The sequence below is a fragment of the Nocardia sp. NPDC050793 genome, assembly GCF_040654065.1.
Taxonomy (GTDB): domain Bacteria; phylum Actinomycetota; class Actinomycetes; order Mycobacteriales; family Mycobacteriaceae; genus Nocardia.
Map to the genome: position 1 here is coordinate 1 of NZ_JBFAHG010000019.1, position 55,978 is coordinate 55,978.

A 55,978-nucleotide genomic window follows, 5' to 3' on the forward strand; every position below is an offset into this window, starting at 1 on the left:
GACTCGCGCCTGCGGCGCATGCGCTTCGACCGCTCGGAAGCGAGACGGCCGCGAACGGGCTCGTCTGGCTCGCCCTCGGGGTGGCTGGGAGCGTGGGGATGGAGCGTTCGGTCCCGGGTTTTGGCGGCCCGCGCTGGGTGTGTGCGCCCGCCCGTCGCCCGCGCGGTGTGCCCGCCGCGAATCGGGACGAACGCTAACGGGATTGCCCTCGGGGTGGCTGGGAGCGTGGGGATGGAGCGTTCGGTCCCGGGTTTTGGCGGCCGCGCCGGGTGTGCGCGCTCGCCCGTCACCCGCGCGGTGTCCCGCCGTCAATCGGGACGAACGCTAACGGGATCGGCCACGGGTGGCTGGGAGCGTGGGGATCGGCGGAGCGTCAGCGCAGGATCTTGCGGCCGATCGCGTACTTGTGAACTTCGGTGGGTCCGTCGTAGAGGCGGAAGGCGCGCATGTCGCGGAAGATCATTTCGACCACCGTCTCGTCGCTGATGCCGATGCCGCCGAGCACCTGCACGCAGCGGTCGGCGACCTTGAACAGCTCCTCCGAGACGTACGACTTCGCGATCGAGCTCTCGTGCCGTGCCTTCTCGCCCTGGTCCATCAGCCAGCAGGCGTGCCAGATGGTCAGGCGGCACTGGTGCAGCGCGATCTCGTTGTCCGCCAACATGAACGACACGCCCTCGTGTTCGCCGATCGGCTTGCCGAACGCGGTGCGGGTCTTGGCGTGCTGGATCGCGATGCTCTGCGCCCGTTCGGCCGCGCCGAGCCAGCGCATGCAGTGCGTGAGCCGGGCCGGAGCCAGCCGCAGCTGGGCGTAGCGCAGCGCCTGCCCGGCCTCCCCGAGCAGCGCCGACTTGGGTAGCACCAGATTGTCGAACCGCACGACGCCGTGCCCGGCGACATAGTTGCGGTCCATCGTGTTCATGGTGCGCTCGATGACGATGCCCGGCTGGTCGCCGTCGGTGAGGAACAGCGTGGGCCCCTCGGGCAGGTGCGGGTTGGCGGCAAGGCGGGCCATGATGATCCAGGTCTTGGCGCCGTTGGCACCGGTGATCAGCCATTTGCGGCCGTTGACGGTGAAGTTCTCGCCGTCGAAGACGGCCTCGGTGGCCAGCTGCGCCGGGTCGGAGCCTGCGCCGTCGGGTTCGGTCATCGCAAAGACCGAGCGCTGGTGTCCGTTGATCACCGGCATCAGGTAGCGGTCGATCTGCTCCCGGTTCGCGACCTTGGACAGCAGGAACATGTTGCCCTCGTCGGGCGCCGCGCAGTTCATCGCGACCGGGCCGAGGGTGGACCAGCCCGCCGCCTCGTAGATGACGGCCTGTTCGACGTGGCTGAGGCCGCGCCCGCCGAGCGCCTCGGGGGCCTGCACCGTCAGCAGCTTCTCCGCGCGGGCGAGTTCCACCAGCTCCTGGCGCAGTTCGTCGGTCGGTCCGTGCGCGGTCAGGCGCGGATCGCGCTCGAACGGGACGATTTTGTCGATCACGAACTGGCGGACGCGGTCGCGTTCGGCGGCGAGTTCGGCGGGAATCGAAAAGTCGATCATCGTTGGTCACCATTCGTTCGGCGGCGTGTGAGTCCGAGCATACGAAACCCGTCTCCTACGACTGAAGGCGGCTGCCATCACAGCCGCCCTCCAACGCGTTTCTTCGCGTCTACCTGCACTGACAGACCGTGTCGGCGCGATATCGGCGGCCTGTCAGCCGGGTCGCGCATCTTTGGCTCATCGAGAGCGCGGGCCCCCCACCGGCCCCGCCCCGCAAGACCGAAGAAACCGGATGAGGAGAACCGCCATGCTGACCATCGCCGCCATCGCCCAACTGCTGATCGCCGCCGCCTTCGTGAGCATCCCGCTGGTGCGCCACCGCTACGGCGCCGCCGCGAAGGCCGCCGCGGAGGCGGAACTGAACCGCCAGGGCGTCCGGCCCGGCGTACTCGCCGAACACGGCATGCGCTTCGACGCGGGCGGCCACGAGACCTGGGCGCCGCTGTCCATCGCGCTGGTCATGGCCGCGCTCGCCGGGCTGAACCTGGCGGCCAGCCCGTGGGGTCAGACGCTGACCTGGATCTGCCAGGCGCTCGTGCTGATCGTCAACGTCGTCATCCTCTACAGCAACCTGACCGCCGCCAAGAGCATCGAACACGCCTTCGCCAAGACCGGCGACCCGGAGCTCGCCCGCATCGACGTGCGCCGCTTCCTCGCGGCCGCCGAGGGCGCCTTCCCGCGCTGGGTGATGCCGTGGCTGCAGAACGCCCGCCACGCGATCGTCTTCGGCGGCTCGATCCTGGTACTCGTCGCCCTGCTCGTCGCCTGACGCACCTCGATCCGAAACCCGGTTTCGCATTGCGCGAGACCGGGTTCCGCCGTGTCGCGAACCTTTACCCGCCGCCGATCGCCCCGCCACCGCCTTCGCCGTTACAGTCGACGCACTGCGGCCGCCCCCAGTGCCTATCGCGGGCCACGGTGCGCCACCGCTGCCGTTCCCACACCCCCGCCATACGCTTCGCATAGGCACCGCCTCTGTGAGGCGTACGAAAAGTGTGTGATGTCAGAAATGGCGCGGGGTCTCCATTCGAAGAACGCAACAGCCACATGCCACGGCCGACCCGCACAACGCCCCACGCACCCCGCTCCCGACACCTCTGACAGTCTGGACGCCGTGCGTGTTGCTCTGCTCGGTCCGATTGCCGCCTTCGCCGACGACGGCTCCCCTCTCGATCTAGGTGGCGTACGCCTGCGAATGCTGCTGGCCAGGCTGGCGCTGGAGGCGGGACGGCCGGTATCGGTGGACGCGCTCGTCGACGGGCTCTGGGGTGAGCAGCCGCCCGCCGAGGCGGCCGGTGCGTTGCAGGCACTGGTTTCCAGGCTGCGCAAGGCATTACGCGGCGCGGGCACACTCGAACTCGGGCCCGGCGGTTACCGGCTGTCGGTGCGTCCGGAGGACGTGGACGCGCACCGCTTCGAATCCGCCGCCGCCGAGGCCCGTCGCGACCTGGCCGCGGGCAAGGTGGCGGCGGCGGGCGCCGCGCTGGCTGACGCCCTCGCGCTGTGGCGGGGCCCCGCGCTCGCCGATGTGCGTGACGCGCCCTTCGCCGATCTCGCGGTCGCGCGGCTCGAAGAGCTGAAAGCCGCTGTCGCCGAGGACAATTACGACGTCGAGCTACGGCTGGGCAGGCACGCCGACGTCCTCGCCGACCTGGAAGCGGCGGCCGCCGAACGCCCGCTCGCCGAGCGGCTGGCCGGGCTGCGCATGCGCGCGCTCTCGGCCGCGGGCCGCCAATCCGACGCGCTGGCCGTCTACGAACAGACTCGCGAGCGGCTCGGCGACGAACTCGGCGTCGATCCGTCCGCCGAACTGCGGGAGACCCACCTGGCTTTGCTGCGCGGTGAACTGGATCGCCCCGCGCCGCGGCCCGAGCCGATCGTGAACCGAATTCCGCTGCCGCTCACCAACTTCGTCGGACGGGAACGCGAACTGGCCCGCGTCGCCGAACTCCTCGACGCGGGACGTCTGGTCACGCTCGTCGGCCCAGGCGGGGCGGGCAAGACCCGGGTGGCGGTCGAAACCGTCACCCGGCACCGGTCTTACGGACGCGGCCGGGTCTGGTTCGTCCCGCTGGCCGGCGTGAGCACCCCGGAACAGCTGACCGACACGGTGGTCGGCGCGCTGGGCTCCTGGGATCTGCGGGTGTCCGACAACCGCGCTACCCAGCCGCTCACCGGACCCGACCGCATCGCCGAACTGCTGGACGTCGGCCCCGCGGTGCTGGTGCTCGACAACTGCGAGCATCTGATCGAGTCCGCCGCGGAACTGGCAGGCGGCCTTCTCGAAAGACTCCCGCAGCTGCGGATTCTCGCGACCAGCCGTGAGCCGCTCGCCATCGCCGGTGAGACGCTGTACCAACTTGGCCCGCTCGAATTACCCGGCGAGGCAGGAGAACTCGCCGATGCCGCCGCGGTGCGGCTGTTCCTCGACCGAGCGGTCGCGGCCCGGCCCGATTTCGCCCTGAACGCCGAGACGGCCGGGCCGGTCGTCGACATCTGCCGTCAGCTCGACGGTCTGCCGCTGGCGCTCGAGCTGGCGGCGGCCAAGCTGCGTTCGATGAGCGTCGAGCAGATCGCGCGCAGGCTCGATGATCGCTTCCGGCTGCTGACCTCGGGCAGCCGCACCGCCCAGCCGCGCCAGCGCACGCTGCTCGCCCTGGTGGCGTGGAGCTGGGACCTGCTCACCGAGCCGGAACGGACACTGGCCCGCAGACTCTCGCTGTTCCCCGGCGGCGCGACACTGGCGGCATTGGAGGAGATCTGCTCCGACGAGGCGCTGCCGAGCGAGGACGTGCTGTATGTGGCCGATGCGCTGGTAGAGAAGTCCGTCCTCACCGTCTCCGGCGATCCTGAGCCGCGCTATCGCATGCTCGCGACCATCCGCGCGTACGCGGCCGACCGGCTCGAGGAAACCGCTGACGACCTCGACGACCGCTTCGCCGAGCACTACCTGGCGCTCGCCGAGCGGCACGAGCCATTGCTGCGCACACGAGACCAGTTGCGCGCCATGGCGATTTTCGACGCAGAACACGAAAACCTGGTAACCGCACTGCGATCCACGCTCGACAGCGGTGACGGTCTGCGCGCATCGCGTTTCGTCGGCGCGCTGTTCTGGTACTGGGGCATCCGCGGCATGGGCACCCAGTTCGAGACCTTCCTCGCCGCCGTATTGCGCCTCGACGGCGCGCTGCCCGAGCGCGAGCGAACAGCGCTGCGGCTGATCCAGTTGCTCGCGGGCGCGCCGATTACGGAAAACGCTCAGGTCCACACGCTGATCGAGGACGGTGAAGCAGCGGGCGCGCTCGGCTTCCACCCGGCGCTGTTGCTCTGGGTCCCGCTGCTCGCCGCCTCGGCGGGCGCCGACGACCTCGGCACACGCGTGCTGGATCGTGCGCTGGCCGCATCGGATCCGTGGGTGCGGGCCTGCGGGCATTGGGCGCGGGATCACGTGTGGACAGAACAGGGCGATCGGCGCGTGGGGACCGACGACCGTGCCGCGGCGCTGCGCGGCTTCGCGGAGGTCGGCGATCGCTGGGGGCTCGGGATGGCGCTGCTTGCCGTCGGTCGCGATCACTCGCTGCGCGGCGAGCACGACGACGCCATCGCGGTGTTCGAGAAGGGCGTCGCGGTCAGCAGTGAACTCGGCGGGCAGGACGATCTGTTCCACTGCCGCGCCCGGCTCACCACCGAACGCATGCGCGCGGGCGACCTGGACGGCGCGCTGCGCGATATCGAAGCGATGCGACGCCAGTCCACCGAGCGAGGCCACCGGCGCAGCGCCGCGGAAGCCCTCTTCGCGCTCGCCGAATGCCACCGCCGCGCGGGCGACGTGCCCGCCGCCGAGCGCACGATCGACGAGCTCGCGGCGATCGCCGACCGCTTGGGCCTCCCGGACGCTATGGCCGCCGATCTCATCACCGCGGCCCGCCTGGCCAACCGCCTCGCCGAAGGCGACGCGACCGTGGCCCGCACGCTCCTGCCACGCGCCGCCGCGGGCCTGTTCGCCTGGGCCGACGCCGCCAACACCGCCCACGTCGCCGAACTCCTCGCCGAACTGCGCACGCTCGAGAACGCCCCCGAGGACGCCGCGGAAGCCCTCGGCCTCAGCGCGTCCCTCCGCGGCGACTTCGACAGGGGCGAACCCCGTCTCACCGCCCTGATCACCACCCTGACCGATCGTCTTGGCGCGGAAACCTACGAATCCGCCTACCGCCGCGGGGCAAGCCGCCCGGCTACCGAAGCCCTCGAGCGCCTACGAACGGCCGTCGGCCTCGCCGACAATTGATCCAGCCGGCGCATCTCGGATTTGCCGGAGACGGGTTAGAGCTCTCGCCTCGCTGGAGCTACCTGCCGCATCAGATCACCGGACCCGCGCGAGTTGCCTGCGACGGTTGCCCACGACCCGGCACACCACGTAGATCACGAACGAAATCGCCGTCACGAACGTCGACACCGGAACACCGGGCGCCAGGGACAGCAGGATGCCGCCGACCGCCGCGAGTTCCGCGAAGACGATCGCGAGCACCGTGGCGCGGGCCGGGTTGGCGGTGAGTTGGGCGGCGGCCGCGGCGGGGGTGATGAGCAGCGCGAGCACGAGCAGCGCGCCGACGATCTGGACGCCGAAGGCCGCGGTGATGCCGAGCAGCACTGCGAAGATCACCGCGAGGGAACGCACCGGAACACCGCGCGCCACCGCGACTTCCGGATCCGAGCTGGCGAAAAGCAGCGGCCGGTAGATCACCGCGAGCACGCCGAGCACCAGCACCGTGCAGGTGATGAGCAGCGTGAGGCCGCTGTATCCGACGCTGACCACCTGACCGGTCAGCAGCGAGAACTTGGATCCGGCGCGCTCCGGGCCGAGCCAGAGGAACAGCACCGAGAGTCCGAGGCCGAACGAGAGCACCACCGCAATCACCGAATCACGTTCTCGCGCACGGGTTCCGAGCACGCCGAACAGCACGGCGGCGACCACCGACCCGATGATCGCGCCGAGCCCGACCCCGATCCCGGCGAGCAACGCCGCGGCCGCTCCGGTGAGCGACAGCTCGCTGGTGCCGTGCACCGCGAACGACATCTGCCTGCTGATGATCAGCGGCCCGATCGCCCCGGCGAGCAGCCCGAGCAGGGCCGCCGCCAGCACCGCCTGCTGGACGAAGTCGTAGGAGAGCAGATCGGCCGTGGTGGACAGGTCGAACATCTTCGAGAAGACGTCGGCGAGTTTGCCGGTCACGCCAGCTCCTCGCTGACGCTCGGCTCCGGCGTGCCCGAGGCGGGCTGGCACATGATTCGCTCGCTCCGCTCACTCATGCGCGGACCCCTCTCGTATCGGGTTCGGCGTGGCAGTGCTGCGCGCCTGCCGCGCCGAGCGCGTCCATGGTGTCGCCGGTGCCGACCACCACCAGCCGCCCGCGGACCCGCAGCACGTCGACCTCGGTCCGGTACAGCTCGGAGAGCACCTCGGAGGTCATCACCTCGTCGGGCGCGCCGATCCGGAATTTGCCGTCCACCAGGTACAGCACCCGATCCACCAGCGGGAGAATCGGATTGATCTCGTGGGTCACGAAGAGCACCGCGGTGTCGTGGCCGCGCCTGCGCCGGTCGATGAGCTCGGCGACCAGCCGCTGGTTGGCCAGGTCGAGGCTCAGCAGCGGTTCGTCGCAGAGCAGCACCTTCGGGTCGCCGACCAGTGCTTGCGCCACCCGCAGGCGCTGCTGTTCGCCGCCGGACATGGATTCCAGTGGCGCGTTCGCGAACTTCTCCGCGCCGACCGCCGCGATGGCGGCGTCCACCTTGCGCCTGCGTTCGGCCCGCCCGCGCAGGCCGAGACCCCAGCGATGTCCGTCGACGCCGAGCCCGACCAGATCGACGCCGCGCAGCTGCACGCCCGCGTCGATCGTCTTCTGCTGCGGTATGTAGCCGATATCGGGATTGCCCGCCCGCGCGAGCGATCCGGCGACGAACGCCCGTCCGTCGCCGAGGGCGAGCTGGCCGAGCAACACCTTGAGCAGCGAGGTCTTGCCGGAGCCATTGGGGCCGAGCACGGCGATGAACTCGCCGGGAGCCACCTCGAGGTCGAGGCCCTGCCAGAGGGTACGGTCGCCGAACGAGAGCCGGGCGTCGTCGAGCCGGACGGCCGCCGTCCCGTCGACACCGGCGGGCCGCGGACGCACCTGTGCGGTGTGTTCGGTCAGCGCGGCTCCCTTGCTCGTGGACATCTCGATCAGCTGCTCGTCGATCAGTCCAGCGCTTCGGCCAGCGCTTCGGTGTTCTTGGTCTGCCACTGAATGTAATCCATTCCCTCGGGGAGGGTTTCGGTCACCTCGACGACGGCGACGCCGTTGGCCTCGGCCAGCTCGCGCAGGTCGCGGGTGATCTTGTCCTGGGTCTGCACGTTGTAGACGAGCGCGCGAACCTGCTTGCCGGTGAGCAGATCCCGGGTTTCCGCGACGGCCGCGGGCGCGGGATCGGTCTCCTGCTCGATGGCCTCCTGGAACTCGTGCGGGGTGCGGTCCTCCGCGCCGGCGGCGCGCAGCAGGTAGTACGCGAGCGGTTCGGTTTGCAGCACCGGCGTCTTCGGGTGCTGGGCGGCGAGCGTGCCGGTGGCCGCAGTGATCCCGGCCAGCTGCGACTTGAAGGCCGCGGCGCGGGCGATGTAGTCGGCGGCGTGCGCCGAGTCGATCTCGCCGAGCGCGCCCGCGATCTGGTCGGCGACCGTGCCGACCGTCGCCACGTCGTACCAGACGTGCTCGTTCTCTTCGCCCTTGTCGGCGCGGGACTCGAACGCGTCGACGGTCCGCTTGTCCTTGCCGGAAACGGCCTTCTCGATGAATTCGTCGTAGCCGCCGCCGTTGTAGACGACCAGGTCGGCGTCGCTGATCTTGGCCGATTCGACCGCCGAGGTCTCGTGCGAGTGCGGGTCGGCGGCGGGGTCGGTGATGATCGAGGTCACGGTCGCGTCGGGACCGGCGACGGTGGCGGCGATATCGCCCCACACATCGGTCGAGGCGACGACCTGCGGCTTACCCGAGTCGTCGGAGCTGCCGCACGCGGTCAACGTGATGGCGGTCGCCACCCCCACGGCGACACCGGCGAACTTCGAGACAATTCGGCTACTCACGCAAGCACTCCTGGCGATACGAACAGAGCAGGTGAGTGCTCCAGATCATAATGGAAATCGTTACCGTTTAACTTTATCAGCCCCGCGCAACCCGACCACCGCCCGGCCGCCGCCACACCGCTGCCGAAACCCACCCGGCAAACGTCGAGGCCCGCGAACCGGGTGGTCCGCGGGCCTCGACGGCCGGTCGGTGACCTCTAGACGAGCACCTCCACAGGCTGCGACAGCAGTTGCGCGCAGCGCAGCAGACCGAGGTGGCTGTAGGCCTGCGGGTGGTTGCCCAGCGATCGCTCGGCCACCGGGTCGTACTCCTCGCTGAGCAGCCCGGTCGGCCCCGCCACGTCGACCAGCTGGGCGAACAGTGCCTCGGCGTCCGAACGCTTGCCGATCAGCAGATACGCCTCGACCAGCCAGGCCGCGCAGAGATGGAATCCACCTTCTCCGCCGGGCAGGCCGTCGTCGTGGTGGTAGCGGTACACGGTCGACCCGCTGCGCAGCTCGGCCTCGGTCGCCACCACCGTCGCGGCGAAGCGCGGGTCGGAGGGATCGATCAGCCCGCTCAGGCCGATGTGCAGGGTGGCCGCGTCCAGGTCGATGCCGTCGTAGGCCGCGGTGAACGACTGAACCTCGTCGTTCCAGCCCTTGGTCTTGACCTCTTCGGCGATGGTGTCGCGCAGCTCGATCCACTCCGGGTCGATTCGGCGGTCGAACTTCTGCGCCAGCGTGAGCGCCCGGTCGACCGTCAGCCAGCCCATCACCTTCGAGTACACGTGGTGGCGCGGGTTGCCGCGGATCTCCCAGATGCCGTGGTCGGGCTCGGTCCAGCGGCGCGTCACCGCCGAGACCATGGCGCGCACCAGTTCCCAGTCGGCGTCCGGCAACGCCTTGGCCGGATCGGTGACGCCCTTGCGCTCGCGCGCGTGCGCCAGCGTCGCGATCAGGTCGACGATCGGTCCGAAGACGTCCAGCTGCACCTGCATGTTCGCCGCGTTGCCGACGCGCACCGGGCGCGACCCCGCGTAGCCGGGAAGCTGGTCGATGACGGCCTCGGGCGGCAGCGTCTCGCCGTAGATGGTGTACAGCGGGTGCAGACGCTCGGGCCCCGGCAGCGTCTCCAGCACGCGGTGCACCCAGCCGAGGAACTGCTCGGCCTCGGCGAGCGAGCCGAGCGAGACCAGCGCCTGCGCGGTGAGCGCGGCATCGCGCAGCCAGCAGTAGCGGTAGTCCCAGTTGCGGATGCCGCCGATGTCCTCGGGCAGCGAGGTGGTCGCCGCGGCGAGGATCGAGCCGGACGGCGCGTGCACCAGCCCGCGCAGGGTGAGCGCGGAGCGCTTCATCAGGTCCGGCTTCAGCGGCGGCAATTCCAGCGCGCTCGACCACTCCGACCAGTACCGCTGCGCCTCCCTGCGGCGCTCCGGCTCGCTGGTCATCGCGGGCGCGAGATCATGTGTGCCGCACCGCAGTTCCAGCACGATCGGGCCGCTCGCCGGGTCGACAACGGCGCGCGCGACATCGTGTGTTCCGTCGCTCTCGATCTCCCACCGGACACCAGGGGAGCGCAGCACCATCGGGTCGTTGGTGCCGCGCACCCGCAGACCCGCGGGATCGGGTTCGAGCGACACCGGCACCTGGCCGAATTCCGGCCGCGGCGCGAAGGTGACGACCGCCTTGGCCACGCCGGTGATCACCCGGGTCAGATCGGTCCGGTTCGGCGTCACGTCGTGCGGCAGGTAGTCGACGACTTGCAAACTGGCCCAGCGGGTTTCGACGGTCATGGTGCCGTCCACGTAGCGCTGCGACAGCGGCAGCCCCGGCCGCTCCGGCGCGACGGTGAAGTGACCGGCCTGCGGTCCGCCGAGCAGGTGCGCGAACACCGCGGCCGAATCCGGCTCCGGGTGGCAGAACCAGGTGACCGTGGCGTCGGGGGTGAGCAGCGCCACCGAGCGCGGGCTGGCCAGCATGGTCAGTCGCTCGATGCGCGGCGCGCTCGCGCCGGCCAGCCAGGTGCGTCGCTCCTCCAGCAGGAAGGCCAGCGCCCAGGAGACCGCCTCGGTGCTGTCCACCCGGTACTTGGCCAGGCTGTCGCCCTCGCCGACCTTGATGCCGACGTCAGGCCCGGAGAGCACGCGGAAGGCTTTCTCGTCGGTGACGTCGTCGCCGAAGAACACCGCCGCGGTCGCGCCCTCTTGGTGGCGAATGGTGTCGAGCGCGGCGCCCTTGTCGGTGGGGACGACGGCCAGCTCGATGACGGCCTTGCCCTCGGTGACCTGAACGCCGACCCAGCAGGCCGGGCCCTGGCGCACCGTGGTCAGCGCCCTGCGGCCGATCTCGGGACTGGCGTTGCGCACATGCAGCGCGACGCTGGCCGGCTTGATCTCGACGGTGACGCCGGGATTGCCCGCGGCGATCTGCGACAGCGAGTTCTGCACTTCCTGAAGCAGCTGTTTGGCGTCGTTGTCGATCGCGTGCACGAAGCCGACGTCGAACTCCGACCCATGGCTACCGATCAGTTGCACCTCGACCGGGAGCCGGGAGAGTGCCGCGAGGTCACGCAGCGCGCGGCCGGAGATGACGGCCGCCGTCGTTCCGGTGAGACCGGCGAGGGCGCGTAGCGCGCTCACCGACTCCCGATGCGGATACGCCTTGGTCGGATCGGACACGATCGGGGCCAGTGTCCCGTCGTAGTCCGACGCGACCAAGAGCCGTGGCTCGCGCGCAACCGTCGACAAAGCACGTCGAAGTTCCTTGGGCAGATCCTGTGCGCTCACGCATCCAACCTAGTGATCGGAGGAGTTGTTTCAGGGGCGGCCAAAACAATACTGTGTTGAATTCACCGCACCGCATTGCGCCGGTATGCGTGCGCACGATTGCAACCCGGTTATCGGGATATGCCCAGTTAACGCACAGGTAACCAGCAAGTAACTTTCCGCGGACGCGAGCGGGGTCGGGTCGCACGGCGATCACGAGGGGCGTCACGGCCGAGCCGTTTCCTTCCGGCGGATCGGCCGGATATGAGTCGCATTGTCGGACATGACGGTTCGCGGTCTGCTCCGCGTGCAGAGGCAAGCGCGGCATAACACCACGGTAGCCCGGTCGCGGGCAGTCTGCCCGTCGACCGGGCTACCCCCGATCCGATTCGGTTGACGCGGTTATCGCGTCCGGCTATTTCGCCGCTTGATCTCCGAGCAGCAGATCCACGGTCAGTTCGAGACGGTCTGTGACATCGGTCGCCGAAGCCCGTCGAGTGAGCCACGCCACCAGATTGGAAAGCCACACGTCACTGATGACGCGCGCAATGGCGAGTTGCCGCTCGGTCGGTTCTCCGTCGTTCATGGCGCGGGCGAAAACCCGATCCATCACCTTGCCGACCCGATCCACCTCGGCCGCCGCCGAGGCGTCGGCGAACATGAACGCGCGCGTCATGGCCTCGGTGAGCAGCGGGTCGCGCTGCATCATCCGGGTGATCTGGGTGAGCAGCAGGTGCATGCGCTCCTGCGGCGTCGCTCCGGCAAGCGGCTTGCGTTTGCCCTCGATCTGCTCGAACTCCCTGGCCAGCGCCGAGACCAGCAGGTGAACCTTGGAAGGGAAGTACCGGTAGAGGGTACCGACGGCCACGTCCGCGCGCTCGGCGACGGCGCGCATCTGCACCGCGTCGTATCCGCCCTTGGAGGCGAGCGCCAGCGTCGCGTCCAGGATGCGCTTGCGTCGCTCGCGCTGCGCGGCCGAGCTCAGATCGTCCTCGCTGAGCGTCGTGACGGTCGCTGGGCGGGCAGCGCTCGCGTCGGCGGGCTGCGATCGGGAGGGGCTGGCCATCGAAAAAGGTCCTTTCCTCGAACGTCGTAAGTCGGCCTGGCGCGCGGTGCTCACCGATGCGGATGGCCGTCTCTTGACTTCCGCACGGCAAGGATATTAGAACATGTTCTAGGTGTGGGAGTCACGCCGGAAAGGCGGGTTGGAGTGTGACCATCGCCACCACTGACGAGCATAAAGCCGTCCAGGAGTCGATGCGGGGCTGGGCCGGGTCGGTCCGTCCGATTGCAACAATGCGAGCCGAGCCGGTCGGATTCTGGCGCGCGTACTGGCCCGCGCTGGCCGAACTCGGGATCTTCCGTGTCGCGGTCGCCGAGGACGCGGGTGGTGCAGGCGGGTCGGTCGCCGATCTCGCCGTGTTGCTGGAGCAGGCGGCACACGATCTGGTGGGCGGACCGGTGCTCAGCACCGCCCTGGCCAACCTCGTCACCGCGGGCGCCCTCGCCGAGGACCAGCCGTGCGGTATCGCGCTCGACGTCGTTGTCGGTCCGGATGTTTCGCCCCGGACGGGTGTCAGCGTACCCGCCGGCGCGGGCGAGGTGTTGCTCACCGGTGTCTGGGACTTCGTGCTCGGTGCCGCCGCTGGAACCGCCGTCTTGCTTCCCGTCGACAGCCCGGACGGCCCGCGCTGGTGCTTGGTGCCGCCGGACACCGCGGGGCTGCGGATCGAGGAACTCGCCTCCGCCGACCCGAGCACCCCGCTGGCCCGCGTGCACTGCGCCGAGGTCGCGGTGCCGGCCGAGCGGATGTTCGCCTCCGCGTACCGCGTCGAAGACCTGCTCGTCGCGCTCGCCGCTGCTGAGCTCGCAGGGCTGGCGGGCTGGTGTCTCGACACCGCGGTCGAATACGCCAAGGTGCGTGAGCAATTCGGCCGCAAGATCGGTTCCTTCCAGGCGGTCAAACACATCTGCGCGTGGATGCTGTGCCGCACCGAACTGATCCGCTCGGTCGCGCTTGACGCCGCCGCTGCCGTCGACGAGGGCGGCGCCGAACTGCCGATCGCGGCCGCCATCGCCGCGGCCATCGCGCTGGACGCCGCGGTGGAGACCGCGAAGGACTGCATCCAGGTGCTCGGCGGCATCGGCTTCACCTGGGAACACGACGCCCACTTCTACCTGCGCAGGGCAACGGCGCTGCGCCAGCTGCTCGGCGGCTCGGCGCGCTGGCGGGCCAGGGTCACCGAACTGACGCGGTCGGGCATGCGCCGCACCACCGGCGCCGACCGGGTCTTCGCCGCCGAGGGCGTGGACGGTACGGCCGCCACCGACCTGGCCGCCGAGGTCGCCGCGATCGCGGCGCTTCCGGTGGACCAGCGGCGCGACGCACTGGTGGACGCGGGGCTGGCGATGCCGCACTGGCCTGCGCCTTACGGCCGCGGCGCCGATCCGATGACCGGGCTGGTGATTTCCGAGGAACTGCGCCGCGCCGGCCTCGCGGCACCCGACCTGGCCGTCGGCGGCTGGGCGGTCCCGACGCTGTTGCAGCACGGCACCCGAGAACAGATCGATCGCTTCGCCTGGCCGACGCTGCGCGGCGAGGTGGTGTGGTGCCAGCTGTTCAGCGAGCCGGGCGCGGGCTCCGACCTCGCCGCCCTGCGCACCACCGCCAAGCGGGTCGACGGCGGCTGGGTGCTGAACGGCCAGAAAGTCTGGACTTCGTTGGGCGACAAGGCGAACTGGGGCATCTGCCTGGCGCGCACCGACGCCGACGCGCCCAAGCATCGCGGCATCTCCTACTTCCTCGTCGACATGCGCAGCAAGGGACTCGAGGTCCGTCCGCTGGTGCAGATCACCGGTGAGGCGCGGTTCAGCGAGGTGTTCCTCGACGACGTCTTCGTCCCCGACGACTGCCTGGTCGGCGCGTTGAACAACGGCTGGAAGATCGCCCGCTCCACGCTGTCCACCGAACGAGTCGCCATGGGCGGCAACGGGATCGGGCCGGTGCTCGAGGAGCTCATCGCCAAGCTGCCCGCCACCGGGCCCGGCGCGGAGCTGAGGAACGACCGGCTCGGCGGCTTCGTCGCCGAGGCCATTGCCGGGCTGTTGCTCGAGCAGCGGGCCGCTGTCGCGATGCTGGCGGGCGCCGACCCCGGCGCGCAGAGTAGCGTGCGCAAGCTCGTGGGTGTGCGGCACCGCCAAGCGGTAGCGGAGTTCGCCGTGGAGGCGGCGGGACCGAACGGTGCGCAGGATTCCGACGAGGTAACCGAGTTCCTGCTCACGCGCTGTCTTTCCATCGCGGGAGGCACCGAGCAGATCCTGCTCACCGTGGCGGGTGAGCGGATTCTCGGGCTGCCTCGCGACGTGGACAGCTGAGCCAAGAAACCGGGAGAACAGCGTGGACTTCACCAGGGACGAGGGCCAAGACGCCGTCGCCGAAGTAGTAGTTAGCTTGCTGGAGCGCGAATCCGCTCGCGATATCGAGCTGTGGCCGAGCCTCGTCGACTCGGGCCTGCTCGCGGTCGCACTGCCGGAGCGCTTCGGCGGCGACGGTATGGGCCTACCGGAGATATCCGTGCTGCTCACCGAGCTGGCCACCGACGCGGTGGCGGTGCCCGCCCTGCCGACGCTGGGTTTCGGGCTGCTCGCGCTGCTGCCGGTGCTGCCCGACACGGTCGCCGAGCGGATCTGCCCCGAGATCGCCAAGGGCGCGGTGCTCACCGCCGCGCTCAGTGAGCCGGGCGCACCGTTCGCCGCGACACCGAAGACGACCGCGGTCGCCGAAGGGTCCGTCGTGCGCGTCAGTGGGCACAAGGTCGCGGTGCCCTATGCCGAGCAGGCGGGCTGGCTGCTGATCCCGACCGATTCCGGCATCGCGCTCGTCGACGGCGACGCCGCCGGGCTGACCCGCACTCCGTCGCCGTCCTCGGGTGGCCTACCCGAGGGCAGCGTCCTGCTGGACAACGTGGAGATCCCGGCCGAGCAGCTGCTCCCCGGCGATCTCGCGCAACTGCATCGGCTGGCCGTCGCGAGCATCGGCTCGGTCGCCGACGGACTGCTGAAGGGCGCGCTGGTGCTCACCGCCGAGCATCTGCGGGTGCGCCGCCAGTTCAACCGACCGCTGGCCGAATTCCAGGCGGTGGCCCAGCAGATCGCCGACCTGTACGTGGTTTCCCGCACCCTGCACGTCGCGGCCGTCTCGGCGAACTGGGCGCTTTCGCAGTCCGATACCGGTCCCGCGCACCTGGAGCGCGTCGATGACGACCTCGACGTGCTCGCCTACACCGTGGCCTCCGAGCTGCCAGCCGCCATGCAGAAGTGCCATCACCTGCACGGAGGTCTCGGCGTCGACGTGACCCATCCGATGCACCGCTACTACTCCCAGGCCAAGGACATCGCCCGCTGGCTCGGCGGCGCGTCGTTCCGTCTGGATCGCTTAGGAGCAAGATGTTCATCGATCTGACCGCCGAGCAGCGCGCGCTGCGCGACGAACTCCGCACCTACTTCGCCGATCTCGTCACTCCCGAGGAGGAGGCCGAGATGGCGGTGAACCGGCACGGCGACGCCTACCGCGCCGTCGTGCGGCGCATGGGCCGCGACGGTTGGCTCGGGGTCGGCTGGCCCAAGGAATACGGTGGGCAGGGTTTCGGGCCCGTCGAACAGCAGATCTTCTTCAACGAGGCGGTGCGGGCCGATGTCCCGCTACCGCTGGTGACGCTGCTGACCGTCGGCCCAACCTTGCAGACCTACGGCACCGACGCGCAGAAGCAGAAGTTCCTGCCCGGAATCCTTTCCGGCGACATCCATTTCGCGATCGGCTACTCCGAGCCGGAGGCGGGCACCGACCTGGCCTCGCTGCGTACCAGCGCCGTCCGTGACGCCTCCGGCGACTGGATCGTCAACGGGCAGAAGATCTTCACCACCGGCGCGCACGAGGCCGACTACGTCTGGCTGGCCTGCCGCACCGGCACGGCGGATTCGCGCCACCGCGGCATCACGATCCTGATCGTGGACACCGAGGACCCCGGCTACTCCTGGACGCCGATCATCACCTGCGACGGCGCCCACCACACCAACGCCACCTATTTCGACAACGTCCGCGTCCCGGCCGACATGCTGGTCGGCGAGGAGAACCGGGGCTGGCGGCTGATCACGACCCAGCTCAATCACGAGCGAGTGAGCCTCGGCCCGTCCGGCAAGATCGAACAGCTCTACGACCGGGTGCGCGACTGGGCGCGACCGCGCGGGCTGCTCGTCGAACCCGACGTGCAGCGCTCGCTGGGCCGCATGCACGCCATGGTCCGGCTGAACGAACTGCTGAACTGGCAGGTCGCGGCCGCCGACAAGAGCCCGGACGGTGACCAGTCGCAAGTCATCGCCGACGCTTCGGCCACCAAGGTGTTCTCCACCGAATCACTCCAGGAAGCGGGCCGCCTGGCCGAGGAGATCGTCGGCCGCCACGGCGATCCGGCCGAGCCCGCCACCGCCGAACTGCTCACCTGGCTGGACCGGCGCACCAAACAGAACCTCGTGGTGACCTTCGGCGGCGGTGTCAACGAGATCATGCGTGAGCTCGTCGCCACCGCCGGACTGAACCTGCCGCGAGTACCCCGATAGGAAGAAGGAGCCGCGTCGTGCCGGACACGTCAACGCCGGAAGCGATCGTCGCCGCCGCCGAGAAGATCATCGCGGCGGGCGAGTGCGCGCCGCGCCTCGCGCGCGACCCGGTGAATCAGCCGATGATCAACAACTGGGTCGAGGCCATCGGCGACACCAACCCCATCTACGTCGACGAGGCCGCTGCCCGCGCCGCGGGCCACCCAGGCATCGTCGCGCCGCCCGCCATGGCGCAGGTGTGGACCATGTTCGGGCTCAACGGTGTTCGCCCGGAGGACGATCCGATGGGCGCCACCACCGAACTGCTCGACGAGGCGGGCTTCACCTCGGTGGTCGGCACCAACTGCGAGCAGATCTACCACCGGTACCTGGTGCCCGGCGAACAGGTGAGCGTCACCAGCCGCCTGGAGAGCATCACGGGACCCAAGCGCACCGGGCTCGGCGACGGCTGGTTCGTCACCTTCCGAACCTCGTGGCGGGTGGGCGACGAGCTCGTCACCGAAATGCTTTTCCGCATCCTGAAATTCGCGCCGGGCACGGCCGCCGCCCCGGCGCAGCCCGCAGGCGAGCGGGTCAAGCCGCTGGTCTCGCACGACACCGAATTCTTCTGGGAAGGAACGAAGCTCGGTGAACTGCGGATCCAGAAGCTGCCGGACGGCACGCTGCGGCACCCGCCGATCCCCGCGCTGTGGCAGGACAAGTCCGAGCCGACCGAGTACGTGGTCGCCTCGGGGCGCGGCACGGTGTTCAGCTACGTCGTGCACCACGCGCCGAAAGTGCCAGGGCGGCAGCTGCCGTTCGTGGTCGCGCTGGTCGAATTGGAGGAGGGCGTGCGGATGCTCGGTGAGTTGCGCGGCATCGACCCGGCCGAGGTCGAGGTCGGCCTGCCGGTGCGGGTGGAGTTCGAGAAGCTCGACGACGAGGCGACTCTGCCGTATTGGACGGTGACCGAATGACGACAGCATCGCAAAGCGATTCGTTGAGGGGTGGTCTGGCGGCGGGTGGGGCCACCGCCGCGCAGGTCGGCGCGACGCTGCCGGAACTGGTCGTGCATGCCGACCCGACCTTCGTGATCAGCACGGCCATCGCCACCCGCGATTTCCAGGACGTGCACCACGACAGAGACAAGGCCGTCGCGCGCGGATCCAAGGACATCTTCGTCAACATCCTCACCGACACCGGTTTGGTGCAGCGCTTCGTCACCGACTGGGCGGGCCCGCGCGCCATCGTGAAGTCGATCGCGCTGCGCCTCGGGGTGCCGCTGTACGCGGGCGACACGCTGACCCTCACCGGCACGGTGAGCGCGGTCGACGACGAGGACATCCACATCGACGTCGTCGGGCGCGACAGCCTCGGCGACCACATCACGGCGAAAGTCGTCATCGCGCTGCGGGGTACGAATGACTGAGGCTCTGTCCGGACGCGCCGCCATCGTCGGCATCGGCGCCACCGATTTCTCCAAGGACTCCGGCCGCAGCGAGTTGCGACTGGCGGCCGAGGCCGTCACGGCGGCGCTCGCCGACGCGGGCCTGACGCCCGCCGACGTCGACGGGCTGACCACCTTCACGATGGACACCAACACCCAGGCGGCGGTCGCAAGGGCGACGGGAATTCCGCAGCTGAAGTTCTTCAGCCACATCGGGTACGGCGGCGGCGCGGCCTGCGCGACCGTGCAGCAGGCCGCCATGGCGGTGGCCACCGGCGTCGCCGACGTGGTGGTCGCCTATCGCGCCTTCAACGAGCGTTCGGTGTCGCGGTTCGGCCAGTTCTCCACGGCGCTGGCCACCGCACCGACCTCCTCGGGCATCGACGCGGGCTGGTCCTATCCGCAGGGTCTCGGCACGCCCGCCGCCCAGGTCGCCATGGTGGCGCGCCGCTACATGCACGTCTACGGCGCGACAAGCGCGGATTTCGGCCGGGTCGCCGTCGCCGACCGCAAGCACGCCGCGGTGAACCCGGACGCCTTCTTCTACGGCAAGCCGATCACCCTGGAAGACCACCAGAATTCGCGCTGGATCGCCGAACCGCTGCACCTGCTCGATTGCTGTCAGGAGTCCGACGGCGGCGTGGCCATCGTGGTGACGAGCGTGGAGCGGGCCCGCGACCTGCCGCAGCGTCCCGCGGTGATCGTCGGTGCCGCGCAGGGATCCGGCGCGGACCAGTACGTGATGACCAGCTACTACCGCGACGCCATGTCCGGCCTGCCGGAGATGGGCCTCGTCGGCGAACAGCTCTGGGCGCAAAGCGGATTGGGCCCGCAAGACATGCAGGCCGCGATCCTCTACGATCACTTCACCCCGTTCGTGCTCATGCAGCTCGAGGAGCTCGGATTCTGCGGTCGCGGCGAGGCCAAGGATTTCATCGCGGACGGCGCGATCGAACTCGGCGGCAGGCTGCCGCTCAACACGCACGGCGGCCAGCTGGGCGAGGCGTACATCCACGGCATGAACGGCATCGCCGAAGCGGTGCGCCAGATTCGCGGCACGTCGGTCAACCAGGTCGACGCGCTGCACAACATCGTGGTCACCGCGGGCACCGGCGTGCCGACCTCCGGTCTGGTGCTCAGCGCCAACTGATTCCGATCGATTCCGCCGAACGCGGGCACCGTCAGGTGCAGGTGGTTCGCCGGGATCGTCGCCTGCCGAGATGCCGGGGCTCCGGGGTCTCGCGTTCGCCGCGGCGACCGGGTTCGGGTGCGATATCGCTTCGCGTGTAGGTGTCTCGAGCCGCGGCGGCGATCGGGCTCGCGCCCGCGCCCGGTCTCCACCGCCGGTCGCCACGCGTAGGTTGGAGCGGCACGTCCGCGTGTGGGGCCCGCCGGTGTTCTGTGCTGTGGCGGCGGTTGGGTTGCGCCTGGGTGCGGTGTCGAGTCGCACGTACTGATCGGCATGGGTCCTACGCGGGCCTTTCGGTGTTCTGCGCTGCGGCGGCGGTTGGGTTGCGCCTGGGTGCGGTGTCGCGCTGCGCGTACCGGTCGGTGTGGGTGCTCTTGGCGGCTTCCGGTGTCCTGTGCTGCGGCGGCGATCGATTCGCGATCGCGCACGGTATCGACCCGCCGGTCGCCGCGCGTAGGTTGGAGCGGCACGTCCGCCGCCACGGGAGGAGCCTTATGACCGACCGGCACATCGTCGACGTCCATATCCTGCTTGTCCGCGCGGGCGAAGTGCTGTTGAGCAAGCGGCGCAGCGCGGACGAGTTCGACGGTCGCTGGCACCTGCCCGCGGGCAAGCTCGAGGCGGGGGAGTCGGCCACCGCGGCGACGGCTCGCGAGGCGATGGAGGAGATCGGCGTCGTCGTCGACCCCGCCGATCTGCGCCACATCCACACCGCGCACGTCGTCTCCCCTGGCCGCGAAGCCCGCCTCGGCCTCTTCTTCGAGGCCGTCACCTGGTCCGGCGAACCGGTCAACCGTGAACCCGACAAGTGCTACGAGCTGTCCTGGTTCCCTCTGACGGCGTTGCCCAAGAACCTCATCGAATACCCCGCCGCTGGCATCCGCGCCTACTTCACCGGCGCCACCTACTCCCAGCGCGGCTGGCCCGTCTAGCTCCCACACACGCTCCGCCCGCCTCACACAGGCGGTGCCTATGTGAGGCGTGCGAAAACTGTGTGGCCCCGGGACATGGCCTCGTCGCACTGAGCTGCCACCGGCCAGTCGCCATAGCCGTGTGCGTCGACCTCGCACGCCGTTTGCACACTTCGCACAGGTTGTACGGTCTGCGAGGCGTGCGGAAGGTCTGCGGAGCCGCGGCGGCCCAAGTCGCTTCGCGTACGGGGATGTGGCTGCGCAGGACCCGTAATCATCGGCCGCACACAGCTTCGACACGCTGCGCATAGTCGGTGCCTATGTGAAGCGTGCCGAGGGTGTGTGGGGCGGGTCAGGTGCGGAGATAGGGGGAGAGGAGGGTGGTCAGCTGCGTGATGCTGGCGGGGGTGCCGGGTGGGAGGTCGCTGCGGTTGCCCGCGAAGCGGTCGAAGACCGCGCCCTCCAGGACGGCGAGGAAGTCGGCGGCGGCGGTGTCTGGGTCGGAGAAGTTGTTGGCGCGGAACAGTTCCCGCGCGCCTTGTAGTGAGAAGAGGCTGTTGTTCAGCCGGGCGTGTAGTTCCGGGTCGCCGATCAGGTCGACTATCAGGGCGTGCCGGGCGATGAGATGGTCGCGGCGTTCGAGGAGGAGCCGGTCCAGCCAGATCGCGATGCCGTGGGCGATCGACGGAAGGTCGGCCGCGTCGGGTGGGGCGAATCCCGCTGCGACGAAATCGCTTCGGGAACGCGCGGAGATCCGGTCGGCGATCGCCTCGATCAGCGCGCGTTTGGTGCGGAAGTAATAGGAGGACGATCCGGGCGGCAGCTCGAGCGCCGTGTCCAGCGCGCGGTGCGTCAGCGCGCGAAGCCCGCTGCGGGCGATCAGTTCGATGGCCGCGTCGACGATCAGAGTGCGCCGGTCGGTTGTGGACATCGTCACCTTCCCTTGGTCGCGCCCCACTCCGTGCTCTACAACTGTAGAGGACTCTACACCTGTAGAGACGGGAGGCTCGGATGACCATCGAACTCGACGCGGATCAGCGCGCGGCCGCTGACCAGCTGGCTCGGCTGGTGGACGGACGCGGCCGTCCGGTCAAGGGCGCGCGCGGCGTCTACCTGCACGGCCGACCTGGCCGCGGCAAGACCATGCTGATGGACCGCTTCATCGCCACCGTCACCCCCGACCGCGTGAAGCGCTACCACTTCCACCGATTCTTCGCCGAATTGCACAGCGCCGCACACGAATCCGGCTCCATCGACACCGCGATAGAGCGCCTGCTCGGCGACGCCCGCCTGGTGTGCTTCGACGAATTCCACGTGCACGACATCGGTGACGCGATGCTCATCGCCCGCATGCTGGACGCGCTGTTCGCCCGCCGCATCGCGCTCGTCCTCACCTCGAACTACCCGCCCGAGCAGCTGCTGCCGAACCCGCTGTTCCACGACCGGTTCCTGCCGACCATCGCGCGCATCGTCGAGCGCCTCGACGTGATCTCGGTGGACGGACCCACCGACTACCGCGCCCTGCGCAAGCGCGACGCCACAGGGGGTTTCGCGGCCGGGCGTTACCTGATCGGCTGCCCGCCGACCGAGAGCGAAGCGGAGACGCCGGCCGCCCCCACCACTCGCACCGCCGCCGACGCGAGGATGGTCCCGGTCGGCGACGCCTGTGCGGCTGAGGCGATGACGGTCACGGGGGCCAGCGTGGCCGAGGCGTTCACGGCCCCGGTCGGCGATTTCGGCACGCGCGCGGCGGCCGCCGAGGCGAACGCCGTCCGCACCGCCCGCGCAGCCGGCATGCTCACGATCCCGATCGGCGACCGCACACTGCGGGTGCGCGCCGTCGACGGTGACGCGATCACTGTCGACTTCGCCGCGCTCTGCGGCACGGCAACCTCGGCCGCCGACTACGTGCGGCTGGCTCAGCGCTTCCGGCGCTGGACGATCGAGGACGTGCCCCGATTGCGCGAGGTGCCGCCGGACTGGGCGATGCGCCTGGTGAATCTCGTCGACGTGCTCTACGACGCCGATCTGGAGCTGACACTCTGCGCCGCCGCGCCGCTGCCGGAGCTGGTCGACGGCGTGGTCGGCGTCCCGGATATTTCGCGCACCGCCAGCCGCCTCTGTGAGATCTCACAGCCGGTGACCGCCGCGGCTTGGTAAGCGGGCCGACCTGCGGCGACTCGCCGATAACCGGGTTAAAAAGGAGGTGATCCGAAGTATTCGATTCCCTCCCGAGCGGACCGCTCGGCATGTAACTATGTGGCTGATTCGAGCAGTACTCATGGTTTGGTGGTAACGCTGGTGGTCCGGGCGCGAGCGCCGATATCGCGCGTGATTGTGCTGATCACGCTGCTCGCCGTTGCCGCGATCGCACTGCGCGGGCACATTCCTGGCGCGGTCGAGACCACCGATCGTCAGTCGGGGCCCAACGCGCTCGCCGTGGCCCTGATGCCGGTGCTGCTCACGGTTTCCGTGGTGATTCTGCTGGCGGGCGTGATCGCCAGCCAGCACCGGCTGCCGCTCGCCATGCCAGAACCGGATCGCGAACCCGAGCGCAGGCAGTGGAAGCTCGGCCGCGTCGGCCTGCTGGTGCTCGCGGCGTTGGCCGGTCTCTCGCTGGTGCTTGCCGCCGCTTCCGCCGTGTTCTTCGTCGGCGCGGGCAGGCAGGTTCAGCCCGCTGAGCCTTCGCCCGCCACCGGCGAGGGCGCGCCGCCCGAATACCTCCCGACCACACCGCCGCCCCAGCCCGGCGGAGCCGAAAGCCTGACCGGCACCAGCCTGGTGCTGACGGTGGTCGCCGCAGGTGTGTTGGTCGGGGTCGCCCTGGTCGGCCTCGTGGTGGTCGCGGCGACGGCCAGGCGCAAGCCCGTCCCCGCGCCCCCGCAGGAAGCTCCCGCCCCGGAGGCCGTTGTCGACTCGCTGGCCAGGGCCGCCGAGATGGGTCTGGCCGCGATGAACGCGCCGGGCCAAGACCCGCGCACCGCCATAATCGCCTGCTATGTGGCGATGGAGCGCGGCCTCGCCGTCGACCGCGCGGCCGCCCCGCTGGCCTCCGACACCCCGATGGAAGTGCTGGCCCGCGCGTTCGAGCGCGGCGCGCTGCACGACGCCTCCGCGCGCGAGCTGGTCGCGCTGTTCGAGGAGGCCAGATTCAGCCCGCATTCGATGCTGGAGTGGCAGCGTATGCGCGCCGAACAACTGCTGCGGATCGTGCTCGCCGATCTGCAAGGGGAGGTGATGGCCGAATGAACAGGGCGGGGATCGCCGCCGCCGCGATATGCGCGGTGGTGGTGCTCGAACTGATCGCGTTCGGCAAGGCGCGCGGGGCGATGCTGCTGCTCGCCGCCGTCCCCGTCGCCCTCGCGATCTTCCAGCTGATCTGGACGTTGCGCGAGCGTGCGAACGCCGAGCGCGACGACCACGCCGACGACATCGAGAACGGTCCGTTGGAGATGCTGAACCGCTGGCAGGCGCGGGCGCAGATGCTGGCCGACCGGGCCGACGGCAGCCGGGCCGACTGGGATCGGCACCTGCGTCCACTACTTGCCAAAGAATTCGAGTTGTCCACGGGCATGCGGGTAGCCAAGAACCGCAGGGCGACGGAAGCGGCCGGGATTCTGCAGTTCGGACCGGAACTGTGGCGCTGGGTGGATCCGGCGAACTCGGCATTGCGCGATCAGACGACGCGCGCACCGGGCCGGGCGGCGCTGGACGAGATCCTGCGCCGCCTGCAAATGTGAAATGGGTTGAGCAAGTGCGAGTAGACAAATGACGATGCCACTGGACGCGACCGTCCAGCGCACCGACGCGGTGCTGCGGGAGCTGTCTCGCGTCATCGTCGGCAAGCGCGATGAATTGCAGCTGATCATGATCGCCGTGCTCTCCGGTGGGCACGTCCTGATCGAGGATCTGCCCGGACTCGGCAAGACGCTGATCGCGAGGTCCTTCGCCGCCGCGCTCGGCTTGGACTTCACCCGGGTGCAGTTCACCCCCGACCTGCTGCCCGCCGACCTGCTCGGCTCCACCATCTACGACATGAACTCGGGGCGGTTCAACTTCCGCCGCGGTCCGGTGTTCACCAACGTGCTGCTGGCCGACGAGGTGAACCGCACCCCGCCGAAGACCCAGGCCGCGCTGCTGGAGGCGATGGCGGAGGGGCAGGTAAGCATCGACGGCGAGACCTTCCCACTGCCGCAGCCGTTCATCGTGCTCGCCACCGACAACCCCATCGAATACGAGGGCACCTACCCGCTGCCCGAGGCGCAGCTGGACCGCTTCGCCATTCAGCTGCGGCTCGGTTACCTCTCCGAGCACGACGAGACCCAGATGATCCGCAGGCGCCTGGAACGCGGCGCGACGCCGCCGCAGATCGGCAAGGTGGTGGACGCCAACGGGCTGCTGGAGATGCGGCAGTCGGTCGAATACGTCACGGTGCATCCCGACGTGGTCGGCTACGTCGTCGCCCTGGCCGGTGCGACCCGCGGGCATCCACAGGTCGAGGTGGGCGCGAGTCCCCGCGCCGAACTGGATCTGGTGCAGATGTCGCGGGCCCGCGCGCTGCTGCTCGGCCGGGACTACGTCATTCCGGAAGACGTGAAGGCGCTTGCGATTCCGGCCATGGCGCACCGGATCACGTTGCGCCCCGAGATGTGGGTGCGCCGGATCCGCGGCGAGGATGTGATCGCCGAACTACTGCGCCGCCTGCCGGTCCCGCGCGCCACCCAGACATGACCCGCTCCAGGCACCGCGACGCGAGCGCCACCGTCGAGGCCGAATTGCGGTGGCGCCCTGCGCCTCTGGTGTACATGCTGGCGGTCTGCGCGGCGGTGGCGCTGGTGGTCGCGGTGGTCACCGCGCGCTGGCAGCTGGTGGTCTTCGCCGCGCCGCTGCTCGGCGTGCTCGCGACCGCGCCGTGGCAGCAGTCGCGGACCAGGATTCAGGTCGACGGTGGCGGCACGCTGCGTTGCTTCGAGACCGAGGAGGTGGTGCTCACCGTCGCCGCCTTCGTCGATGCGGGGCACGCGCTGCTGCGTCTGAAACCGCAGGCGGCAGCAGAACTCGGGATCGAAATCGAGGAGGCGAGCGACTCAGGGGCGGCGCCCGCCGGGCTGCGGCTGGCGTTGTCGGCCCAGCGCTGGGGCCGTTACCCGGTGTCGGTGCGGGTGTCCGCGCTCAGCCCGGCCGGACTCGCCATCGCCACCGCGACGCTGCCCGCGGGACAGTTGTTCGTCTACCCGGTGACCGACCCGCAGCGAATGCGATTGCCGCGCACCGAACTTCCCGAACGACTCGGCACTCACCTGACCCGCCGCCACGGGCCCGGCGTGGAGTACGCCGACATTCGCGCCTACGCGCCGGGTGATCAGCTGCGGATCGTGAACTGGCCGGTGAGCGCCCGGCGCGGGCGGCTCTACGTCACCGAGCGGCTGACCAACCGGTCCGCCGACGTCGTCGTGCTGGTCGACACCTCGCAGCAGGCGCCGGGCCCTGCGACCGATTCGCTCGAGCTGTCGGTGCGCGGCGCGGCCCAGGTCGTGCAGTCGACTCTGCAGGCGGGCGACCGGACCGCCGTGGTCTGCCTCGGCCAGCATCCGCGCTGGCTGCGCCCCGACATCGGGCGGCGCCAGTTCTACCGCATCGTCGACACCGTGCTCGACGTCGGCGACGAGCACATCCCCACCACCGGCACCCTGGCACCGCACGCCGCGGTGCCGATCGGCGCGATCGTGGTGGCGTTCTCCACGCTGCTCGACACCCAGTTCGCGCTGGCGCTGATCGATCTGCGCAAACGCGGGCACGTCGTCGTGGTGGTGGACGTGTTGCGCGGCACGCCGTTTCGCGAGGGGCTCGACCGGACGCTGGCCCGTATGTGGCAGCTGGAACGCGCCTCCATGTACCGCGACATGGGCACGGTCGGCGTCGACATCGTGCCGTGGGCGCAGGACGCCAGGCTCGACGAGATCATGCGCCTGCTGCCCGAACACCGTCGAACCGTGCGGGTGCGCAGATGACCAGATTCCTCGCCGTCCTCGCGGGCGTCCTGCTCGTCGCCTCGGTCATCCTGACGGCGCCGCTGGCGGGCATCCCCGCGCTGATCCTGGTGGTCGCCGGCTGGTGGTTCCGACCCGCCGCTGTCGCCGCGGTCCTCGTCGCGATCGGCGCGCTCGCCTGGGCCGACACCGGCGTGCTCGCCGCCGCCGCGACGGGCCTGGTCGCCACCGCCTACCTGCTGAACGCGGCCACCGTGACCGCACCGATCGGCGTCGTCCCGACCACCCTGCCCTCGGTCGTCGGCGCCGTCGCCTTCGCCGCCTGCGCGGTGGGCGCGGCCCTGCTCCCCCTACGCCTGGCCTGGGCGCCCGCACTCGCCCCAGTCGTCGTGATCGTGTTGTACGCCTTGGTGATCCAAGGACTCGGCCCCCGCAATAGAACCGAAGAACTGGCCGGACCACCAGTTGGCTAGGTCGCGGGTATCCACTGTCTGGAGGTAGCGGGACGGCCAGACAGACCTCACGAGCCGTCGGCGGTAATTGTGTTGCACGCCTGGGTGATCCATGGCCTGGCTCGACAACCGGCCCGAGGCGATCGCCCCGGCCGCCGCCGCGATAGTTGTGCGCACCCACGCGACGGCGGCCGAAGTGGCTCGCCCGGCCGAACCGAAAGCGATCGCAAGGGTTTGCGACGGCGGTCGGTCCGAGCGAGCCGCGCGGGCGCCTACCTGAACTTCAGGCTGACGTCCGCGAGCACCGGCGCGTCTTCGCGCTCGACCACTGTCGCGGCGATGACGAGTTCACTGTCGGCCCGCCAGATTCGGGTCCGGATGGTCTCGCCCGGGTAGAGCACACCGGCGAAGCGCGCGCGGAAGCCGGTGACGCGGCTCGCGTCGGAATCCAGGGCGGTGTCGGTGGCGGTCTTGCAGACGATCCCGTAGGTGCACAGGCCGTGCAGGATCGGGTTGGGGAAGCCCGCGGCGCGCGCGAACCCGGGATCGGAGTGCAGCGGATTGCGGTCGCCGAGCATCCGGTAGAGCAGCGCCTGCTGCGGCAGCGTGCGCGTGGTGACGTCGAAATCCGGTGCGCGATCGGGCAGTTCCGACTTGTTGCTCGGGCCGCGTTCGCCGCCGAAACCGCCCTCACCCTTGGCGAAGATGGACGAGCGGGTCGTCCACAGCGGTGCGCCATCGGAACCGATGATGGTGTGCTCCTGTACGACCACCGCGGCCGAACCCTTGTCCCAGATCTCGCTGATCCGCCCGGTGCTCGTCGCCTTGCCCGCGGCGGGGATCGGCCGGTGCACCTCCACCTCCTGGTGTCCGTGCACCACCTTCGCCAGGTCGATGTCGATGCCGGGGAAGCTCACCTTGGGCGGCTCGGTCTCGTGCAAGGTCTGCGCCACGGTCGCGAACGTCGGCAGCACCTGCGGCTCCCGATCGTCCAGGTAGCGCAGCTCGTCCGCCTCGGTCCACCGCGCACCCGCGCCGAGCCCGAGCTGATAGAGCTGCACATCCGACGGCGTCCACGCGAACTCCCGGCTCGGCAGCTCCGCGCCGAGCGCGATCTTCGGGTCGATGGGCATCAATTCTCCTTGTGCATGGTTGTGGACGGATTCGATCGCCCCGGCCCACGAATCGATCCTGCGGTCAGGCGTGTACCGCTGGCAACGCCGTACCCACTCGCCGGGACAGCAGCTGGCGCGGTTCGGGTGGCTGCCACACATGTTTCACACGGTTCACATAGGCACCGCCTGTGTGAACCGTGTGGTGGCTGTGTGGCAAAGGCATGCGGCTATGCCTCGGAGGCCGCCGCGGCGGGCTGCTCTTGCTTGCGCTCGGCGATGTCGAGGACGGCGAGGTAGCCGAAGGTGATGGCCGGGCCGATGGTTGCGCCGGGGCCCGCGTAGGTGTGGCCCATGACCGGGGTCGAGCAGTTGCCTGAGGCGTAGAGGCCCTCGATGGTGCTGCCGTCTTCGCGCAGTACCCGGCCCGCCGAGTCGGCGACCAGGCCGCCCTTGGTGCCGAGATCGCCGGGCACCATCTTGGCCGCGTAGAACGGGCCCTGCACCAGTCCGGCGAGGCAGGGGTTCGGCTTCACCGTGGGGTCGCCGTAGTACCGGTCGTAGTGGCTGTTGCCGCGGCCGAAGTCCTCGTCGGTGCCGGTCTCGGCGAACGTGTTGAACCGCGCGACGGTCGCGGTCAGATTCTCCGCGGGCACGCCGATCGCGGCGGCCAGCTCTGCCAGGCTGTCGGCCTTGACGATGTTGTCGTTTTCCATCCAGCGGGACGGAAAGCGCAGACCAGGCTGCAATCCGGCAAAGATGTAGCGGTTCCGGTAGCGCTGGTCGAACACCAGCCACGCGGGGATGTTCTCCCCGGGACCTTCACCCTGCCCGTATTCGCCGCCGTACATGGTGTGCACAGCCTCGACGTAAGGAGCGGACTCATTACCGAATCGCTTGCCGTCGTGGTTGACGATGATGCAGCCGGGCAGATTGCGCTCGGCGAGGGCGAACCACGGCCTACCGCCCTTGAAAACGGTCGGCCCCCACCATGCGTCCTCCATGAAGTCGACCGCGCCGCCCGCCGCCATGCCCGCGCGGATGCCGTCGCCGGTGTTCGCCGTCGCGCCGGTCGTCCACTCGGTGGTGATGGGCTGGCGCTGATACTTCGCGCGCATCTCCGCGTTGTGTTCGAAGCCGCCGCTGCCGAGCACGACGCCGTGGCGCGCGGTGAACACGACGGGCTTGCCGTCCACCATCGCCTCGACGCCCGTGACCACACCGTTCTCCATGATCAGTTCGGTCATCGGAGTGTTCAGCAGCACCGGCACGTTCGCGTCCATCAGCCCCTTGCGCATCGCGGCGATGATGGCCTGCCCCATGCCGACGATGTGCTTGCCGGTGAACTTCGCCCAGTACGTGCGCGCGCCGACGCGCATGGCGCGCATCATGCCCTTCGGGTGGCGGCGAATGAGGTTGAGGCGAACGAAATCCGCCTGCATGACGACCACGTTCAACGGCGCCTTGGCGTAGGGCGGTTCCAGGTTGTCCCGCTCCGCGCCGAGGACTTTGAGGTTGAACGGCGTTGGTTCGCAGGAGCGCCCTTCGCCGAGTCCACCGGGCGCCTCCGGGTAGTAGTCCGAGTACCCGGGCACCCACTTCATCTTCAGCGGGGTGTGGTCGAGCACGAAGTCGAAGGCTTCGGCGCCGCGGTCGATGTAGGTGTCGATCCGATCCTTTGGCACGACATCGCCGACGATGCTGTGCAGGTAGGTGCGTGCGTCCTCCCTGTCGTCGGGACGGCCCGACGCGCGCAGCGCCTTGTTGCCGGGGATCCACACGCCGCCACCCGAGCGCGCAGTCGACCCGCCGTAGTGTGCGGCTTTTTCAATGAGCACCGCGCTGAGGCCGTGGTGGGCGGCGGTGAGGGCGGCGGTCATGCCCGCGGCGCCACTGCCGACGACCACCACGTCGTAGCTGTGTGTCTCGAGAACCGGATCTGTCATGTAGAACACGTTATAGAATGGACGCGCCATTGGTCTATGTTGTGTGGCAGAAGACTTGCTCGGCGTTCCATTTGTCGAGGAAACTTGTTTCAGTTTCGGACCGGAGTGAAGTACATGGACCTCGAATGGGACCTGACCGCTGACGTGGTCGTCGTCGGCTACGGCGCCGCGGGCGCGTCCGCCGCGCTGGAAGCGACGGAGGCAGGCGCGCAGGTGCTGGTGTTGGAGCGGTTCACCGGCGGCGGCGCGTCCGCGCTGTCCGGCGGCATCATCTACGCGGGCGGTGGCACGTCGGTGCAGCGCGAGGCCGGGGTGGACGATACCCCGGAGCAGATGCTCGCGTACCTGGAACGCGAGGTCGGCACGGCCGTCACACCGGCCACCCTGCGGCGGTTCGTCGACGAGAGCCCGGCCATGATCGAGTGGCTGAAGGGACACGGCGTGCCCTTCGAGGCCTCGCTCTGCCCATACAAGACCTCGTATCCGAATGACAGCTACTACCTGTACTACTCCGGCAGCGAGGTCTCCGGCTATGGCCGTGAGGTCGCCGAACCGGCGCAGCGCGGCCACCGCGTCAAGGGCAAGGGCACCTCGGGCAAGCAGCTCACCGGTCCGCTCGCCGCCTCCGCTTCGCGTCGCGGTGTGCGGGTCGAAATCCTCACCGCGGCAACACGATTGATCACCGACGACAACAGCGCGGTGATCGGCGTCGAGTGTCGGTCGCTGCGCGACGCTCCCGGCCGGATCCGGGAACGCTACAGCCGCATGGCCAAACTCGCGGCCAAGCCGGGCATCTACTATCCGCCGCTGCGCAAGTCGATGGAGAAGCGCCTCGAGGCGCTCGATCGCCGGTACGGCAAGACGATTCGCGTGCAGGCGCGGCGCGGCGTGATCGTGAGCGCGGGCGGTTTCATCGCCAACCGCGCGATGCTCGGCGAATACGGCCCGCAGTATCGCGCCGGTCTCGCGCTCGGCACCACCGGCGACGACGGCAGCGGCATCCTGCTGGCGCGGCAGGCCGGCGCGGCGACCGACCGGATGGGCAACGTCTCGGCCTGGCGATTCATCCTGCCGCCCAGCGCTTTCACCGGCTCGGTGCTGGTCGACGCGCACGGTCGACGGGTGATCGACGAGACCCGCTACGGCGCGGCGGTCGGCCACGCGCTGATCAACGAGCACGAAGGCAAGGGCTGGCTGCTCGCCGACGCGAACCTGATGCGCACCGCGATCCGGCAGATCCGCACCCAGGCGACCTGGTTCCAGCGTGCCCAGTTCGAGGTGATGCGCCGCAGCGCCGTGCGCGGCGCGACGCTGGAAGCCGCCGCGGCCAAGGCGGGTATCGATCCGGCCGGGCTGCGCGCGACGGTCGACGCGCACAACGCCGCCATCGCGAACGGCACGCCCGACCCGGTCGGCAAGCCCGCCGAATTCACCCAGATCGTGGGCGGCGGCCCGTACTGGCTGTTGGATGTGGGTATCAAACCGAGCCTGACCAATCCGTGTCCGATGCTCACCCTCGGCGGCGTGGTCGTCGACGAGCGGACCGGCGCGGTGAAAAACGCTGACGGCGACGACATTCCGGGCCTGTACGCCGCGGGCCGGACCGCCGTCGGCATCTGCTCGGACTCCTATGTCAGCGGACTGTCGCTGGCCGACTGCGTCTTCTCCGGTCGCCGCGCGGGACGGTCCGCTGCGGGCGAACAGGCCGTCCTCGAAAAAGCAACAGTGGAAGGAAACTAGCGTGCTGACCGACGCGGTACGAACCGAACTCGCCGACGAACTCGCGCGGGCCGAGAACGATCGGGTCGCCATCGACCCGCTGGTCGCGCGATACCCCGACATCGACGTGGTCGACGCCTACGAGATCCAGCTGATCAACATCCGCCGCAGGCTCGACAGCGGCGCGCGCGTGGTCGGCCACAAGGTCGGCCTCTCGTCCAAGGCCATGCAGCAGATGATGGGCGTGGACGAGCCCGACTACGGGCACCTGCTCGCGGAAATGCAAGTGTTCGAAGACGTTCCGGTCGAGGCGGGCCGCTACCTGTTCCCGCGCGTCGAGGTCGAGGTCGGGTTCGTGCTCGGCGCCGACCTGCCCGGCGCGGACTGCACCGAGGAGGACGTGCTCGCCGCGACGGTCGCCTACGCGCCCGCGATCGAGCTGATCGATTCCAGGATCAAGGACTGGAACATCGGCCTGTGCGACACCATCTCGGACAACGCGTCCTCGGCGGGCTACGTGCTCGGACCCGAGCGGGTCGCGCCGAAGGACATCGACATCAAGGCCATCGACGCGGTGCTCACCCGCAACGGCGAGGTCGTCGCCGAAGGGCGCAGCGATGCGGTGCTCGGCGACCCGGTCATCGCGGTGGCCTGGCTGGCGCGCAAGGTCGCCTCGTTCGGGGTGCGGCTGAAGGAGGGCGACGTCGTGCTGCCCGGATCGTGCACCCGCGCCATCGACGCCCGTCCCGGTGACAAGTTCCTCGCCGAGTTCGCCGGACTCGGTTCGGTCCGACTGCAATTCACCTGAGCTACCCACCCCGCCGGCTTCGCCGGCCGTCAACCCTGAGAGTCCCAGTCCATCCCGCCGGCTTCGCCGGCCGCCATCTGCAAGGAGGCCAATCGTGTCCGACAGGACCGTAACCGCCGCGATCGTCGGGTCCGGCAATATCAGCACCGATCTGCTCTACAAGCTGCTGCGCTCGGACGTCATCGAGCCGCGCTGGATGATCGGCATCGATCCGGAGAGCGAGGGCCTGAAGCGGGCTCGCGGGCTCGGGCTGGAGACCTCGCACGAGGGCGTCGACTGGCTGCTCGGCCAATCCGAGCTGCCCGACCTGGTTTTCGAGGCCACCTCCGCCTACGTGCATCGCGCCGCCGCGCCGAAGTACGCCGAGGCGGGCATCCGCGCGGTGGACCTCACTCCGGCCGCGGTCGGTCCCGCCGTGGTGCCGCCGGTGAACCTCGGCGCCAACCTGGACGCGCCGAACGTCAACATGATCACCTGCGGCGGCCAGGCCACCATCCCGATCGTGGCGGCCGTGTCGCGCGTCGTGCCCGTGCCGTACGCCGAGATCGTCGCCTCGGTGTCGTCGGTGTCCGCCGGGCCCGGCACCCGCGCCAACATCGACGAGTTCACCAAGACCACCAGCCGCGGCGTCGAGACCATCGGCGGCGCTGAACGCGGCAAGGCGATCATCATCCTGAACCCGGCCGAGCCGCCGATGATCATGCGCGACACCATCTTCTGCGCCATCCCGGAGGACGCCGACACCGACGCGATCGGCGACTCCATCCATCGGATGGTCGCCGACATCCAGCAGTACGTGCCCGGCTACCGCCTGCTGAACGAACCGCAGTTCGACGAGCCGTCGGTGGTCTCCGGCGGCCTTGCGAAGGTCTCGGTCTTCGTAGAGGTCGAGGGCGCGGGTGACTTCCTGCCCCCGTACGCGGGCAACCTCGACATCATGACCGCCGCGGCCACCCAGGTCGGCGAGGTCATCGCCAAGCAGGTGAGCCGAGCGCAGCGAGGCGACCAATCAGACACAGCACCTTCGGCCCGGGTGTAAGGAGCGTTTCCCATGGCTTATTCAGCAGAACTCGATATCCGCGTCACCGACACCTCGCTGCGCGACGGCTCGCACCACAAGCGCCACCAGTTCACCGCCACCGAGGTGCGCGACATCGTCGCGGCGCTCGACGGCGCGGGCGTTCCGGTCATCGAGGTGACCCACGGCGACGGGCTCGGCGGTTCCTCGTTCAACTACGGCTTCTCCAAGACCCCCGAACAGGAGCTGGTGAAGATCGCCGCCGAGACGGCCACACAGGCCAAGATCGCGGTGCTCATGCTGCCCGGCGTCGGCGTCAAGGAGGACATCAAGGTCTCCCTGGACAACGGCGCGTCCATCTGCCGCATCGCCACCCACTGCACCGAGGCGGACGTTTCCATCCAGCACTTCGGCCTCGCCCGCGAACTCGGGCTGGAAACCGTCGGCTTCCTGATGATGTCGCACACCCAGCCGCCCGAGGTGCTCGCCAAGCAGGCGCGCATCATGGCCGACGCGGGGTGTCAGTGCGTGTACATCGTCGATTCCGCGGGAGCCCTTGTCCTGGAGCAGGTTTCCGACCGCGTCGCGGCCGTCGTCGCGGAACTCGGTAACGATGCCCAGGTCGGTTTCCACGGTCACGAGAACCTCGATCTCGCCGTGGCGAACTCCATCTACGCCATTCGCGCGGGCGCCACCCAGATCGACGGCAGCGCACGCCGTTTCGGCGCGGGCGCGGGCAACACACCGGTCGAGGCGCTGGTCGGCGTCTGCGACAAGCTCGGCATCAGCACCGGCATCGATTTCTTCGCCATCGCCGACGCCGCCGAGGACGTGGTCCGTCCGGCCATGCCGCAGGAATGCCTGCTGGATCGCCAGGCCCTGATGATGGGCTACGCCGGTGTCTACTCCAGCTTCCTCAAGCACGCCGAGCGTCAGGCCGAACGCTACGGCGTCTCCGCCGCCGAGATGCTCGTGCGTGCGGGCAAGCGCAAGCTCGTCGGCGGTCAGGAAGACCAGCTCATCGACATCGCACTGGAGTTGCAGCGCGAACAGCAGGCCGTCTCCGCCTGACCGGCGAAGCGACCGGCCCGCGGGTGGTTCGCCACCGCTCGCGGGCCGGATCGTCTGACCGCCGACGTCGGTTCACCGACGCCATCGGCGGTCGAATTACACAGCGGTTCTGAACAGTCGGACGCCGAGCTTCTGCCACGGCACGCGCGATCTCCTACTATTGGGCACACATTGTCCGGTGAATCGGGGGTGCGAAAGTGACCGAAAGCTCCAATGCGATCGATCAGTCCAAGCCCAGCATCGCTCGGGTCTACGACTATCTGCTCGGCGGCAAGGACTACTACCCGGTCGACCAGGAGATCGGCGACCACTTCAAGAACAACCTCCCCGGTTCGGTGGTGATCGCCACGTCCAACCGGCAGGTATTGGTGCGCGCGGTAAGCGAACTCGCTCAGGCGGGCCTGCGGCAGTTCATCGATCTCGGCAGCGGTCTGCCCACCGCCGACAACGTGCACCAGGTCGCGCAGCGGCACGCCCCCGATGCCAAGGTGGCGTACATCGACAACGATCCCATCGTGCTGGCGCACGGGCGCGCGCTGCTGGCCTCCGACGAGCGGACGGTCGTCATCCAGGCCGACGTTCGCGACTCCAAGACGATTCGCGAGCATCCCGAGGTCACCGCTTTGATCGATTTTCGATCAGCCGGTCGCCGTCATCTTCAGCGCCATCCTGCATCACCTCAACGACGACGAGTATCCCGCCGATGTGGTTCGCTTCTGGAGCGACCAGATCCCGTCCGGCAGCGCGATATTCATTTCGCATTTCCGCTCGGGGCGCAACGCCGAGACGGAGGCGGTCGAGGCGAAGTTGCAGGCCACCTTCGGGCGCGGGCGCTGGCGCACCGACGAGGAGATCGCGGCGCTGTTCGGTGATCTGGAGATCCTCGAGCCCGGCGTCGTCCCGGTCTCGCAGTGGCGGCCCGAGCCAGTCGAAGGTCCGACCGCCCTGCGCGAACTCACGGTTTGGGAGCAGCTCATCGTCGCGGGCCTGGCTCAGAAGCCGTAGACCTCGTATCCGAATTGCCCTGATTTACACCATTGCTCATTCAGTCGGCGGCGCACGGCGGGTAGCGTCGAGTCCGCGCGACCTGTCGACTGCGACCTAGGACGGATGATGAAGCGAAACCTGAACTGCCCCTGCGGCGAGGCCATCGTCGGGACCGACGAGGACGATCTCGTCGCGAAGACGCAGGCGCATCTGGCGGAGAAGCACCCGGGGCACGATTACTCGCGCGACGAGATCCTTTTCATCGCCTACTGATACGCGCGCGGCTCCACTGCGCTGCCGATCGCGTATGCGAGCCCTGCTGTAAGGCCGGTGGTCGATTCGACTCGACATCGTGAGCCTCGTGCTGGGTGCGCCGGGCACAATCGGTTTCGCAATCGGGTCGTAATCGCGAGCGACTCTGCTGGCGGGCCGGTGCTCGATCGACTCGAATGTGGTTCTGGATCATGGCATTCGAGAGACGGACGGGGACGGTGCCTGCATCGCCGCCGGTCGATCGGCGGCGATCCGATCTCGTAGCGGTTCGTTCAGGCGTGGCGAGCATTCCGCTGCGCCTCGTCGGCAGGTGGCGCGGCGGTGCGGCGAGCCCTTCTCCCGCGAGCGATTTCGGTGGCGAGGGCGTCGAGGGGCTGGGTGAACTGGTGCAGCGGTTCGGTCAGCGCGGTCAGCCAGGCGCGGGCCGCCTCCACGCCCGCGGGGTCGAGGGCGTACAGGCGACGGGTGCCCTCGGCCCGTACGCTCACCAGCTCGGCGTCGCGCAGCACCTTCAGATGCTGGGAGACGCCGGGCTGGGAGATCGAGGTGTATCGCTGTACCGCGGCGACCACCGCGCCCGCGGGCTGCTCGCCCGCCGCGACCAGTTCGAGAATGTAGCGGCGGATCGGATCGCCGAGCGCCTCGAAGATCTTCGCCGGAGAAGCGGCCATCAGGATTCGGCGCCGTCCTCGGGCTCGGTGGTGTAGAAGGTGATCGTCTGGTTCGCGGCCGTGATCGCCGCGGTCGGGTCGTCGCCGTCCGCCACCGCCGCGTCCGCCCACCCTTCGGCCGCCGCCCGGATGAACGCGATGCCCTCGGGAGTCGTGTGGAAGGTCAGCACCTCGGCCGGGTCGAGCACCGCCGAGCTCGCCAAGTGCAGACCGAGACCCATGAGGGCGAGATCCCAGCCGACGCCGACAGCCCCCGGACCGTACTGCGCCCAGAACTCGGGATCCACCGGCGCTTCGTGCTCCAGCTGCAGCAGCGTCCCGTCCTCGCCCGGGCTCAGCGTGATCGTCAGCCACGACACCTGCGGCCCCATCTCCCAGGTCACCGCGAAACGCCGCGGCGCCTCGCACTCCTCGATCACCCCATTCGCGTTCCCCTCGAGCTGATACCGCCCACCGACCGCCAGCTCCCCGCTCACCGGCAGGAACCATCGCGGGATCCGCTCTCCGTTCGTCAACGCATCCCACAGATCGGCCTGATCGGTCGGATAACTCCGCCGAGCCACCGCGATCCGCGTCACCTCCCCACCCCTCGACCCGGTCCGAACCTCACGAACCACAAGCCCGGCGATCCCAGCGGGGTCGGTCAACAAGGGCATGGCAACCTCCTTCAATAAGTTTGTACTTATATTAGACCACGCACCCACCGCATGCCCGCCGAATCCGAGCCTCGCACTCGCGCGGGTCGCCCGTGGTGAACCCACTGCTGGTCGGCGGATGCGAGTGGACACCGCACGTTGGGGCGGGCAAGCAACTTAGAGAAGCGCAGTTTCTGATAACTACATTTCTCGCGGAAGCGACCGGTCGGGTGCGAGGATGCCGCCGATGATGGCGCAAGCAGGTGTCGTTGTCGCCGCCGGTGGTCGCGCTGGTCCAAGATGCCGCGGCGTAATCGGTGGGACAGCGGGCGACGACCTATCGGCGGAACTGCCCTATGAGCGTCGGTCTCACGGAGTCTCGCCAGACTCAGGGTCCTGGCTTGCATGGCCGATCAGTCGGTCGCGGCCCATCTCCACCACAGTGCACGACTCGAGGAGCTCGATCACGTCGTCGACATGGGCGGCGAAGATTTCGAGAAGCGCCTTGTTGGTTGTGTTGCCGGTCGCAACAAGGAGGAGCGACTTTGGGCACTTCTTGATGACATGGCTGACCCAGAAATCGCGATCCTTTGTGATGACAACCCGGTCCTCCCGGTCGGCGCGGGTTGCGATCACGGAATCCGGCGTGCGGTTTCCGAGCGGGAAGCTGCTGGTGTGCACAGCGTCGTGCCCGGCGGACGTCAGCAATGTGACGAGCTGGCGGGGAAGCTGTGCATCGACGAGGAACTTCACGCGGCGTCGAAGGGGATGGTGGTCCGCTGCGCTGTTACCGCGGCGGCGTACTCGAGAGCGGCGAGGATGTCCTCGCGTTCGAGATCCGGGTAGTCGTCGAGAATTTCGTCAGGACTCATCCCCGATGCCAAGAGCTCGAGCAGCATTTCGACCGGATACCGTAGCCCTCGGACCACGGGTTTGCCGTGGCAGATGTCAGGGTCTGTGGTGATGCGGCCGAGTAGCGACATAGCTCAACTGTATCGGCCGTCTACAGCATGCGTTCGGGGATGGCGGTGATGATGCCGCCGTCGACTCCGGTCGCGAGCTACGCGTTCTGCCGCTGCCAGCCGCGCTCGAAGGTTCGCATGAGCGCGGGATACACCAGCGTGTATCGGAACGGCGCGATCGCGGCCATGTACACCTTGCCGAAGAGTCCGTTCGGCTTGACGAGCACCGCCATCTGCCCGCGATAGCCGCCGGATTCGTCGGGTACCCAGCCGATGTGCATCACCGTGTGGACCGTGCGGTTGGCCATTTCGGCCGCCCACTCGTTCTCGGTGAGATATACCGAGGTGAAAGGGTAGTCGTCGGTGTCGGGGCCGCGCGGGCCATCGCGCAGGTCGTCGGGCAGCCGCTCGCGCAGCGAGGCGACCCGCGCGCCTACCGCCGAGTCGGCGTCGTCCCAGCCGAGCAGCGCGCCGAGTTTCCAGCGGATGTCGAACAGGACGCGGAAGACCAGGGGCTGCGGGGTGTCGTGGTCGGTCGTGATGAACCGCACCAGGCGCGGCAGGTCGTCCGGACCGCCCGGGGTCGGCAGCGCCCACACGTCCTCCACCGCGAAATCGTGGGCGATCTCGTGGATTCGCCACGGGCGCTCGGTGTGCGCGGTGTTGGGGATTTTCATCTCGGTCTCGCTCTCAGGCCAGGGAACGGAGTCGGATGATTTCGCGCGGGCGTCGCTCGCGGGCGTCGAAGGCGACGTCCACGTCCGCGGTCCCGAGGGCTGCGTAGGTCGCGGCGACCGCTTCGTCGGATTCCCACTCGACCGTCGATATGACGGCGTCGCCCGCGTCGTCGGCCCAGTAGGTCGCGGACAGGCAGCCCGGCGTGGCTCGCATCACCGCGGCGACCTTGCGCACGCGGGCGACGAAATCCTCGAAGTGTCCGGCCTCCGGATAGTGCAGGGCGATCATGCCGACCGTCATGTCGGCCTCCTCTCATGACAGCCAACGGCATAGTCAAATGATCTATGCCGCAACAGCTTTCAAATATACGTTGGCGTATATGATCGATCGTAGACCGCTCGGGAGGCGGTGTCGACACCCTCGGCGATACTGAAGGCATGGTCGCCGTCACACGGACACCCCGAAGCCGATGGATCGAGCAAGGGCTCACCGCCCTCGCGGCGGGCGGCCCGGACGCCGTGCGGATCGAGGTCATCGCCGCGGCGCTCGGCGTCACCAAGGGCGGGTTCTACGGGCACTTCGCCGACCGCAACGCCCTGCTGGAGGAAATGCTCGACACCTGGGAGCGGGAGAGCACCGAGGCGGTGATCGAGCAGGTCGAACAGGAGGGCGGCGACGCGCGGACGAAGATCCAGCGCGCGGGCCTGCTCACCTTCTCCGACGATCGCCTGCGGCCGATCGACCTGGCCGTGCGCGACTGGGCCCGGCGCGACCCGGCGGTCGCCGAACGGCTGCGCCGGGTGGACAACGAGCGAATGAGCTATCTGCGCAGGCTGTTCGGCACCTACTGCGCCGACCCCGACGAGATCGAGGCACGCAGCATGCTCGCCTTCTGCCTCGCCGTAGGCAAGCACCTCTTGGCCGCCGATCACGGCGATCGCAGTCGTCGCGAGGTGGTCGCCCTGGCGTCGGCGTTCTTGCTCGAACCCAAACGCTGATGGCCGCGGAGCGGGACGAGGATGTCGAGGTCGCCGAACTGCGACCGGTCAGCCGAAAGCGTCGTCGCATGGCCGAGGAGTTTGGTAGCCCGGCACCGCGCGCTGCCACGGGTGGATTACGCGGCGATGCGCCGCGAGGCGGATGAATTCTTCGGATCGGAGGACCGGCTCGGCGATGAGGACCCGTGGGGTACCGGCCGGTGAGCGACCGCCGCTCGAGTGGAGTGCCGCTGTTCACGCGCAACAGCGCGGACTTCCGGGGACTCGACAGCATGGTCGAGATCGTCGCGGTCTGAGCCGTGGCGAGCGGGTCAGCCGACTGCGCGACCGAGTTCCTCGATCATGCGCCCGAGCTGCGCGGCGCGTTCGGTGTCAGTGCGCGCCTTCATCAACGGTAGGAACAGCGCGTACTGCTCGGTCCGGCCAAGACCATCGAACCTGGTGCGCGCCAGGGGGTTTCGCGCCAGCGCGGCCGAAAGATCCGCGGGAACGGTCGCGCTGCGCTGGGGCTCGTAGGCGGCGGACCACCGGCCGTCGGCGCGCGCCGCGCGAACCGCCGCCCATCCCGGTTCGCGCAGCCGCCCCGCGGCGATCAATGCCTCCACCTTGCCGACGTTGACCAGCGACCACGGGCTCTTCGGCCGGCGCGGGGAGTAGCGCTGCAGGAAGTGGTCCGCATCGAGACCACGGCGGTGGCTGTCGATCCACCCGTAGCAGAGCGCCCCGTCGAGCGCCTCGGTGATGGTGATCGTGGCGCCTGCCGCGTGCTTCTTCGCGATCTTCAGCCAGACCCCGGTCGACCGGTCGTGGTTGGCCGCGAGCCACGACTCCCACTGCGCGCAGTCGGCGAAAGCGTGGATCTCGGTGAGCTGATTCATCGTGGTCTCCAGTGGTGCGAGCGGCGGGCCTATATGTCGATCATCCGCCCATAAGTGCTCACCGATTGAGCAGTTTATTACCGAATTCGCGTGGCCGGGTTCTTGTGTCGCCCAGGGTTTGCGGAGTAGAAGTTACTCATGGGTAACTTTCTTGTGGCCGGAGGAACCGGAGCATTGGGCAGACACATCGTGTCGCTGCTGCGCGAGGAAGGGCACGACGTGCGGGTCCTCTCGCGCCGCCCTGGCGCTGGCACGCATGTGGGCGACCTGCAGACGGGCGAGGGCGTGGCGGAGGCCGTCGCGGGTGTGGACGCCGTGGTGCACGCGGCCTCGGATTTCCGCAAATTCGGCGGACCCGATATCGAGCAGACCCGCAATCTCCTCGCGGCCGCGACGGGCGTCGGCCACCTGCTGTACGTCTCGATCGTCGGCATCGACCGCATCCCGTTCCGCTACTACCGCAACAAGCTCGCCTGCGAGCAGCTGATCACCGAAAGCGATGTGCCGCACACGATTCTGCGTGCGACACAGTTCCACGAACTGATCGCCGCCATCCTGCACAGCGTGGAACGTCTGCCGATCGCGCCGCTGCCGTTGGACTTGCGGTTCCAGCCGGTCGCCGCGGTGGACGTCGCGGCGCGGGCCGCCGAGCTGATCCAGGGTCCGCCGCTCGGGCGCGCCCCCGATTTCGGCGGTCCCGAGGTCCTGACCATGGCGGAGCTGGCCGACACGTGGCGGGCCGTGCGGTCGCGCCCGCGCCGGGTCGTCCGGCTTCCCCTGGCGGGCAAGGTGGCGCGTGCCTTCCGGGCCGGTGACAACACCTGCCCCGACCACGCCGACGGCGAGCAGAAGTGGGCGCAGTACGCCGCCACCGCGGAGGGAACCGTCTATTAGACGCAGCCGGACAGTCCGTCCGCAGCCCGCGCACGGCCGGAGCGAAAGCGAAGGTACGCCCTACTTTCGAGCCGACCTCACAACCAGGTATCCAGCGTGGTCGTGGTGAGGAAGTGGTCGAGATCGGCGCGCCACGGGGCGGGCACGGTCTTCTCCGGCTCGATGGCGGTGTACTGACCGCGATAGAACAGCAGGGGCCTGCCGGAATCCGTGGACTCCGACAGGACCTGCACGCGGCCGATCACGATGTAGTGATCGCCGCCGTCGACGACGCTGTCCACCGTGCACTGGATCGTGGCCAGCGCGTCGTCCAAGACCGGGAGCTCCAGTTCCGATGTGTGCCACGAGGTTCCGCCGAACTTGTCCGGTTCACGGGAGCCGAAGCGGGCACACACCTGCTGTTGTTCCTCGGCAAGGATGTTGACGCAGAAGCGTCCGGTCTTCTCGATCGCCGCCCAGGAGCGCGACGCCTTGGTGGGGCAGAAGAGTACCAGCGGGGGATCGAGGGACAGGGCGGCGAACGATTGACAGGCGAAGCCGATCGGCGCCGCGTCGTCGCCGAAGGCGGTGATGACGGTGATGCCGGTGCAGAACTGCCCCAACACATTTCGGAATTGGCGCGGATCGATCACCGGATTCGCGTCGGCGGTCGCTTTCGTCTCCATCACAGGCTCGCTCACCCCGTCCGTCATTGCTGGCGCTGGCCCACCGTGAAGTCGTGGCCCCACAGGCTCACGGCGGTGGACTCCCTGGCGATCCAGTCGTGGTCGTCGACTTCCAAACCCTCGCAGCCGAATTCGACGTCGAAGCCGCCGGGCGTCTTCATGTAGAAGGACAGCATCTTGTCGTTGACGTGCCTGCCGAGGGTGGCCGACATCTTGACCTTCTTGCGCAGCGCGCGATCCAGGCACAGGCCGACGTCGTCGGCGTTCTCCACCTCGAGCATGAGGTGGACGATGCCGCTCGGGGTCGGCATCGGCAGGAACGCCAGCGAGTGGTGCCGCGGATTGCAGCCGAAGAACCGCAGCCAGGCCGGTTCGCCGTCGGCGGGACGGCCGACCATCTGCGGTGGCAGCCGCATCGAGTCGCGCAGGCGGAAGCCGAGCACGTCGCGGTAGAACTCCAGCGCGGCCTTGTCGTCGGAGGTGCTGAGCACCACGTGGCCGAGGCCTTGCTCCTCGGTGACGAACCGGTGCCCGTACGGGCTGACCACCCGCCGGTGCTCCAGCGCGACGCCGTGGAAGGCCTCGAGCACGTTGCCGGACGGGTCCTCGAAGCTGATCAGCTCGTAGACCCGCCGGTCGGCCTTCTCCGCCGCGCTGCCCTCCTTGTAGGGCACGCCGGCGGCTTCCAAGCGGTTCCGGATATCTTGTAGCTCTCCGGCATTGGCGGTCTCCCAGCCGGAGACCTGCAACCGGTCCTTGTCGCCGGGGACGATGACCAGCCGGGCCGGGAATTCGTCCATCCGCAGGTAGAGCGCATCCGGGATACTGCCCTTGCCCTCCACCATGCCGAGCACCTTGAGGCCGTATTCGCGCCAGGCCGCCATATCGGTGGCCTCGATGCGTAGATAGCCGAGCGATCGAATGCCCATGATCTATTTCTCCTTGCCGGATCCGGACAGGAAGTCCGTTGCCAGCCGGTTGAATTCGTGGAACTTCTCCAGCTGCGCCCAGTGACCGCAGCCGCCGAACACGTGCAGCTGCACGCGCGGGATCATCTTCGTCGCGAGGATGGCGCCGTCGAGCGGGTTGACCCGGTCCTCCCGGCCCCAGATCAGCAGCACCGGCTGGCGCAGCTTGTAGGCGTCGCGCCAGAGCATTCCGAGCTCGAAATCGGGCCCGGAGAACGACTTGCCCATGGCGCGGGTCGCGGCCAGCGCCTCGGGGGTCTTGGCCGATTCGAAGCGCTCGTCGATGAGTTCTTCGGTGATCAGCTTCTGGTCGAACACCATGATCCGCAGGAACGCCTCGATATTGGCCCTGGTCGGCTCGAAGTTGAAGCGCGAGAGCTGCTTCACGCCCTCGGTCGGGTCCGGCGCGAAAGCGTTGAGGCTCAGCCCGCCGGGGCCCATCAACACCAGCTTGCCCGCGCGGTCCGGGTAGTCGAGCGCGAACCGGACCGCCGCGCCGCCGCCGAGCGAATTACCGAGGATGTGCACCCGGTCGGTGATCCGCAGGTGGTCGAGCAGATCCTTCAGCGCCGACGCGGAGTGCGCGAAGTACTGCGGATGCTCGACCGGCTTGTCCGACTTGCCGAAACCGGGCTGATCCACCGCGAGCACATGGAAATTCTGCGCCAGCACGGGGATGTTCCGTGCGAAATTCGACCAGGACGACGCGCCGGGCCCGCCGCCGTGCAGCAGCACGATCGTCGGCCCGTTGCCGCTGCCCGCCTCGTGGTAGTGCAGCCGCAGATCCGGCCGGACCTGCGCGTAGCGCGAGGTCGATTCGAAGGTGAGTTCGGCGGTAGTCGTCACCATGCCTCCTGCTGACGTCGGGCTGTCTCTTGCGAACCTCGGTAGGGGTACGTCGACCGGAGAAGCGCAGCGCCCCCGGTCGCGAGGCAGCGCGCGGTGGGGACGACGTAAGCCGAGCGGCAGCTCGGCGTCGGCGTGCCCATCACACCATGCCGTCGGTGACAGGGAGCCCGAACTCGTGCGTGCCGTACATGACGTAGGCGCGCTCGGGATCGTTGGCCGCGTGCACCCGGCCCGCGTGCGCGTCGCGCCAGAAGCGCTGCAGCGGAGTGCCATTGGCCAGCGCGGTGGCGCCGGAGGCTTCGAAGAGCTTGTCGATGGACGCGATCGCCCGGCCGGTGGCGCGCACCTGGTCGCGGCGGGCCCGCACCCGCAGGTCGAACGGAATCTCCTTGCCCGCCTTCAGCAGCGCGTATTCGTCGGCGACGTTGCCGGAGAGCTGACGCCACGCCGCGTCGATGTCGCTGGACGCCTCGGCGACCCTGACCTTGGTGAACGGATCGTCCTTTGCCTTCTCGCCCGCGAAGGCCGCGCGCACCCGCTTGCCCTGGTGCTCGACATGCGCGGCGTAGGCGCCGTAGGCCATGCCGACGATCGGCGCGGAGATGGTGGTGGGATGGATGGTGCCCCATGGCATCTTGTAGACGGGGTCCGGGTTCTGCTCCAGGCCGGGCGATTTCAGCTCGCTCATGGCGCGGAAGCTCAAGAACCGGTGCTTCGGTACGAAAACATCTTCCACCACAACGGTATTGGAGCCGGTGCCGCGCAGGCCGACCACGTTCCACACGTCGTCGATGCGGTAGTCGGTGCGCGGGATCAGGAAGCTGCCGAAGTCCACCGGCTTGCCGTCCTTGATGACCGGACCGCCCAGCACCGCCCAGGTCGCGTGGTCGGAGCCCGAGGACCAGGCCCACGCGCCCTTGACGATGTAACCACCGTCCACGACGGTGCCCGCGCCCATCGGAGCGTAGGAGGAGGAGATCCGCACCTCGGTGTCCTCGCCCCACACGTCCACCTGCGCCTGCTGGTCGAACAGCGCGAGGTGCCAGTTGTGCACGCCGACGATGCCCGCCACCCAGCCGGTGGACCCGCACGCGCTGGCGAGCTTGCGGACCGTGTCGTAGAAGACGACCGGATCGGCGGCGTATCCGCCCCACTGCTTGGGCTGTAGCAGCCGGAAGAAGCCGGTCTCTTGGAGCGCCTTGATCGATTCGTCGGGGATGCGCCGCAGGTCCTCGGCCTCCTGCGCGCGTTCACGCAGCGTCGGCAACAGCGCTTCGATCCGCTCGGTCACTTCTTGCGTCATCTCGGGACCTGCTCCTGCCTGGTCGGATTGGTAACCGGTACTCATTTGCCTCTGAGACTAGAACAGGTTCTTATTTCTGTCGAGAACCCGCGTTCATCGCAGGTCGTGGATGGACATGCGCAGGAAGTGACCCGAATCGCTGGCATGGAACCCGACATTTTTGTAACGTGTTCTAGTACAGATGGAGGAGGAATCGCGATGGCAGTTACCCCCAAAGGGAGCGGTGGGAAGGAAAGGGGGCCGGCAGCCGGCGGGGTGGGTAAGCCCCGCGAGCTGGATGTCGGCTCGGCGCCTACCCGCTATGCACGGGGATGGCATTGCCTCGGCCTGGCCAAGACGTTCCGGGACGGTAAGCCGCACGCGGTGAACGTGTTCGGCACCAAGCTGGTGATCTGGGCCGACAGCGCGGGCGAACTGCGGGTGCTCGATGCCTACTGCAGGCACATGGGCGGCGACCTGAGCATGGGCGAGGTCAAGGGCGACGACATCGCCTGCCCGTTCCACGACTGGCGCTGGTCCGGTGTCAACGGCAAGTGCAGCTCGATCCCTTACGCGCGCCGCGTCCCCCCGCTCGCGCGTACCAGGAAGTGGACGACTCTCGAGCGCAACGGTCAGCTGTTCGTCTGGCACGACCACGAGGGCAACCAGCCGCCGCCGGAGATCACCATCCCGCACATCGAGGGCCCCTACACCGACGCCGACGGCAACCCGACCGACGAGCTCGACAGCGGGTGGACCGACTGGACGTGGAATTCGATGCTCATCGAGGGCGCCAACTGCCGCGAGATCATCGACAACGTGGTCGACATGGCCCACTTCTTCTACATCCACTTCGCGTTCCCGACGTACTTCAAGAACGTCTTCGAAGGACATATCGCCACCCAGTTCCTGGAGACCAAAGGCCGTCCCGACATCGGCATGGCCTCCAAGTACGGCGGCGACACCCTGTTGAAGTCGGAGGCCTCGTACTTCGGGCCCTCGTACATGATCAACCCGCTGGTCAACATCTACAGCGGTTACGAGGTCAAGAGCGTCCTGATCAACTGCCACTACCCGGTGACGCAGGATTCGTTCGTGCTGCAGTGGGGCATCTCGCTGGAGAAGCCGAAGGGCGTCGACGGCGCGATGGCCGACAAGCTGGCCGAGAAGATGACCGAGGGCATCAGCGTCGGCTTCCTGCAGGACGTCGAGATCTGGAAGCACAAGTCCAAGGTCGAGAACCCGCTGCTGTGCGAGGAGGACGGGCCGGTCTACCAGCTGCGTCGCTGGTACGACCAGTTCTACGTCGACGTCGCCGACGTCACGGAGAAGATGACCCAGCGCTTCGAGTTCGAGGTGGACACCACCAAGGCGAACGAGGCGTGGGAGGCCGAGGTCGCGGAGAACCTGCGTCGCAAGCGCGAAGCCGAAGAAGCGGCGACCAAGGAAGCCGAGGCAGGCGTCTGATGGCTGCCACCTGGGCCAAGGCGCCGGACTTCGCCGATCAGCCCGCGCGGCGGGCGGCGGTGCAGGCCCAGACCGTGGTCGACAAGCAGCGCTATCTGGAGGAAGGCCTGACGCCGTTGCGGTGTCAGGCCTGCCGGACCGAGGTGCTGGTGCGCAAATCCAGCTCACACCAGACCTCGGTGCAGTGGACCGAGCCGCCGGAAACGCACTGCCCGGTCTTCGCCGAGCTCGCCGCGTCGGGCGCCCGTCCCGGTCGCCCCGACAGCTGCCCGCAGCTGGAGAAGACCATCAAGTGGGCGGTCGACGAGGGCGTCGTCGACGTCCCGAAGTAGGCGTACCTCCGCATTCGCTCCGGCCGTGCGCGCTTTGCGTACCTCCGCATTCGCTCCGGCCGTGCGCGCTTTGCGTACCTCGAGCATTCGCTCCGGCGGTGCGTGTTTTGCGTAGCTCCGGCGTTCGCTCCGGCGGTGCGTGTTTTGCGTACCTCCGGCGTTCGCTCCGGTCGTGCGTGTTTCGCGTACCGACGCCTCCGCTCCGGCGGTGCGCGGACTGTGGGCGAGCGTCGCACGGCTGCGCTGCGGAGAGCTCAGTCGAGCCGGAAATCCTCGAAGTCGAAGCCAGGGGCGACGATACAGCTCACCAGGACATACTCGTCGCCGAGCGGCCGCGCGGCCTGGCTGACCCCGCCCGGGACCACGGCCTGCAAGAGCTGACCGCGCTCGACATCGGGCCCGAGGACGACTTCCGCGCCGCCGATGTCGAGCGCGAGCGGTCCGCCACGGTGCCAGAGCCACAGCTCGTCCGAGCGCACCGTGTGCGGGGCCGAGCGCTCGCCCGGCATCAGCAGGAAATGGATCATCGTGGCCGCGGCCCGCGCTCCCGGGTAGCCGGACGGCGTGAATTCCACCGGGCTGCGCCATGTTTGGCGATACCAGCCGCCCTCGGGGTGCGGCTCCAAATCGAGTGCGATGGCCAGCGCGGGCCGGTCGTCGGTCATACCTCCGACTCTATGCTCGTGTGCGACTGCCCATGCGCAGATGGCGGCCAACGGTTCTCGAGCGACTTGCCCCATTCAACGGCTTGCGTGGTGTCTGAGTGCGTCCCCGTCTACGCCACCGCGGCGGTCGCGAAGGTGATCGCGGAGACCGCCAAGGGGGCGAGGAGCAGAAGCGGTACTCGCCCGACGCCGACCTCGGCTGGTTCGTCGCGTTCGGGATCCACGCGGTGGCGGCGGAATCTGGCAGATCAGGATTCCTCGATTCGCCAGGTGATGCCGAAGCGGGCGAGGGAGTCGAGGAACTCCGTGGGATCGAACGCTTCGGCCACCGCCAGGGCGCCCGGCTTCGTCGTCCCCGCGGCGAGCCGGGTCGCGACCTCCACGGCGAGCAGCGCGGAATCGCGGTAGGAGTCGACGCCCTCGACGACACCGCGCACCACCCTGCCATCCCCGTGCGCGTCCACGATCACCTCGTATCGCAGATCCGAGCTCGGCGCGTCCGGGATCTGCTCGATGAGCTCTGTGGTGAACGAGCTCAGGGTGTCCAGGATGTCCTTGGCCAGCACACCCTCGACCGACGCGACCTCGGTGTGCCGGGGGACCGTGAGCACCGGAGGCTGCGGGAATTTCCCGACGGCAGTGGGTGCGGTATCGCCGGGAAAGGTCATTTGCGGATGACCCGCGGGGCCGGTACGTAACTCGCCGTCCGCGAAATGCCAACCGCCGCTGCGGAACCAGTCGAGACTGGCGAACACCGTCTTTGCGCTGCCTTTCGAGCCGTTGCCGCCGCTCTTGCTCAGATGGCTCATGACGAGTTCGGCCGGGCCGCTCACCCGGCGTGCGGTGAGGTGGGCGAGCAGATCGCCGGGGACATTGTTGTCGGTGACACCCGGGATCGCCGTGACGCCGGCCGTTTCGGCCGCGGCGGCGTAGTCGTCGAAGACCTTCTTCAGGAACAGCTGCTCGCCGGAGATGTCGGTGTAGTGCGCGCCCGCCGCGATGGCGGCCGCCAGGACCGGTTCGCCGTTGCGGACGTAGGCGGACAGGCTGCTGACCACCGCGTCGGCGCCGGTGAACGCCGCGACAAGGGCGGTGTGATCGGTGAGGTCGGCGATCCGGATCTCGGCATCCGGCAAGTCGGCGGCCGCCGCGGCGGCGTGCAGGCGATCGGCGTTGCGGCCGACCAGGATCGGCGTGAGCGCGCGGCGGCGGAGCTCCGCGAGCAGGTAGCGGCCAGTGTGGCCGGTGGCGCCGTAGACGGCGATCGTGGGGGAGCTGGGCTGCGTTGTCATAGTTGGCAATCTATTGCGCCGCTGCGAGCATATGAATGGTCTAGATGCTCATATTCATGTTCGAAACACTCAATGGTGAGCGTATGGTTTCGTTGTGGATATCCTCAGCGAGACCATCGCCGCCATTCGCACCGGCAACCCCGCCTCCGGTCTGTTCATTCGGCACGCGCCGTGGGGGCGTCGCTACCCGGTGGTGCCCGGTGCGGGATTTCATGTCGTGCTGCGCGGGTCCTGCTGGCTCGTTCCGCCTGGCGGCGAGCCGCTGGCGCTCGGCGTCGGCGACGTGTTGTTCATGCCGCGCGGCGCCGATCACGATCTGGTCGACAGTCTCGACACGCCGGTCACCGAAACCGCGCTGCCCGGTGAGCCGCGAGAGATTCCCGGCCCCGGCGTTCGGTCCGAATTGCTCTGTGGCGCCTACGAACTCGGCAGGCAGCGATCGCACCCGCTGCTCGACGAACTGCCGGAGTTCATCCACTTGCCCGCCCGGCCCGGCCGCCACCCTGCCCTGCGCGGCGCGGTGGATCTGCTCGCCGCCGAGATCGCCGAACCTCGTCAGGGCAGCGACGCCGCGGTGCCCGCGCTGCTGGAGACCATGCTGCTGTTCATCCTGCGCGCCTGGTTCGACGAACAGGCCGACGCCCACCCCACCGGTTGGGCCGCCGCCTTCGCCGACCCGGCCATCGCCGCCGCGCTGCGCGCCGTGCACGAAAACCCATCCCGCGCTTGGACCGTGCCCGACCTCAGCGACATCGCGGGCGTCTCCCGCGCCACCCTGGCCCGCCGCTTCACCGCCACCATCGGCGAACCCCCGCTCTCCTACGTCACCCGATGGCGCCTCCTCACCGCCGCACGCCTCCTCCGCGACACCGACGCCCCGTTGCACACCATCGCCCGAAAAGTTGGCTACACCTCCGAATTCGCCTTCGCCAAAGCCTTCAAACGCGAATACGGCCAAGCCCCCGGCCACTACCGCCACACCCCAACCCAGCCTCCGATCGCCGTGTGATCCGCCATGCGGCCGCAGTCCATCCTGCGGCGACGCTCGGCCACGGCCACGCGGACGGGGCGCGCACGGTCGTCATCATCGCCCGCCGCTTCAACTACGGCGAGTGACCCGACTCGGGTTTTCAGCTGAATGGGGAGCGAGGGCGTTCTTCGAGGACGCCATCGATCCATACGTCGACCTTCTCGTTGTAGAAGCAGGCCATGCCCGCGATCTTCTGGCTCTCCGGTAGCGGAGTGCGGTAGATCCAGGCGATGTCGGGGTATTCCTTCTCGCCGATGCGAACGGTCCAGTAGTCGGCGGTGCCTTTGTAGGGGCAGCGCGAGTGGGTGTCGGAGGGGTGCAGGAGGTCCAGGCGGACATCGGTGAGGGGGACGTAATAGCGTGCGGGAAGGCCGGTTTCGAAAAGGATGCGCGGGGTGTGGGAGTCCGCGACGACGACGCCGCCGATCTCCACCCGGACGTGCCGGGAGCTGCCGAGGATGTCGACGCGCGAATACGGATCGCGCGGGTGGACGTACACCGGCTCGTCCTCTTCGAACCATTCGTCCATGGCATCCCAGTCCAGCCGCACCAGTTCGTTCAGCTGCGGCAGCGGGGAATCGTGGTAGCGCAGGGCGCCGCCCGCCGCGGTGACGCCGTCGACGATCACGTCGTACACGGTGGCCTCGCCGCGGCTGGGGGAATGGGTGGTCTCGCCGTTCGGCTCGAGTTTGGCGCGCAGATCGGCGACGGGGATGTAGTAGGTCGGGTAGTAGGGGATCTCCCATACCAGCACCGGGCGGTCCGTATCGGCCACCAGGTGCCCGCCGAGATAAGCCCGGACTCGCTTCTGGCTGGTTTCGACTTTGACGCGGCCTCGCTGCTCTTCGGTCATACCTCTCGACGGTACGCCGAGCGGGTGACATGTTTCGGACGTCGAAACGCCGCGGGTCCCGCCGTGACGACGGGGCCCGCGAAACACCGAACCTCAGTCGCCGACGGTGATCGCCTGTGCCTCCTCCACCGAATGCGGCGCGGGCTCGTGGTCGTCGATGTGGGCCAGCGCGGCGCGTCCCACGATCAGGGTGAGGACGGCAGCCGCGGTGCAGGCCGCGCCCGCCCAGAACGGCAGCGCAATGCTGTGCTCGCCGAGCTTGCCTCCCAGCCATGGCGCGGCGGCGCCGCCCGCGAACCGGACGAAGCTGTAGGCCGCCGAGGCGGTGGAACGCTCCACCGGCGCGGAGATCATCACGGCCTCGGTGATGAGGGTGTTGTTCACGCCGAGGAACGAGCACCGTGCCGACGATCAGCACCGTCTTGTTCTCCGCGAACAGCGCCATCACCGCCAGGTCCGCCGCGAACAGCCCGAGCGCGAGACCCATCATCGGCAGTGTGCCGAAGCGCCGTTGCAGACCGCTGCTCACCGCCGACCCGGTGGCACACAGGGTTCACACGCCTCGCACAGGCGGTGCCTATGTGAACCGTGTGGAAGGTTTGTGGCAGCCGAAGCAACGAAACGAGGAAGGCCCCGGCGAGGACTCACCGGGGCCTTCTGTCAGGTGCGCTAGGTGTGCGCCAGCGGCCGGTGCGGCGTGCCGAAGAGCTGGGCGTCGCCATGCGCGCGCTTGAAGAACAAGTGCGCGTCGTGCTCCCAGGTGATGGCGATACCGCCGTGCAATTGCACGGTCTCGGACACGATTTCGGTGAGCGCCTCCGAGCACTTCGTCCGCGCGACCCACACATCCTCGGCGGCCGATGGCAGGTCGGCGGCGACCGCTGCGGTGGCGGCGTAGGACGCCGACTTGGCCGACTCCAGCAGCACGTACATATCGGCCATCCGGTGCTTGAGCGCTTGGAAACTGCCGATCACCCGCCCGAACTGCACCCGGGACTTGGTGTACTCGACCGTCATCTCCAGGCAATGCTCCGCCGCGCCGACCTGCTCGGCGGCCACCGCGGCCCACGCGATCTCGCGCAGCCGCGCCGCGACGGCATCCGGGTCGTTGGTGCCGAGCTTGCGCGCGGCGACGCCGTCGAACCCGATCTCGGTGAGCTTGCGGGTCGGGTCCATGGTCGCGACCGGACGCCGGGTGATGCCCGCGGCGGTGGCCTCGACCTCGAACAACCCGGTCGGGGTGAGCACGATCAGCGTGTCCGCGTGCGCGCCGTCGAGCACGTAATGCGCCGTGCCGGAAAGGGACTCGCCCTCGGCGCGGACGCCGGGCGTATCCCAGCCGGTCGCGTTCGCCCAGCAGACCGCCAGCGTGGTGGCGCCTTCCGCGACGCCGGGCAGCAGCCGGGCACAGGCGTCCTCGTCACCGGAGAGCAGCACGGCCTGCGCGCCGAGCACGGCCGAACCGAGCATTGGCACGCCCGCCAGCGTCCGGCCCAGCTCGCCGACCACGAGCAGGGATTCGACGAGCGACGCGCCGAATCCGCCGTACTCCTCCGGCACGGCCAGCGCCGCGACGCCGATCTGCTCGCAGAGCAGCCGCCAGAGCTTCGGGTCGTAGCCCAGTTCGGTGTCCATCGCGGCGCGCACGGCGTCGCGTCCCGCGTGCTTGGTGAGCAGCGCGCGCACCGAGGCGACGAATTCCTGGTGTTCGGCGGCGGTCATGCGGTGCCTCGCAACGCTCGGTCCCGGATGGCTTCGTCGCGCAGGGCGCGGGCGATCCTGGCGCGGTGCAGATCCGGCGCGCCCCAGGCGGCGCGCAGCGCGGTGACCTTGGTCAGCCACAGCGACAGGTCGTACTCGGCGGTGTAGCCGATCGCGCCGTGCACCTGCAACGCCGCGCGCGCGGCGGTGTGCGCGGCGTCGCCGCAGGCCAGAATCGCGGCGGACACGTCGCGGCTGCGGGTCGGCTCGCCCATGGTGAGCGCGGCGCGGTAGAGCAGCGGCTCGGCCAGGTCGAGCGCGATCAGCACGTCGGCGAGCTTCTGCTTCACGGCCTGGAATTCGCCGATCGGCTTGCCGAACTGCTTGCGCTGCTTGGCGTATTCGGTGGCCGCGTGCAGCAGCGCGCGACCCGCGCCGAGCAATTGCGCGGCGGCGGCCAGCGCACCGGTGTCGAACGCGACCGCGCCCGCCTCCAGCACTCGGTCGTCGCCTGCGACGAGCTCGGCGGCCGTCACCGCGAACAGCTTCCGCGCGGGGTCCACGGAACGGATCGCCGCGCCGCGCTCGCCCACGAACACCTGCGCGCCGTCGACGAGCAGCGTCACGTCGGCGATGTCGGCGTCGAGCGCGACCGGATCGAGCCCGGGGGTGGCGAAGGCGACCGTGCCGAGCGCGGTGCCTTCGGCGAGCCCGGGCAGCCAGCGCTCGGCCGCGTCGGTTTTCGGAAGCGACTGGAGCAGAACGGGAATCGCGGCCGCCGTCTCGACCAGCGGTCCCGGCGCGGCGGACCGGCCGATCTCCACGAACGCGACGACGAGGTCGATCGGGTCGGCGCCGACACCGCCGTACGCCTCGTCGACCGCGAGGCCGAGCACCCCCGCGCCGGCCAGCTGCTCGATCAGCGTGCGGCCTGGCCGCGAATCGCCGCTCGCCCAGGCGCGCACCGCGGTCGACGTGCGCCCGGCGTCCAGCAGCTTGCGCACGCTGGCGGCGAAATCGGTTTGTTCCTGACTGAGCGCGAATCTCATCGGCCGCTCCTGTGTTCGATGGCGCCGCCTTCTGCGCCGCGTGTTCGTGGCCCCCTGGTGGCTCGGCGTTCAGCCACCGCCGCTTGCTCCTTCGTCGCGTTCGCGGCGGCGGCTGAACGCCGAGCCGGGCCACGAACCGCAATGCTCGGTCTCGCTTCGCTCGAAACCAAAGGTTGGGCGTACCCGCGGTGTCGCGAAGATTCATGCCCGTCGTGCCGCAATGCGCGGGGTCGCAGCTGCATGGTCACGCTCACTTCTCCCTCCGAGCTTCGCGGGGGAGCCCGAGGATGCGCTCGGCGATGATGTTGCGCTGGATCTCGTTGGTGCCCGCGTAGATCGGGCCGGACAGCGAGAACAGGTAGCCGTCGGTCCACGGTCCGGACTGTTCGGCCGCCGAGCCCAGCACGTCCAGCGCGGTCTCGTGCATGGCGATGTCGAGTTCGGACCAGAACACCTTGGTGATCGAGGATTCCGCGCCGAGCTTGCCGCCCTCGTTCAACCGGGTGACGGTGCCGAAGGTGTGCAGGCGATAGGCCTCACTGCCGATCCACGCGTCGACGACGGCGTCGCGCTGGGCGGTGTTGGTGCGATCGCCGCTGTCCAGCCAGAGGTCGACGAGCCGCCGTGCGGTCGCGCTGAACCGGCCTGGGCTGCGCAGCGAGAGACCGCGCTCGTTGCTCGAGGTGCTCATCGCCACCCGCCAGCCCTCGCCGGGCGCGCCGATCACGTCGCGGTCCGGCACGAAGACGTCATCGAGGAAGATCTCGGCGAAGCCGGGTTCACCGTCCAGCTGCGGGATCGGCCGCACCGAGACGCCGTCGGCGGTGAGCGGGAACATCACGTAGGTGAGTCCCTTGTGTCGCTCCGCCTCCGGATCGCTGCGGAAGAGGCCGAAGGCCCAGTCCGCGAACGCCGCTCGCGAACTCCACGTCTTCTGGCCGCTGAGCAGCCAGCCGCCCTCGGTGCGCCGCGCTGTCGACCGGATGCCCGCAAGGTCGCTGCCCGCTTCGGGCTCCGACCAGGCCTGCGCCCAGATGTCGTCGCCGCGCGCCATCCGCGGCATGATGCGGTCGAGTTGCTCGGCGGTGCCGTGCTCGAACAACGTCGGCGCGAGCAGGAAGATGCCGTTCTGGCTGACCCGCCCCGGCGCGCCTGCGGCGTAGTACTCCTGCTCGAACAGCACCCATTCCAGCAGCGAGGCGTCGCGCCCGCCGTACTCCTTCGGCCAGGAGACCACCGACAGCCGCGAGTCGGCCAGGGTGCGCTCCCAGTCGCGGTGCGCCTCGAACCCGGCCTTCGTGTCCATCGAGGGCAGTGGCGCCGAGGGTTTCGCGGCGGCCAGGAATTCGCGGACCTCCCGCTGGAATTCCTGGGTCGCCTGGTCCAGATCCAGATCCACTACGTCGTCCCGTTCTGTTCGGCCGTGCTCGCGCTGGCCTTCATCGTCTTGGCGTTCATGCCGCCCAGTGAGTCCGCGCCGACCTCGGCGTTGTGTGCGTGCGCGAAGTGGTGCAGCCCGAAGACCGAGTCCATACCGGTGCGCATGCCCATCAGGTCCTCGGCCTGGTTGACCGCCTTCTTGGTGAGCGCGAGGCCGAAACGCGGCATGGCGGCGATCTTCTCGGCCAGCGCCATGGTCTCGGCTTCCAGTTCGGCGCGCGGGACCACCCGGTTGACCATGCCCCACTCCTTGGCCTGCGCCGCGCCGAAGCGATCGCCGGTGAAGAGGAACTCCTTGGCCGCCCGCGGGCCCATCACCCAGGGGTGCGCGAAGTACTCCACACCCGGAATGCCCATGCGCACCACGGGATCGGAGAAGAACGCGTCGTCGGAGGCGACGATCAGATCGCACACCCACGCGAGCATCAGCCCGCCCGCGATGCAGGCGCCCTGCACCATGGCGATGGTCGGCTTGGGCATCTCTCGCCAGCGGCGGCACATGCCGAGGTACACCTCGGACTCCCTGGCGAACCGCTGGTCGCCGCCCTGCTTGTCGACGTGGTCCCACCACAGCGTGGCTTTGTTCTCGTAGCGCACGTGATGGTCGCGGCCCGGTGTGCCGATGTCGTGTCCGGCGCTGAAGTGTTTGCCGTTGCCCGCCAACACGATCACGCCGACCTCGTCGTCTTCGACGGCGCGTTGGAAGGCGGCGTCGAGCGCGTAGGTCATCACCGAGTTCTGCGC

53 protein-coding genes and 2 pseudogenes (1 of these 55 cut by a window edge) are annotated in these 55,978 nt (G+C 69.0%); 27 read left to right on the forward strand and 28 right to left on the reverse strand.

The window, feature by feature from the left end; genetic code table 11:
- Positions 1-373 precede the first annotated feature (373 nt).
- Positions 374-1,543: an acyl-CoA dehydrogenase family protein gene (locus AB0H50_RS34565; RefSeq protein ID WP_357461233.1), complete on the reverse strand. Its 1,170-nt coding sequence runs from the start codon at positions 1,541-1,543 to the stop codon at positions 374-376.
- Between the two features lie 247 nt (positions 1,544-1,790).
- Here AB0H50_RS34565 and AB0H50_RS34570 point away from each other — a divergent pair, with 247 nt between their 5' ends.
- Both AB0H50_RS34570 and AB0H50_RS34575 read left to right on the forward strand, forming a co-directional pair.
- A complete protein-coding gene (locus AB0H50_RS34570) occupies positions 1,791-2,312 on the forward strand; it encodes a hypothetical protein (RefSeq protein WP_357461235.1) in 522 nt (173 codons plus the stop codon).
- 345 nt (positions 2,313-2,657) lie between these two features.
- Entirely contained in the window at positions 2,658-5,828 is a 3,171-nt protein-coding gene (locus AB0H50_RS34575; protein WP_357461237.1) for a BTAD domain-containing putative transcriptional regulator, read from the forward strand.
- Positions 5,829-5,903: 75 nt separating this feature from the next.
- Here the strand turns inward: AB0H50_RS34575 and AB0H50_RS34580 are convergent, their stop codons facing one another.
- The 5 genes from AB0H50_RS34580 to kstR form a co-directional block, all read right to left on the reverse strand.
- Positions 5,904-6,740, reverse strand: coding sequence for a metal ABC transporter permease (locus AB0H50_RS34580; protein WP_357461363.1), 837 nt, complete (start codon positions 6,738-6,740; stop codon positions 5,904-5,906).
- Between the two features lie 106 nt (positions 6,741-6,846).
- Positions 6,847-7,758 (reverse strand): ATP-binding cassette domain-containing protein, encoded by a 912-nt coding sequence (locus AB0H50_RS34585; protein ID WP_357461239.1) that lies wholly within the window; start codon positions 7,756-7,758, stop codon positions 6,847-6,849.
- Between the two features lie 20 nt (positions 7,759-7,778).
- Complete coding sequence (locus AB0H50_RS34590; protein ID WP_357461241.1) at positions 7,779-8,660, reverse strand: zinc ABC transporter substrate-binding protein; 882 nt, start codon at positions 8,658-8,660, stop codon at positions 7,779-7,781.
- Positions 8,661-8,857: 197 nt separating this feature from the next.
- Positions 8,858-11,428, reverse strand: a complete 2,571-nt coding sequence (gene otsB / locus AB0H50_RS34595) for a trehalose-phosphatase (protein ID WP_357461243.1) — start codon at positions 11,426-11,428, stop codon at positions 8,858-8,860.
- Between the two features lie 394 nt (positions 11,429-11,822).
- A complete protein-coding gene (gene kstR, locus AB0H50_RS34600; protein WP_357461244.1) occupies positions 11,823-12,473 on the reverse strand; it encodes a cholesterol catabolism transcriptional regulator KstR in 651 nt (216 codons plus the stop codon).
- 146 nt (positions 12,474-12,619) lie between these two features.
- Here kstR and AB0H50_RS34605 point away from each other — a divergent pair, with 146 nt between their 5' ends.
- The 7 genes from AB0H50_RS34605 (at position 12,620) to AB0H50_RS34635 (ending at position 20,570) form a co-directional block, all read left to right on the forward strand.
- Positions 12,620-14,782, forward strand: a complete 2,163-nt coding sequence (locus AB0H50_RS34605; protein ID WP_357461246.1) for an acyl-CoA dehydrogenase — start codon at positions 12,620-12,622, stop codon at positions 14,780-14,782.
- Between the two features lie 22 nt (positions 14,783-14,804).
- Positions 14,805-15,869, forward strand: coding sequence for an acyl-CoA dehydrogenase family protein (locus AB0H50_RS34610; RefSeq protein ID WP_357461249.1), 1,065 nt, complete (start codon positions 14,805-14,807; stop codon positions 15,867-15,869).
- Positions 15,854-17,023: an acyl-CoA dehydrogenase family protein gene (locus tag AB0H50_RS34615; protein ID WP_357461252.1), complete on the forward strand. Its 1,170-nt coding sequence runs from the start codon at positions 15,854-15,856 to the stop codon at positions 17,021-17,023. The genes AB0H50_RS34610 and AB0H50_RS34615 overlap by 16 nt, the downstream gene beginning before the upstream one ends.
- A gap of 17 nt (positions 17,024-17,040) precedes the next feature.
- The gene (locus AB0H50_RS34620; protein ID WP_357461254.1) at positions 17,041-17,979 is read left to right on the forward strand and encodes an OB-fold domain-containing protein; all 939 of its coding nucleotides are present in this window, start codon (positions 17,041-17,043) and stop codon (positions 17,977-17,979) included.
- Complete coding sequence (locus AB0H50_RS34625) at positions 17,976-18,431, forward strand: MaoC family dehydratase (RefSeq protein ID WP_357461256.1); 456 nt, start codon at positions 17,976-17,978, stop codon at positions 18,429-18,431. The genes AB0H50_RS34620 and AB0H50_RS34625 overlap by 4 nt, the downstream gene beginning before the upstream one ends.
- Entirely contained in the window at positions 18,424-19,599 is a 1,176-nt protein-coding gene (locus AB0H50_RS34630) for a lipid-transfer protein (RefSeq protein WP_357461259.1), read from the forward strand. Before AB0H50_RS34625 ends, AB0H50_RS34630 begins: the two co-directional genes overlap by 8 nt.
- 533 nt (positions 19,600-20,132) lie before the next feature.
- Positions 20,133-20,570, forward strand: coding sequence for an NUDIX domain-containing protein (locus tag AB0H50_RS34635; RefSeq protein ID WP_357461261.1), 438 nt, complete (start codon positions 20,133-20,135; stop codon positions 20,568-20,570).
- 331 nt (positions 20,571-20,901) lie between these two features.
- Here AB0H50_RS34635 and AB0H50_RS34640 read toward each other — a convergent pair whose 3' ends face one another.
- The gene (locus tag AB0H50_RS34640) at positions 20,902-21,480 is read right to left on the reverse strand and encodes a TetR family transcriptional regulator (protein WP_357461263.1); all 579 of its coding nucleotides are present in this window, start codon (positions 21,478-21,480) and stop codon (positions 20,902-20,904) included.
- Positions 21,481-21,560: 80 nt separating this feature from the next.
- Here AB0H50_RS34640 and zapE point away from each other — a divergent pair, with 80 nt between their 5' ends.
- The 6 genes from zapE to AB0H50_RS34670 all read left to right on the forward strand — a co-directional run bounded on the left by zapE (position 21,561) and on the right by AB0H50_RS34670 (position 27,012).
- Entirely contained in the window at positions 21,561-22,709 is a 1,149-nt protein-coding gene (gene zapE, locus AB0H50_RS34645) for a cell division protein ZapE (protein ID WP_357461265.1), read from the forward strand.
- Between the two features lie 171 nt (positions 22,710-22,880).
- Positions 22,881-23,798 carry a DUF4129 domain-containing protein gene (locus tag AB0H50_RS34650; protein ID WP_357461267.1) on the forward strand — a complete coding sequence of 306 codons (918 nt, stop codon included), beginning with the start codon at positions 22,881-22,883 and terminating at the stop codon, positions 23,796-23,798.
- Positions 23,795-24,289 carry a hypothetical protein gene (locus AB0H50_RS34655; protein ID WP_357461269.1) on the forward strand — a complete coding sequence of 165 codons (495 nt, stop codon included), beginning with the start codon at positions 23,795-23,797 and terminating at the stop codon, positions 24,287-24,289. The genes AB0H50_RS34650 and AB0H50_RS34655 overlap by 4 nt, the downstream gene beginning before the upstream one ends.
- Positions 24,290-24,317: 28 nt before the next feature.
- Complete coding sequence (locus tag AB0H50_RS34660) at positions 24,318-25,280, forward strand: MoxR family ATPase (RefSeq protein WP_357461271.1); 963 nt, start codon at positions 24,318-24,320, stop codon at positions 25,278-25,280.
- Positions 25,277-26,560: a DUF58 domain-containing protein gene (locus AB0H50_RS34665; RefSeq protein ID WP_357461274.1), complete on the forward strand. Its 1,284-nt coding sequence runs from the start codon at positions 25,277-25,279 to the stop codon at positions 26,558-26,560. The genes AB0H50_RS34660 and AB0H50_RS34665 overlap by 4 nt, the downstream gene beginning before the upstream one ends.
- A complete protein-coding gene (locus AB0H50_RS34670) occupies positions 26,557-27,012 on the forward strand; it encodes a hypothetical protein (RefSeq protein WP_357461276.1) in 456 nt (151 codons plus the stop codon). The genes AB0H50_RS34665 and AB0H50_RS34670 overlap by 4 nt, the downstream gene beginning before the upstream one ends.
- A 251-nt stretch (positions 27,013-27,263) precedes the next feature.
- On the opposite strand, the gene AB0H50_RS34675 is transcribed toward AB0H50_RS34670, so the two are convergent.
- A complete protein-coding gene (locus tag AB0H50_RS34675; RefSeq protein WP_357461278.1) occupies positions 27,264-28,124 on the reverse strand; it encodes a MaoC/PaaZ C-terminal domain-containing protein in 861 nt (286 codons plus the stop codon).
- Positions 28,125-28,333: 209 nt separating this feature from the next.
- A complete protein-coding gene (kstD, locus tag AB0H50_RS34680; RefSeq protein ID WP_357461280.1) occupies positions 28,334-30,049 on the reverse strand; it encodes a 3-oxosteroid 1-dehydrogenase in 1,716 nt (571 codons plus the stop codon).
- Between the two features lie 114 nt (positions 30,050-30,163).
- On the opposite strand from kstD, the gene AB0H50_RS34685 reads away from it, so the two are divergent.
- The 7 genes and pseudogenes from AB0H50_RS34685 (at position 30,164) to AB0H50_RS34715 (ending at position 35,925) form a co-directional block, all read left to right on the forward strand.
- Positions 30,164-31,789 (forward strand): FAD-binding protein, encoded by a 1,626-nt coding sequence (locus tag AB0H50_RS34685; RefSeq protein ID WP_357461283.1) that lies wholly within the window; start codon positions 30,164-30,166, stop codon positions 31,787-31,789.
- 1 nt (position 31,790) lies between these two features.
- Positions 31,791-32,576, forward strand: a complete 786-nt coding sequence (locus tag AB0H50_RS34690) for a 2-keto-4-pentenoate hydratase (protein ID WP_357461285.1) — start codon at positions 31,791-31,793, stop codon at positions 32,574-32,576.
- 94 nt (positions 32,577-32,670) lie between these two features.
- Positions 32,671-33,615, forward strand: a complete 945-nt coding sequence (locus AB0H50_RS34695; protein WP_357461288.1) for an acetaldehyde dehydrogenase (acetylating) — start codon at positions 32,671-32,673, stop codon at positions 33,613-33,615.
- A 12-nt stretch (positions 33,616-33,627) separates the two neighbouring features.
- Positions 33,628-34,665 (forward strand): 4-hydroxy-2-oxovalerate aldolase, encoded by a 1,038-nt coding sequence (gene dmpG, locus AB0H50_RS34700; protein WP_357461290.1) that lies wholly within the window; start codon positions 33,628-33,630, stop codon positions 34,663-34,665.
- Between the two features lie 197 nt (positions 34,666-34,862).
- Positions 34,863-35,237 (forward strand): annotated as a pseudogene (locus AB0H50_RS34705) (SAM-dependent methyltransferase); the annotation flags it as partial.
- A 97-nt stretch (positions 35,238-35,334) separates the two neighbouring features.
- The gene (locus AB0H50_RS34710) at positions 35,335-35,670 is read left to right on the forward strand and encodes an SAM-dependent methyltransferase (RefSeq protein WP_357461366.1); all 336 of its coding nucleotides are present in this window, start codon (positions 35,335-35,337) and stop codon (positions 35,668-35,670) included.
- A 108-nt stretch (positions 35,671-35,778) separates the two neighbouring features.
- Complete coding sequence (locus AB0H50_RS34715) at positions 35,779-35,925, forward strand: DUF1059 domain-containing protein (protein ID WP_218469150.1); 147 nt, start codon at positions 35,779-35,781, stop codon at positions 35,923-35,925.
- A gap of 272 nt (positions 35,926-36,197) precedes the next feature.
- Here AB0H50_RS34715 and AB0H50_RS34720 read toward each other — a convergent pair whose 3' ends face one another.
- From AB0H50_RS34720 to AB0H50_RS34745, 6 genes are all read right to left on the reverse strand, one after another.
- Entirely contained in the window at positions 36,198-36,596 is a 399-nt protein-coding gene (locus AB0H50_RS34720) for a metalloregulator ArsR/SmtB family transcription factor (protein ID WP_357461293.1), read from the reverse strand.
- Positions 36,596-37,252 carry an SRPBCC family protein gene (locus tag AB0H50_RS34725; RefSeq protein ID WP_357461295.1) on the reverse strand — a complete coding sequence of 219 codons (657 nt, stop codon included), beginning with the start codon at positions 37,250-37,252 and terminating at the stop codon, positions 36,596-36,598. Before AB0H50_RS34725 ends, AB0H50_RS34720 begins: the two co-directional genes overlap by 1 nt.
- A 348-nt stretch (positions 37,253-37,600) precedes the next feature.
- Positions 37,601-37,984, reverse strand: a complete 384-nt coding sequence (locus AB0H50_RS34730) for a DUF5615 family PIN-like protein (RefSeq protein WP_357461298.1) — start codon at positions 37,982-37,984, stop codon at positions 37,601-37,603.
- The gene (locus AB0H50_RS34735) at positions 37,981-38,214 is read right to left on the reverse strand and encodes a DUF433 domain-containing protein (RefSeq protein WP_357461300.1); all 234 of its coding nucleotides are present in this window, start codon (positions 38,212-38,214) and stop codon (positions 37,981-37,983) included. Before AB0H50_RS34735 ends, AB0H50_RS34730 begins: the two co-directional genes overlap by 4 nt.
- A 77-nt stretch (positions 38,215-38,291) precedes the next feature.
- Entirely contained in the window at positions 38,292-38,870 is a 579-nt protein-coding gene (locus AB0H50_RS34740) for a DUF2867 domain-containing protein (protein ID WP_357461302.1), read from the reverse strand.
- Positions 38,871-38,883: 13 nt separating this feature from the next.
- On the reverse strand, positions 38,884-39,171 hold the full coding sequence (locus tag AB0H50_RS34745) for an antibiotic biosynthesis monooxygenase (RefSeq protein ID WP_357461304.1): 288 nt from the start codon (positions 39,169-39,171) through the stop codon (positions 38,884-38,886).
- A 137-nt stretch (positions 39,172-39,308) separates the two neighbouring features.
- Between AB0H50_RS34745 and AB0H50_RS34750 the strand changes: the two genes are divergently transcribed.
- Complete coding sequence (locus AB0H50_RS34750) at positions 39,309-39,869, forward strand: TetR/AcrR family transcriptional regulator (RefSeq protein WP_357461306.1); 561 nt, start codon at positions 39,309-39,311, stop codon at positions 39,867-39,869.
- A 311-nt stretch (positions 39,870-40,180) separates the two neighbouring features.
- Here AB0H50_RS34750 and AB0H50_RS34755 read toward each other — a convergent pair whose 3' ends face one another.
- On the reverse strand, positions 40,181-40,747 hold the full coding sequence (locus AB0H50_RS34755) for a YdeI/OmpD-associated family protein (RefSeq protein WP_357461308.1): 567 nt from the start codon (positions 40,745-40,747) through the stop codon (positions 40,181-40,183).
- A gap of 138 nt (positions 40,748-40,885) precedes the next feature.
- Here AB0H50_RS34755 and AB0H50_RS34760 point away from each other — a divergent pair, with 138 nt between their 5' ends.
- The gene (locus AB0H50_RS34760; RefSeq protein ID WP_357461310.1) at positions 40,886-41,641 is read left to right on the forward strand and encodes an NAD(P)H-binding protein; all 756 of its coding nucleotides are present in this window, start codon (positions 40,886-40,888) and stop codon (positions 41,639-41,641) included.
- A gap of 77 nt (positions 41,642-41,718) precedes the next feature.
- Here the strand turns inward: AB0H50_RS34760 and hsaB are convergent, their stop codons facing one another.
- The 4 genes from hsaB to hsaA all read right to left on the reverse strand — a co-directional run bounded on the left by hsaB (position 41,719) and on the right by hsaA (position 45,426).
- On the reverse strand, positions 41,719-42,306 hold the full coding sequence (hsaB, locus tag AB0H50_RS34765; RefSeq protein WP_357461368.1) for a 3-hydroxy-9,10-secoandrosta-1,3,5(10)-triene-9,17-dione monooxygenase reductase subunit: 588 nt from the start codon (positions 42,304-42,306) through the stop codon (positions 41,719-41,721).
- Between the two features lie 23 nt (positions 42,307-42,329).
- Positions 42,330-43,235, reverse strand: a complete 906-nt coding sequence (gene hsaC / locus AB0H50_RS34770; RefSeq protein WP_357461313.1) for an iron-dependent extradiol dioxygenase HsaC — start codon at positions 43,233-43,235, stop codon at positions 42,330-42,332.
- A gap of 3 nt (positions 43,236-43,238) precedes the next feature.
- A complete protein-coding gene (gene hsaD / locus AB0H50_RS34775) occupies positions 43,239-44,120 on the reverse strand; it encodes a 4,5:9,10-diseco-3-hydroxy-5,9,17-trioxoandrosta-1(10),2-diene-4-oate hydrolase (protein WP_357461315.1) in 882 nt (293 codons plus the stop codon).
- A 142-nt stretch (positions 44,121-44,262) separates the two neighbouring features.
- On the reverse strand, positions 44,263-45,426 hold the full coding sequence (gene hsaA, locus AB0H50_RS34780) for a 3-hydroxy-9,10-secoandrosta-1,3,5(10)-triene-9,17-dione monooxygenase oxygenase subunit (protein WP_357461317.1): 1,164 nt from the start codon (positions 45,424-45,426) through the stop codon (positions 44,263-44,265).
- 255 nt (positions 45,427-45,681) lie between these two features.
- Between hsaA and AB0H50_RS34785 the strand changes: the two genes are divergently transcribed.
- On the forward strand, positions 45,682-46,872 hold the full coding sequence (locus AB0H50_RS34785; protein WP_357461320.1) for a Rieske 2Fe-2S domain-containing protein: 1,191 nt from the start codon (positions 45,682-45,684) through the stop codon (positions 46,870-46,872).
- A complete protein-coding gene (locus AB0H50_RS34790) occupies positions 46,872-47,204 on the forward strand; it encodes a hypothetical protein (RefSeq protein ID WP_357461322.1) in 333 nt (110 codons plus the stop codon). Before AB0H50_RS34785 ends, AB0H50_RS34790 begins: the two co-directional genes overlap by 1 nt.
- 254 nt (positions 47,205-47,458) lie before the next feature.
- On the opposite strand, the gene AB0H50_RS34795 is transcribed toward AB0H50_RS34790, so the two are convergent.
- Both AB0H50_RS34795 and AB0H50_RS34800 read right to left on the reverse strand, forming a co-directional pair.
- Positions 47,459-47,869 carry a cupin domain-containing protein gene (locus AB0H50_RS34795; protein WP_357461324.1) on the reverse strand — a complete coding sequence of 137 codons (411 nt, stop codon included), beginning with the start codon at positions 47,867-47,869 and terminating at the stop codon, positions 47,459-47,461.
- A 248-nt stretch (positions 47,870-48,117) separates the two neighbouring features.
- On the reverse strand, positions 48,118-49,161 hold the full coding sequence (locus AB0H50_RS34800; RefSeq protein ID WP_357461327.1) for a saccharopine dehydrogenase NADP-binding domain-containing protein: 1,044 nt from the start codon (positions 49,159-49,161) through the stop codon (positions 48,118-48,120).
- A 94-nt stretch (positions 49,162-49,255) separates the two neighbouring features.
- On the opposite strand from AB0H50_RS34800, the gene AB0H50_RS34805 reads away from it, so the two are divergent.
- Complete coding sequence (locus AB0H50_RS34805; protein ID WP_357461329.1) at positions 49,256-50,170, forward strand: AraC family transcriptional regulator; 915 nt, start codon at positions 49,256-49,258, stop codon at positions 50,168-50,170.
- A gap of 121 nt (positions 50,171-50,291) precedes the next feature.
- On the opposite strand, the gene AB0H50_RS34810 is transcribed toward AB0H50_RS34805, so the two are convergent.
- The 6 genes and pseudogenes from AB0H50_RS34810 to AB0H50_RS34835 all read right to left on the reverse strand — a co-directional run.
- Complete coding sequence (locus AB0H50_RS34810) at positions 50,292-51,044, reverse strand: DUF427 domain-containing protein (protein WP_357461330.1); 753 nt, start codon at positions 51,042-51,044, stop codon at positions 50,292-50,294.
- Positions 51,045-51,137: 93 nt separating this feature from the next.
- A pseudogene (locus AB0H50_RS34815) lies at positions 51,138-51,573 on the reverse strand (MFS transporter); the annotation flags it as partial.
- Between the two features lie 140 nt (positions 51,574-51,713).
- Positions 51,714-52,766 (reverse strand): acyl-CoA dehydrogenase family protein, encoded by a 1,053-nt coding sequence (locus AB0H50_RS34820; protein WP_357461332.1) that lies wholly within the window; start codon positions 52,764-52,766, stop codon positions 51,714-51,716.
- Positions 52,763-53,794 (reverse strand): acyl-CoA dehydrogenase family protein, encoded by a 1,032-nt coding sequence (locus AB0H50_RS34825; protein ID WP_357461334.1) that lies wholly within the window; start codon positions 53,792-53,794, stop codon positions 52,763-52,765. Before AB0H50_RS34825 ends, AB0H50_RS34820 begins: the two co-directional genes overlap by 4 nt.
- A gap of 250 nt (positions 53,795-54,044) precedes the next feature.
- Positions 54,045-55,193 carry an acyl-CoA dehydrogenase family protein gene (locus tag AB0H50_RS34830; RefSeq protein ID WP_357461337.1) on the reverse strand — a complete coding sequence of 383 codons (1,149 nt, stop codon included), beginning with the start codon at positions 55,191-55,193 and terminating at the stop codon, positions 54,045-54,047.
- Positions 55,193-55,978, reverse strand: the 3' portion of a protein-coding gene (locus AB0H50_RS34835; RefSeq protein ID WP_357461339.1) for an enoyl-CoA hydratase. The gene runs 111 nt beyond the window's last position; the window shows 786 of its 897 coding nt (coding positions 112-897); the start codon falls outside the window, past its right edge; its stop codon occupies positions 55,193-55,195. The genes AB0H50_RS34830 and AB0H50_RS34835 overlap by 1 nt, the downstream gene beginning before the upstream one ends.

Excerpts from the sequence above, each read along its gene's own strand:
- AB0H50_RS34565 (WP_357461233.1), bottom strand. The coding sequence starts at position 1,543 with ATGATCGACTTTTCGATTCCCGCCGAACTCGCCGCCGAACGCGACCGC.
- AB0H50_RS34570 (WP_357461235.1), top strand. The coding sequence starts at position 1,791 with ATGCTGACCATCGCCGCCATCGCCCAACTGCTGATCGCCGCCGCCTTC.
- AB0H50_RS34580 (WP_357461363.1), bottom strand. The coding sequence starts at position 6,740 with ATGTTCGACCTGTCCACCACGGCCGATCTGCTCTCCTACGACTTCGTC.
- AB0H50_RS34585 (WP_357461239.1), bottom strand. The coding sequence starts at position 7,758 with ATGTCCACGAGCAAGGGAGCCGCGCTGACCGAACACACCGCACAGGTG.
- kstR (WP_357461244.1), bottom strand. The coding sequence starts at position 12,473 with ATGGCCAGCCCCTCCCGATCGCAGCCCGCCGACGCGAGCGCTGCCCGC.
- AB0H50_RS34615 (WP_357461252.1), top strand. The coding sequence starts at position 15,854 with ATGTTCATCGATCTGACCGCCGAGCAGCGCGCGCTGCGCGACGAACTC.
- AB0H50_RS34625 (WP_357461256.1), top strand. The coding sequence starts at position 17,976 with ATGACGACAGCATCGCAAAGCGATTCGTTGAGGGGTGGTCTGGCGGCG.
- AB0H50_RS34630 (WP_357461259.1), top strand. The coding sequence starts at position 18,424 with ATGACTGAGGCTCTGTCCGGACGCGCCGCCATCGTCGGCATCGGCGCC.
- AB0H50_RS34635 (WP_357461261.1), top strand. The coding sequence starts at position 20,133 with ATGACCGACCGGCACATCGTCGACGTCCATATCCTGCTTGTCCGCGCG.
- AB0H50_RS34640 (WP_357461263.1), bottom strand. The coding sequence starts at position 21,480 with ATGTCCACAACCGACCGGCGCACTCTGATCGTCGACGCGGCCATCGAA.
- zapE (WP_357461265.1), top strand. The coding sequence starts at position 21,561 with ATGACCATCGAACTCGACGCGGATCAGCGCGCGGCCGCTGACCAGCTG.
- AB0H50_RS34655 (WP_357461269.1), top strand. The coding sequence starts at position 23,795 with ATGAACAGGGCGGGGATCGCCGCCGCCGCGATATGCGCGGTGGTGGTG.
- AB0H50_RS34660 (WP_357461271.1), top strand. The coding sequence starts at position 24,318 with ATGACGATGCCACTGGACGCGACCGTCCAGCGCACCGACGCGGTGCTG.
- AB0H50_RS34665 (WP_357461274.1), top strand. The coding sequence starts at position 25,277 with ATGACCCGCTCCAGGCACCGCGACGCGAGCGCCACCGTCGAGGCCGAA.
- AB0H50_RS34670 (WP_357461276.1), top strand. The coding sequence starts at position 26,557 with ATGACCAGATTCCTCGCCGTCCTCGCGGGCGTCCTGCTCGTCGCCTCG.
- AB0H50_RS34675 (WP_357461278.1), bottom strand. The coding sequence starts at position 28,124 with ATGCCCATCGACCCGAAGATCGCGCTCGGCGCGGAGCTGCCGAGCCGG.
- kstD (WP_357461280.1), bottom strand. The coding sequence starts at position 30,049 with ATGACAGATCCGGTTCTCGAGACACACAGCTACGACGTGGTGGTCGTC.
- AB0H50_RS34685 (WP_357461283.1), top strand. The coding sequence starts at position 30,164 with ATGGACCTCGAATGGGACCTGACCGCTGACGTGGTCGTCGTCGGCTAC.
- dmpG (WP_357461290.1), top strand. The coding sequence starts at position 33,628 with ATGGCTTATTCAGCAGAACTCGATATCCGCGTCACCGACACCTCGCTG.
- AB0H50_RS34715 (WP_218469150.1), top strand. The coding sequence starts at position 35,779 with ATGAAGCGAAACCTGAACTGCCCCTGCGGCGAGGCCATCGTCGGGACC.
- AB0H50_RS34720 (WP_357461293.1), bottom strand. The coding sequence starts at position 36,596 with ATGGCCGCTTCTCCGGCGAAGATCTTCGAGGCGCTCGGCGATCCGATC.
- AB0H50_RS34725 (WP_357461295.1), bottom strand. The coding sequence starts at position 37,252 with ATGCCCTTGTTGACCGACCCCGCTGGGATCGCCGGGCTTGTGGTTCGT.
- AB0H50_RS34735 (WP_357461300.1), bottom strand. The coding sequence starts at position 38,214 with ATGTCGCTACTCGGCCGCATCACCACAGACCCTGACATCTGCCACGGC.
- AB0H50_RS34740 (WP_357461302.1), bottom strand. The coding sequence starts at position 38,870 with ATGAAAATCCCCAACACCGCGCACACCGAGCGCCCGTGGCGAATCCAC.
- AB0H50_RS34745 (WP_357461304.1), bottom strand. The coding sequence starts at position 39,171 with ATGACGGTCGGCATGATCGCCCTGCACTATCCGGAGGCCGGACACTTC.
- AB0H50_RS34750 (WP_357461306.1), top strand. The coding sequence starts at position 39,309 with ATGGTCGCCGTCACACGGACACCCCGAAGCCGATGGATCGAGCAAGGG.
- AB0H50_RS34755 (WP_357461308.1), bottom strand. The coding sequence starts at position 40,747 with ATGAATCAGCTCACCGAGATCCACGCTTTCGCCGACTGCGCGCAGTGG.
- AB0H50_RS34760 (WP_357461310.1), top strand. The coding sequence starts at position 40,886 with ATGGGTAACTTTCTTGTGGCCGGAGGAACCGGAGCATTGGGCAGACAC.
- hsaB (WP_357461368.1), bottom strand. The coding sequence starts at position 42,306 with ATGGAGACGAAAGCGACCGCCGACGCGAATCCGGTGATCGATCCGCGC.
- hsaC (WP_357461313.1), bottom strand. The coding sequence starts at position 43,235 with ATGGGCATTCGATCGCTCGGCTATCTACGCATCGAGGCCACCGATATG.
- hsaA (WP_357461317.1), bottom strand. The coding sequence starts at position 45,426 with ATGACGCAAGAAGTGACCGAGCGGATCGAAGCGCTGTTGCCGACGCTG.
- AB0H50_RS34790 (WP_357461322.1), top strand. The coding sequence starts at position 46,872 with ATGGCTGCCACCTGGGCCAAGGCGCCGGACTTCGCCGATCAGCCCGCG.
- AB0H50_RS34795 (WP_357461324.1), bottom strand. The coding sequence starts at position 47,869 with ATGACCGACGACCGGCCCGCGCTGGCCATCGCACTCGATTTGGAGCCG.
- AB0H50_RS34800 (WP_357461327.1), bottom strand. The coding sequence starts at position 49,161 with ATGACAACGCAGCCCAGCTCCCCCACGATCGCCGTCTACGGCGCCACC.
- AB0H50_RS34810 (WP_357461330.1), bottom strand. The coding sequence starts at position 51,044 with ATGACCGAAGAGCAGCGAGGCCGCGTCAAAGTCGAAACCAGCCAGAAG.
- AB0H50_RS34820 (WP_357461332.1), bottom strand. The coding sequence starts at position 52,766 with ATGACCGCCGCCGAACACCAGGAATTCGTCGCCTCGGTGCGCGCGCTG.
- AB0H50_RS34825 (WP_357461334.1), bottom strand. The coding sequence starts at position 53,794 with ATGAGATTCGCGCTCAGTCAGGAACAAACCGATTTCGCCGCCAGCGTG.